General features: G+C 59.1%; 61 protein-coding genes (1 of these 61 running past the window's edge). 5 read left to right on the forward strand and 56 right to left on the reverse strand.

Annotated features, from left to right (window positions below; all coding sequences use genetic code 11):
- Positions 1-216 precede the first annotated feature (216 nt).
- Positions 217-897 (forward strand): SOS response-associated peptidase family protein, encoded by a 681-nt coding sequence (locus F3J38_RS26010; RefSeq protein ID WP_167144001.1) that lies wholly within the window; start codon positions 217-219, stop codon positions 895-897.
- A 32-nt stretch (positions 898-929) separates the two neighbouring features.
- Here F3J38_RS26010 and F3J38_RS26015 read toward each other — a convergent pair whose 3' ends face one another.
- Both F3J38_RS26015 and F3J38_RS26020 read right to left on the reverse strand, forming a co-directional pair.
- A complete protein-coding gene (locus tag F3J38_RS26015; RefSeq protein WP_167144004.1) occupies positions 930-1,154 on the reverse strand; it encodes a hypothetical protein in 225 nt (74 codons plus the stop codon).
- Positions 1,155-1,381: 227 nt separating this feature from the next.
- Positions 1,382-1,744, reverse strand: a complete 363-nt coding sequence (locus F3J38_RS26020) for a hypothetical protein (RefSeq protein ID WP_167144007.1) — start codon at positions 1,742-1,744, stop codon at positions 1,382-1,384.
- 235 nt (positions 1,745-1,979) lie between these two features.
- Between F3J38_RS26020 and F3J38_RS26025 the strand changes: the two genes are divergently transcribed.
- Together F3J38_RS26025 and F3J38_RS26030 are read left to right on the forward strand one after the other, a co-directional pair.
- Positions 1,980-2,462, forward strand: coding sequence for an RES family NAD+ phosphorylase (locus tag F3J38_RS26025; RefSeq protein WP_167144010.1), 483 nt, complete (start codon positions 1,980-1,982; stop codon positions 2,460-2,462).
- Between the two features lie 183 nt (positions 2,463-2,645).
- Positions 2,646-3,683 carry a S66 family peptidase gene (locus F3J38_RS26030; RefSeq protein WP_167144013.1) on the forward strand — a complete coding sequence of 346 codons (1,038 nt, stop codon included), beginning with the start codon at positions 2,646-2,648 and terminating at the stop codon, positions 3,681-3,683.
- 78 nt (positions 3,684-3,761) lie between these two features.
- On the opposite strand, the gene F3J38_RS26035 is transcribed toward F3J38_RS26030, so the two are convergent.
- The 43 genes from F3J38_RS26035 to F3J38_RS26245 form a co-directional block, all read right to left on the reverse strand.
- A complete protein-coding gene (locus F3J38_RS26035; RefSeq protein WP_167144016.1) occupies positions 3,762-4,028 on the reverse strand; it encodes a hypothetical protein in 267 nt (88 codons plus the stop codon).
- Positions 4,003-4,533, reverse strand: coding sequence for a DUF2778 domain-containing protein (locus tag F3J38_RS26040; protein ID WP_167144019.1), 531 nt, complete (start codon positions 4,531-4,533; stop codon positions 4,003-4,005). The genes F3J38_RS26035 and F3J38_RS26040 overlap by 26 nt, the downstream gene beginning before the upstream one ends.
- Before the next feature lie 174 nt (positions 4,534-4,707).
- Positions 4,708-6,006, reverse strand: coding sequence for a DUF1173 family protein (locus tag F3J38_RS26045; protein WP_167144022.1), 1,299 nt, complete (start codon positions 6,004-6,006; stop codon positions 4,708-4,710).
- Positions 6,007-6,030: 24 nt separating this feature from the next.
- Positions 6,031-6,288 carry a hypothetical protein gene (locus F3J38_RS26050; protein ID WP_167144024.1) on the reverse strand — a complete coding sequence of 86 codons (258 nt, stop codon included), beginning with the start codon at positions 6,286-6,288 and terminating at the stop codon, positions 6,031-6,033.
- A 28-nt stretch (positions 6,289-6,316) separates the two neighbouring features.
- Entirely contained in the window at positions 6,317-6,844 is a 528-nt protein-coding gene (locus F3J38_RS26055) for a phospholipase D family nuclease (protein WP_205298418.1), read from the reverse strand.
- Between the two features lie 448 nt (positions 6,845-7,292).
- Positions 7,293-7,526 (reverse strand): KTSC domain-containing protein, encoded by a 234-nt coding sequence (locus F3J38_RS26060; RefSeq protein ID WP_167144025.1) that lies wholly within the window; start codon positions 7,524-7,526, stop codon positions 7,293-7,295.
- Positions 7,527-7,729: 203 nt separating this feature from the next.
- Positions 7,730-8,332 carry a DUF2913 family protein gene (locus tag F3J38_RS26065; RefSeq protein WP_167144027.1) on the reverse strand — a complete coding sequence of 201 codons (603 nt, stop codon included), beginning with the start codon at positions 8,330-8,332 and terminating at the stop codon, positions 7,730-7,732.
- A gap of 108 nt (positions 8,333-8,440) precedes the next feature.
- Positions 8,441-8,665, reverse strand: a complete 225-nt coding sequence (locus tag F3J38_RS26070) for a DUF2767 family protein (RefSeq protein WP_167144029.1) — start codon at positions 8,663-8,665, stop codon at positions 8,441-8,443.
- An 827-nt stretch (positions 8,666-9,492) separates the two neighbouring features.
- Complete coding sequence (gene repA, locus F3J38_RS26075; RefSeq protein WP_167144031.1) at positions 9,493-10,434, reverse strand: plasmid replication initiator RepA; 942 nt, start codon at positions 10,432-10,434, stop codon at positions 9,493-9,495.
- 745 nt (positions 10,435-11,179) lie between these two features.
- Complete coding sequence (locus F3J38_RS26080; protein ID WP_167144033.1) at positions 11,180-11,983, reverse strand: DsbA family protein; 804 nt, start codon at positions 11,981-11,983, stop codon at positions 11,180-11,182.
- Between the two features lie 68 nt (positions 11,984-12,051).
- Positions 12,052-17,670: a MobF family relaxase gene (gene mobF / locus F3J38_RS26085; RefSeq protein WP_167144035.1), complete on the reverse strand. Its 5,619-nt coding sequence runs from the start codon at positions 17,668-17,670 to the stop codon at positions 12,052-12,054.
- Entirely contained in the window at positions 17,667-20,174 is a 2,508-nt protein-coding gene (gene traD / locus F3J38_RS26090) for a type IV conjugative transfer system coupling protein TraD (protein ID WP_167144037.1), read from the reverse strand. The genes mobF and traD overlap by 4 nt, the downstream gene beginning before the upstream one ends.
- 99 nt (positions 20,175-20,273) lie before the next feature.
- Positions 20,274-20,633, reverse strand: a complete 360-nt coding sequence (locus tag F3J38_RS26095) for a hypothetical protein (protein WP_167144039.1) — start codon at positions 20,631-20,633, stop codon at positions 20,274-20,276.
- Positions 20,634-20,983: 350 nt separating this feature from the next.
- On the reverse strand, positions 20,984-21,283 hold the full coding sequence (locus F3J38_RS26100; RefSeq protein ID WP_100701705.1) for a hypothetical protein: 300 nt from the start codon (positions 21,281-21,283) through the stop codon (positions 20,984-20,986).
- 26 nt (positions 21,284-21,309) lie between these two features.
- A complete protein-coding gene (gene traT / locus F3J38_RS26105; RefSeq protein ID WP_167144041.1) occupies positions 21,310-22,041 on the reverse strand; it encodes a complement resistance protein TraT in 732 nt (243 codons plus the stop codon).
- 129 nt (positions 22,042-22,170) lie between these two features.
- A complete protein-coding gene (locus tag F3J38_RS26110) occupies positions 22,171-22,731 on the reverse strand; it encodes a hypothetical protein (RefSeq protein ID WP_167144043.1) in 561 nt (186 codons plus the stop codon).
- Positions 22,732-22,749: 18 nt separating this feature from the next.
- Complete coding sequence (gene traG / locus F3J38_RS26115; protein ID WP_167144044.1) at positions 22,750-25,941, reverse strand: conjugal transfer mating-pair stabilization protein TraG; 3,192 nt, start codon at positions 25,939-25,941, stop codon at positions 22,750-22,752.
- Positions 25,934-27,301: a conjugal transfer pilus assembly protein TraH gene (gene traH, locus F3J38_RS26120; protein ID WP_166935784.1), complete on the reverse strand. Its 1,368-nt coding sequence runs from the start codon at positions 27,299-27,301 to the stop codon at positions 25,934-25,936. Before traH ends, traG begins: the two co-directional genes overlap by 8 nt.
- Positions 27,302-27,366: 65 nt before the next feature.
- A complete protein-coding gene (locus tag F3J38_RS26125) occupies positions 27,367-27,882 on the reverse strand; it encodes an ATP-binding protein (RefSeq protein WP_167144046.1) in 516 nt (171 codons plus the stop codon).
- 11 nt (positions 27,883-27,893) lie between these two features.
- Positions 27,894-28,196 (reverse strand): hypothetical protein, encoded by a 303-nt coding sequence (locus tag F3J38_RS26130; RefSeq protein WP_167144048.1) that lies wholly within the window; start codon positions 28,194-28,196, stop codon positions 27,894-27,896.
- Positions 28,197-28,228: 32 nt separating this feature from the next.
- A complete protein-coding gene (gene trbB / locus F3J38_RS26135) occupies positions 28,229-28,852 on the reverse strand; it encodes an F-type conjugal transfer protein TrbB (RefSeq protein WP_167144050.1) in 624 nt (207 codons plus the stop codon).
- Positions 28,842-29,054: a hypothetical protein gene (locus tag F3J38_RS26140; protein WP_167144051.1), complete on the reverse strand. Its 213-nt coding sequence runs from the start codon at positions 29,052-29,054 to the stop codon at positions 28,842-28,844. Before F3J38_RS26140 ends, trbB begins: the two co-directional genes overlap by 11 nt.
- A complete protein-coding gene (locus F3J38_RS26145; RefSeq protein WP_167144053.1) occupies positions 29,051-29,464 on the reverse strand; it encodes a hypothetical protein in 414 nt (137 codons plus the stop codon). Before F3J38_RS26145 ends, F3J38_RS26140 begins: the two co-directional genes overlap by 4 nt.
- Before the next feature lie 10 nt (positions 29,465-29,474).
- Positions 29,475-30,272, reverse strand: coding sequence for a type-F conjugative transfer system pilin assembly protein TraF (gene traF, locus F3J38_RS26150; protein WP_167144055.1), 798 nt, complete (start codon positions 30,270-30,272; stop codon positions 29,475-29,477).
- A complete protein-coding gene (gene traN, locus F3J38_RS26155; RefSeq protein WP_167144057.1) occupies positions 30,272-32,173 on the reverse strand; it encodes a type-F conjugative transfer system mating-pair stabilization protein TraN in 1,902 nt (633 codons plus the stop codon). Before traN ends, traF begins: the two co-directional genes overlap by 1 nt.
- Complete coding sequence (trbC, locus tag F3J38_RS26160) at positions 32,170-32,796, reverse strand: type-F conjugative transfer system pilin assembly protein TrbC (protein ID WP_167144059.1); 627 nt, start codon at positions 32,794-32,796, stop codon at positions 32,170-32,172. The genes traN and trbC overlap by 4 nt, the downstream gene beginning before the upstream one ends.
- Before the next feature lie 9 nt (positions 32,797-32,805).
- Positions 32,806-33,798, reverse strand: coding sequence for a conjugal transfer pilus assembly protein TraU (gene traU, locus F3J38_RS26165; RefSeq protein WP_167144061.1), 993 nt, complete (start codon positions 33,796-33,798; stop codon positions 32,806-32,808).
- Positions 33,795-34,136, reverse strand: coding sequence for a hypothetical protein (locus F3J38_RS26170; protein WP_167144063.1), 342 nt, complete (start codon positions 34,134-34,136; stop codon positions 33,795-33,797). Before F3J38_RS26170 ends, traU begins: the two co-directional genes overlap by 4 nt.
- A 149-nt stretch (positions 34,137-34,285) precedes the next feature.
- On the reverse strand, positions 34,286-34,573 hold the full coding sequence (locus F3J38_RS26175; protein ID WP_167144065.1) for a hypothetical protein: 288 nt from the start codon (positions 34,571-34,573) through the stop codon (positions 34,286-34,288).
- A 41-nt stretch (positions 34,574-34,614) separates the two neighbouring features.
- Positions 34,615-35,310, reverse strand: a complete 696-nt coding sequence (locus tag F3J38_RS26180; RefSeq protein WP_167144067.1) for a hypothetical protein — start codon at positions 35,308-35,310, stop codon at positions 34,615-34,617.
- Positions 35,311-35,320: 10 nt separating this feature from the next.
- On the reverse strand, positions 35,321-35,791 hold the full coding sequence (locus F3J38_RS26185) for a hypothetical protein (protein WP_167144069.1): 471 nt from the start codon (positions 35,789-35,791) through the stop codon (positions 35,321-35,323).
- 217 nt (positions 35,792-36,008) lie between these two features.
- Complete coding sequence (locus F3J38_RS26190; protein ID WP_034822863.1) at positions 36,009-36,293, reverse strand: hypothetical protein; 285 nt, start codon at positions 36,291-36,293, stop codon at positions 36,009-36,011.
- On the reverse strand, positions 36,290-36,913 hold the full coding sequence (gene traW, locus F3J38_RS26195; protein ID WP_167144071.1) for a type-F conjugative transfer system protein TraW: 624 nt from the start codon (positions 36,911-36,913) through the stop codon (positions 36,290-36,292). Before traW ends, F3J38_RS26190 begins: the two co-directional genes overlap by 4 nt.
- The gene (gene trbI / locus F3J38_RS26200; protein WP_167144073.1) at positions 36,910-37,356 is read right to left on the reverse strand and encodes a type-F conjugative transfer system protein TrbI; all 447 of its coding nucleotides are present in this window, start codon (positions 37,354-37,356) and stop codon (positions 36,910-36,912) included. Before trbI ends, traW begins: the two co-directional genes overlap by 4 nt.
- 14 nt (positions 37,357-37,370) lie before the next feature.
- The gene (gene traC, locus F3J38_RS26205; RefSeq protein WP_167144075.1) at positions 37,371-40,016 is read right to left on the reverse strand and encodes a type IV secretion system protein TraC; all 2,646 of its coding nucleotides are present in this window, start codon (positions 40,014-40,016) and stop codon (positions 37,371-37,373) included.
- Between the two features lie 216 nt (positions 40,017-40,232).
- Complete coding sequence (gene traV / locus F3J38_RS26210) at positions 40,233-40,769, reverse strand: type IV conjugative transfer system lipoprotein TraV (protein WP_167144077.1); 537 nt, start codon at positions 40,767-40,769, stop codon at positions 40,233-40,235.
- Positions 40,770-40,971: 202 nt separating this feature from the next.
- Positions 40,972-41,151 carry a hypothetical protein gene (locus F3J38_RS26215; RefSeq protein ID WP_167144080.1) on the reverse strand — a complete coding sequence of 60 codons (180 nt, stop codon included), beginning with the start codon at positions 41,149-41,151 and terminating at the stop codon, positions 40,972-40,974.
- Positions 41,148-41,660 carry a transcription/translation regulatory transformer protein RfaH gene (rfaH, locus tag F3J38_RS26220; RefSeq protein WP_167144081.1) on the reverse strand — a complete coding sequence of 171 codons (513 nt, stop codon included), beginning with the start codon at positions 41,658-41,660 and terminating at the stop codon, positions 41,148-41,150. The genes F3J38_RS26215 and rfaH overlap by 4 nt, the downstream gene beginning before the upstream one ends.
- A gap of 12 nt (positions 41,661-41,672) precedes the next feature.
- Positions 41,673-43,073: an F-type conjugal transfer pilus assembly protein TraB gene (gene traB, locus F3J38_RS26225; RefSeq protein ID WP_167144083.1), complete on the reverse strand. Its 1,401-nt coding sequence runs from the start codon at positions 43,071-43,073 to the stop codon at positions 41,673-41,675.
- The gene (gene traK, locus F3J38_RS26230; RefSeq protein WP_167144085.1) at positions 43,070-43,807 is read right to left on the reverse strand and encodes an F-type conjugal transfer protein TraK; all 738 of its coding nucleotides are present in this window, start codon (positions 43,805-43,807) and stop codon (positions 43,070-43,072) included. Before traK ends, traB begins: the two co-directional genes overlap by 4 nt.
- Before the next feature lie 4 nt (positions 43,808-43,811).
- Positions 43,812-44,411, reverse strand: coding sequence for a TraE/TraK family type IV conjugative transfer system protein (locus tag F3J38_RS26235; RefSeq protein WP_167144087.1), 600 nt, complete (start codon positions 44,409-44,411; stop codon positions 43,812-43,814).
- Positions 44,412-44,455: 44 nt separating this feature from the next.
- The gene (gene traL / locus F3J38_RS26240; protein WP_167144089.1) at positions 44,456-44,758 is read right to left on the reverse strand and encodes a type IV conjugative transfer system protein TraL; all 303 of its coding nucleotides are present in this window, start codon (positions 44,756-44,758) and stop codon (positions 44,456-44,458) included.
- A 6-nt stretch (positions 44,759-44,764) separates the two neighbouring features.
- Positions 44,765-45,157: a conjugal transfer protein TraA gene (locus tag F3J38_RS26245; RefSeq protein WP_167144091.1), complete on the reverse strand. Its 393-nt coding sequence runs from the start codon at positions 45,155-45,157 to the stop codon at positions 44,765-44,767.
- Between the two features lie 211 nt (positions 45,158-45,368).
- Here F3J38_RS26245 and F3J38_RS26250 point away from each other — a divergent pair, with 211 nt between their 5' ends.
- Positions 45,369-45,980, forward strand: a complete 612-nt coding sequence (locus F3J38_RS26250) for a hypothetical protein (RefSeq protein ID WP_167144093.1) — start codon at positions 45,369-45,371, stop codon at positions 45,978-45,980.
- A 548-nt stretch (positions 45,981-46,528) separates the two neighbouring features.
- On the opposite strand, the gene F3J38_RS26255 is transcribed toward F3J38_RS26250, so the two are convergent.
- Entirely contained in the window at positions 46,529-46,939 is a 411-nt protein-coding gene (locus F3J38_RS26255) for a relaxosome protein TraM (RefSeq protein ID WP_167144095.1), read from the reverse strand.
- Positions 46,940-47,555: 616 nt separating this feature from the next.
- On the opposite strand from F3J38_RS26255, the gene F3J38_RS26260 reads away from it, so the two are divergent.
- Positions 47,556-48,089, forward strand: coding sequence for a lytic transglycosylase domain-containing protein (locus F3J38_RS26260; protein ID WP_167144097.1), 534 nt, complete (start codon positions 47,556-47,558; stop codon positions 48,087-48,089).
- A gap of 22 nt (positions 48,090-48,111) precedes the next feature.
- On the opposite strand, the gene F3J38_RS26265 is transcribed toward F3J38_RS26260, so the two are convergent.
- The 10 genes from F3J38_RS26265 to F3J38_RS26310 all read right to left on the reverse strand — a co-directional run.
- Entirely contained in the window at positions 48,112-48,933 is an 822-nt protein-coding gene (locus tag F3J38_RS26265) for a DUF932 domain-containing protein (protein WP_167144099.1), read from the reverse strand.
- Positions 48,934-48,985: 52 nt separating this feature from the next.
- Positions 48,986-49,291 carry a hypothetical protein gene (locus F3J38_RS26270; RefSeq protein WP_167144101.1) on the reverse strand — a complete coding sequence of 102 codons (306 nt, stop codon included), beginning with the start codon at positions 49,289-49,291 and terminating at the stop codon, positions 48,986-48,988.
- Between the two features lie 747 nt (positions 49,292-50,038).
- Positions 50,039-50,608, reverse strand: a complete 570-nt coding sequence (locus tag F3J38_RS28225) for a hypothetical protein (protein WP_240156079.1) — start codon at positions 50,606-50,608, stop codon at positions 50,039-50,041.
- Entirely contained in the window at positions 50,605-50,754 is a 150-nt protein-coding gene (locus F3J38_RS26280; protein ID WP_167144103.1) for a succinate dehydrogenase flavoprotein subunit, read from the reverse strand. Before F3J38_RS26280 ends, F3J38_RS28225 begins: the two co-directional genes overlap by 4 nt.
- An 87-nt stretch (positions 50,755-50,841) precedes the next feature.
- Positions 50,842-51,204, reverse strand: coding sequence for a hypothetical protein (locus tag F3J38_RS26285; protein ID WP_167144105.1), 363 nt, complete (start codon positions 51,202-51,204; stop codon positions 50,842-50,844).
- A gap of 120 nt (positions 51,205-51,324) precedes the next feature.
- Positions 51,325-52,155, reverse strand: coding sequence for a hypothetical protein (locus F3J38_RS26290; protein ID WP_167144107.1), 831 nt, complete (start codon positions 52,153-52,155; stop codon positions 51,325-51,327).
- A gap of 980 nt (positions 52,156-53,135) precedes the next feature.
- Positions 53,136-53,534, reverse strand: coding sequence for a DUF1380 family protein (locus tag F3J38_RS26295; protein ID WP_167144109.1), 399 nt, complete (start codon positions 53,532-53,534; stop codon positions 53,136-53,138).
- Positions 53,535-53,581: 47 nt separating this feature from the next.
- Entirely contained in the window at positions 53,582-54,019 is a 438-nt protein-coding gene (locus F3J38_RS26300; protein ID WP_167144111.1) for an antirestriction protein, read from the reverse strand.
- 439 nt (positions 54,020-54,458) lie between these two features.
- Positions 54,459-54,692: a YubE family protein gene (locus tag F3J38_RS26305; protein ID WP_167144113.1), complete on the reverse strand. Its 234-nt coding sequence runs from the start codon at positions 54,690-54,692 to the stop codon at positions 54,459-54,461.
- A gap of 17 nt (positions 54,693-54,709) precedes the next feature.
- Positions 54,710-54,917 carry the final stretch of a DNA methyltransferase gene (locus F3J38_RS26310; RefSeq protein ID WP_167144115.1) on the reverse strand. It continues 437 nt past the right edge of the window, so 208 of the gene's 645 nt are visible here — the last part of the coding sequence; its start codon lies beyond the right edge, outside the window — the gene reads right to left on this strand; the stop codon is at positions 54,710-54,712.

Raw genomic sequence — 54,917 nt, forward strand, 5'->3', positions numbered from 1 at the left:
TCCACTGTCGCCAGGGCTGGGCTGCCGGCCGTCTGAGCAGCGTCTGCCACTGCGAGGCGGCAGTCGGCCAGTCATGCGCCATCTCCGCTCTGACGGCGGGCTGACTCAGCTTCTGATAGTAATTCATCTGCAACTCCTGTCTGCACCTGCGCACCAAATTAAAGCGTCTGATATCAGTATATGTCGCTATCCTTACAGCAACAGCGGGAGGTCTCTATGTGTGGAAGATTTGCGCAGTACAGCAGCCGTAATGAGTATTTTGACGCCATCGGTTTGAAACCTGACGAAATCACGTTCGACCCTGAGCCCATCGGCCGGTTTAACGTTGCGCCGGGCACGCGCGTGCTGCTCCTCAACGAGCAGGACGACGTCCTGCGCCTCGACCCTGTTTTCTGGGGATATGGCCCGGAGTGGTGGGATAAACAGCCGCTGATTAACGCACGCGGGGAAACAGCGGCCAGCGGCCGCATGTTTAAACCTCTGTGGAACCACGGCCGCGCCATCGTTTCCGCTGACGCCTGGTTCGAATGGAAGAAGGAAGGAGATAAGAAGCAGCCGTTCTGCATATATCATAAAGATAAACAGCCCCTGTTTTTTGCGGCCATCGGCAGGCAGCCGTACGGGCAGGACCACGGCAAAGAGGGGTTTGTGATTGTGACGTCGGCCAGTAACAGGGGCATGGTTGATATTCACGACAGGCGCCCGCTGGTGATTGCTCCTGACGCCGTTCGCGAATGGCTGAGCGCCGATACTTCACCTGAGCGGGCGGAAGAAATCGCGCATGATGCCGCCCTGCCTGAAAAGGCGTTCACGTGGCACCCGGTCAGCAGAAAGGTGGGTAATATCCACCACCAGGGCAGAGAGCTGCTTGAGCCCGTTCAGGAAGGACAAGGCTAACGGGCGTGATTTAGTGGGGCTCCTCATCCCGCTTACACATCCGGTTCGCCGCGCAACTGCTCAATGGCAAAAATCAGAGAAGAGGGGCACTCTTCTCTTTGCTCGATTAAGCCGCCCAGCAGCCGCATCAGCTCGATGGCCAGCCGCTCACGGTTAATTTCTCCGCCCTCGCTGGCAAGCTTCAGGCAGCACATGCCGGCCGCAAAGCAGGCATCGTGGTAAATATCCTGGTCAGTTTCATCTTCACTAATTCTCATCAGAACTCCTGCTGAAGTCGTATCCGATAACGAATGCATGCTTACAGTGAAACAGATGTATCAGGGCGGCAGCCCGCTGCCTGAGAAGACTGAAACTCAGATTACCATCGACGCGGGCTGAATGTGTATAAATTTCGTACAGTTTAAGTTTACCGTAGTTCCGGGACGAAGTTCTGGCCATGCTTCGTCATCTGGTGCAGCGATATATGGAGCCGGATTTAATCAGGTCATTCTGTCGTATTAAACCGGGGCTCTCTGAGAACTTCGCTGACTTCATCCAGCAGCTGCCTCAGGGCAATTTTTCCGGGAAGTTTACCTATGGTTTTTCTGTTACATGACGTCCGGGCAGCCCTGTCGGCAAATGCCGTGAAGCGTTCATCCTGCCATACCTGACCAATCATCATCATATTAATGCCAATCTGGGCGCTGGCACTGGGGTCATACCCGTATCCCGGGCTGAATATACTTTCCAGCGCTGGCCGCACGTCATCGTTCATGTGGCTAAAGTCCTGCTCACGATACCAGTCCACGGACCGCTTAATCATAATGAGCAAAACATCCTTGAACTCTGCTTCTTCGTTGTCGGTCATACACCCTCAGAGGTAATGAAATGAGCGCCTCCTTCCCTCAGATTGGTGAGGCGGCAGCGTACTCCTGGCATTGAATTTTAGTGTTAATCGGTATAGCGTCGAGCCAACGGTTTTAGAGAAAAATTAGTCTGAAGCCACTAAAACATGTGTGTAAGGACGACAGGCCTGATATTCAGATGGTAAATATGACTAGGTGGCATGTATTCTCTAAATTTTTAAGAGAGGATGTGAATCAATGGTTCTTACTGATTTTCTTACAGAGATAGACGGGGTCTTCTACCGGGCTATAGACCCCACCTATCGTAAATTTGCGCTATCAGGCTCAAGGAATCCAGGCCGCTACTCAAGAGGTGATCAACCTACCCTTTACCTTAGCTCATCTCCTGAAGGGGTTGAAGCAGCCATGAAATTGCACAGTGACAAAAGAAGTGCCAATCTTGAGATAGTAAAAGTCAGGGTTGTTGCCAATAAAATTATTGACCTGAGGGATGCAAATGCAATTTTGGCTGCTGGGATTGATCTTAAAGATGCTACAGCTCCATGGCAGGAAATCGTGAATAATGGAAACATACCCGGTTCATGGAATGTGCGAAATCGTCTGGAAAGTCTTGAGGTCAATGGACTAATTGATCCATCTCGAAAAGCTCCTGGCCTTTGGCATTTGGTGCTTTTTTCATGGAACAAAAATCTCCAAACCAGAGTAAGTATTATTGAATGAGTAGTTAAAGTTAAAAGCGCATTAACTTAATAAGATAAATCACCTATTGGCGATGAAACCATATATTAAGTAATTTAAGGACTATAAAAAACCCAAAAAATGCCATTAAATGGATGCTGGAAAAGGTTGCAAGCCCCATTCTTTTATGGACTAAAGATTTACATTCGTAAAAAGGATTTATGCATGAATACACGCATCCCCCCCAATCTGGTTCCGGGAGATTTGATTGCAGTTACTGCCCCATCATCTGGCGTACCTGAACATCTACACCCCCGACTTGAACTCGCCATCAATAGTCTCAAAAAAAAGGGTTTCAGGGTTCTAGAAGGTGAATGCTTGCGTTCTCAGCATAAGAATGAAAGCGCATGCAAAACTTCACGTGCAAAGGAATTAATGACCGTTCTGACTGATCCAGAGGTAAAAGCAGTTATGCCCCCTTGGGGAGGAGATCGGGCTATCGAGTTACTTGAGTTAATGGATTTCAGACTGTTAGAAAAAACAGAGCCAAAATGGTTTGTCGGCTTTTCCGACCTGAGTACTATTCATTTTCCACTGGTTACACTCTCTGGATGGTCTACGTTGCATGGGCCGAATCTGATGGATCTTGGTGCAAAAGAGCTGGACCCCACAACAAAAGCTGTATGGGAATTTTTGGCAGCAGAAAAGGGAGATGTAATTGAGCAGTTTTCTTCGAAAGCACATCAGACTGAAGAAAATCAGTGGGGTTCAGCCAGCGATGCTGGATTCAATTTATCCCACGAAACTGAATGGAAGATCCTTGATGGCGTTACGTCTTCTGTATTTTTCAATGGATACCTTATTGGAGGATGCCTGGAAATCATTTCGAGATTAGCTGGCACACCATTTGGAAATATCAGGTTGTTTACTGAACAGCATATTGAAGAAGGCGTAATTCTGTATTTTGAGAACGTAGAAATGGCCCCCTGTGAAATGACTCGGGCGCTGATAAGCCTACGCTTACACGGTTGGTTCGAAAATTTGAAAGGTATTCTTATAGGCAGAAGCGCAGCCCCAGATGTTAGTGATAATACTAAACATAATTATCTGGATGCTCTTAAAGCTGCTCTCGGTGACCTCTTAATCCCAGTATTGTATGACGTTGATATTGGTCACATTCCACCACAGATTTCAATTGTTAACGGTGCTAAAGCTACAGTAACCTTTACCGAGGGTTCAGGATCTATCACTCAGCAACTGTAGTTATAGGGGTCTGAAGCCCATGAACTGCGCAGCCCCCGGGATCGCTCAGCGCAAAAGCGGGTTATTTACATTCATACTTCACTGCTGGCCTGACCGGCCTGGAACCTTTCTGCATAACCTAATCACAACAGTGTAAGCCACGACAGCACCAAACAGTGAAAGCAGCACGTCGGTAAAGAACCATAAATCGTCATAATTCTCCTGACTCGCATTACCATGTAACCATGCCGCAAAACTATTGGCTGTATCGAGGCTGATGAACTTGGACGCATCAATCAGCCAGGCGAAGAGACAGAAAAGAGCGATGAACAAAACTGTTTTAGCGACTCGTCGGGCAAGTTTCATCGTTACCGATACCTTTAACTTCAATATAACCACGGGCTTTCAGATTTCGCCTACATGGAACATTAATCAGCGAGGTGTTCAGCAGTCGGTTCCGAAGCGCTGCAAATTCCGAGTTTCGTGACAGTGTAATGCAGCCTTCAGATATAACCCCCGGATGGAGCCGGAAGTTTCCTCGCTGAACGCCTTTAACCCACGTCCAGTCGTCGATTTTTATATCGTCGAAGTAGAGAGCGAACCAGTCAGCATGGCCGAACTGTGCACCGTGGAATACTTTGTTATACAGATCTTTCGCAGCTGCCAGCCCCTGAGAAAACAACCCGCCCTGCTCACGATCAACAATCCAGTATTTACCAGTCGGGAGCGGGCCAACGGTAGGCACATTTGAACAACCCGCGCGATTACGATTGGGACCTGTGCCGGAGAATGCGGAAAATGTACCGATCCCGGGAAAAAAGAGTGGTGCGTAATCAGCTCCATTGAGAACAAAACTACCATTTAACGCCATGTTATCCCTCTCAAACACCATTGATAGCAAAGGAAATAATAGCAGCACTTTAAGCTGGATTTGAAGGTCAACCGTACGAAACGTACGGTAAGAGAAAAATTATCGTCTGAAAAATCGATTAGTGGACACCTCTGTCTGTTAAGTTCCACTAGACCTCAGACCTCTAATCATATTTCAGGGGAACGCCGGCATATCTGAGCTGTTTGCAGCGTGCCAGTACCACCATTTCCCCGGACCATATTCCGCATCATAATGAGCAGATTTTTCCTGCTGACGATGCAGGTATTCAGGCGTGTTCATACCGAAGACTTCCATCGGCAGGTCATCTACACCTGGCACGTCTTTGAGAACAAAGTCCGGTAAAACGTCCTCTTCACCATCGTAGCGCAGCGGTTTGATGAACGCGCGCTTTTCCTGCCACAGACGCGCCTCGACCATGCCCTCATAGCGGGAGTCCAGCGGAATATAGCGCGGGCTGACGGTCATCAGCGCCGCGTCGATGACCCTGCAGCTGCTGCGCGGGACGTTACGACCTTCTTTGCGGATAAAAGTGGTTTCCGGCGGCTCGGTTTCGCAGATAATCATCACCCGGGCACCCCGGCGCCAGTCGCTCAGCTCACGCGTAAAGCTCCTGCTGAGGCGGGCCCTGACGTCATCAGGAAGGTCCAGTGAGGGAAAGCCTGCAAACAGCCCCAGCGGAAGGGTGTACTGCAGCCGTTCATCGGCCGCATCGCTCCACGCGGCCAGCTGAGAAATGATAATGAGCCGCCGTGAATCTCCGGCAGCTTCCTTAGCAATCCGGCGGTTCTCTGCGGCCTGCTCCGAATCCTTCATGGCCATCAGCATCAGCGACTGTCTCAGCGGAATCCGGCCGATGCGGATGCGTCCGGCCGTTTCATTCAGGCGCCAGCTGACCCAGCCGGGATAGCGTTTTTTCCGGTCAAACGCGGGGTGCCAGACGTTGATGCCGGACTGCTCCCAAAGCAGATGCAGCAGCCCCAGCAGCCGCATTGAGGACTGCCGTCGCCGCTTACCGGGTCCGGTGCTGACCGGGATCGCTTCCGGTTTCCTTTCCTGCGCGTTTTTCTTTTGCAGGCCGGTGGGGAGGCGGACCACAAGCTGGCCATCCGCCGCGACTTTTACAACGTCGGGCGCATAGACAGCGGCCTGCCTTTCGTCCGGCCAGACGGAGTAAAAGCGGCAGTCAGGTGCGTGCTCGTGCCCGGAGAAGGCCCATGAGGCGAGCCAGCACTGGTCCGTTTTCTGTGACAGATGTACCTTAAGGCGCCGGCGCTGCGTGTCTTCCTCACCGGCCTGGCACAGGCAGCTCACTATCGTGGTGGCCTTATTATCGCGCGCGTGTTTCAGCCAGCGCTGCCACTGCTCCGGGTCAGCGGTACGGAACGCTGCATCGCACTCCCGGGTGCCCCGCAGCCCGGCGAACCGGACGGGGTATATTTTCTTTGCCGCCATAAGCTGAGCCTCCCCGCGCCGCAGTCATGCGATTGTCTTTTCACCCCGGTTGATCCGGAAGAGGACAGCGGTCAGCAGCACCAGTCCCGCACACAGGGAGAGAGCCAGCACGTCAGGCTGAATGAATCCGGCAAGGCCGCGGTAAGCAATTGTAGCCAGCGGGCCCGCGATGATCTGAAGAATAACCGTCCTGCTTCCACCGCTGTAGGCAGCCAGAAGAAAAGGGCCAAGACCGGAGACAATACCTGCCGTCAGTAATAACGCTGTTTCATACGTTGCCATATTATTTTCCCTTGCCTGCTGGTTAATTTTATTCAGTCCGCGGACAGGACACCGGCACGGATTCATTCCAGAGCCGGTTAAATTCTGCCTGATACTGACGGGCGATACCGGGTTCATCCTGAATGACCAGCGCGTTCTCCGCATTTCTTTTTTCGGCAGAAGATGTGTAATTAAATGAGCCGGTTTCCACCGCGCTGCCGTCGGTCACCATGAACTTATTATGCATGATGCTGTACATGCCATTAAGGCGGACGTCCACGCCAGCGCACGCGAGCTGGCCCACCAGAGACCAGCGGTCACGACTTTTCTTTTCATCGGCGACCAGCCTGACCTTCACACCCCGCGCGACGGCGTCTGACAGCGCCTGCGCCACCGGACGGCTGGTAAAGTCATAGGCCGCCACGTCGTCGGCGCTCTGCCGCGCGCGGCCGGTCAGCTGCAGTATCAGATCCAGCGCCGTCCCTCCGGGGGAAAAGCCGGCCGTGACGGAGGCTCCTGCACCATGAATAACCGGAAGAGTCAGCAGTGACGCAATTATTAATGCGTATTTTTTCAATATCAGCCACCGGATTTGAACAGGGGTTAATTATTCTGTCATTTACGGGTAATTTATATATAACATTCTTTGTTATTTCCCTGTAAATATCAACAAATCACTGAAGAATCCCCTCAATATGACGATAACAGTAAAGTATCAGGGAGAAGGGAATATGAATACGTTTCACGAATTAAATATCATGACGTCACGTGGCGACATTCGCGGCGCATTTTCGCTCATCCGCAGATGGAATGAAAACGTGGCCCGTAAAATCATGAAAAAAGCGGGTTACACCGTGACACAACATGCAGGGCGCGCGTTCTGGACCTGGGTGCAGGAGACCCTTTCAAGGGCCGCGGGACAGCGCCGCAGCGGGTACCAGGCACGCGCTGAACGCCGGGCCCCGGTGCAACGCTGGCGGCAGCAGGCCGCTGAAGATTATGATGCGTATGCGCAGATGATGGCGTCAGACGCCGCGCCGCAGGCTCAGGCCACCCCGCAGGGAAATATAGCGCCCCTCAATGCTGCTCCTGAAAAATGCGTCAGCGTCCGCGGCCGTGCAGAACGCCTGATACACCTTTGCCGGCACCGCGAGCCAGCGCCGGCACGCGCCGTTCCGGTACTCCAGCTCCAGCACGCCGCTGGTCGGATCGTAGCCCGCGCTGCGGAACAGCTGAGACGTGACTTCATGCCTGTTCATGCTGTGATTCCTGTCCTGGCCACCGCCCACGTGGCCGCTGTCCAAAAAAGTGGGGTGCCGCCGGGCGGCTCCCCGTCCAGGGAATGAAAACAAACGTTTTATTATTCTGCTTACGAGGAAGTTATCGGCCGCCCGCCCTGAAACCTGAGCCCGGCGATGGTTCACTGTAGACTGTAACGTCCGTGACCATTGCGCTTCCGGTCTCACGCTGCCCGGAACCCGTCTGCGAGCAGATGGTGCAGATTTTCATCAGCCGCTCCGGCCGCTTCCCGGCGCCAGCCCGATCGCTGCAGCAGCTTATCGAGCCCTGACAGCTCGCCGGTAATGCGCGCGGGCAGGGGGATGCGCTGGCGGCCGTGCTCGTCAAAGCCGGCGTCGAGGGCGTGTCGGTTCAGGTAGATACCCGATACCGACGGGCTCAGGCGCAGCTGCCGGCGGCCGCGCCATTCGCTCTCTGCCAGCACCATGTAAATCCACCCGGTCAGTTTCACCGCGTGCAGGGCGTGCTGCAGCCGGAACAGGTCGTTCTGCCCCTGCAGGTTGCCGCTGCCGGCGCGCCACAGGTAGTCGAGCTTGCCGGGCAGGTCGGCGCTGAGTCCTTTTTCCCGCCCCTCTTTCAGCAGCCAGCTAATGTCGCCGGCAAGCTCCCGTGGGAAACGGCGCTGCTTTTCAGCGCCAGCCAGCCAGCGGGTCAGAAACAGGTTGTCCTGCGCGGGGGAGGCGACTGTCCCGTCGCGGCGGGCAGTGTGTAGCGCAATCAGCCCGCACCACGCCAGGTGACTGACGTTCAGATTATCGTTATCCATAAGAGACATCCTTCATGCAAAACCACAGTAATCAGTGGCACTTGAATCCGTCATTTTATGACATCATTTGCCCTCAGAGAACTTTACCCTCGCTGTCGCGGTGAGACTCTACTTATCCCGATCCGGTAGTATTTCGAGCATGGCAATCACATTCTGCATGGCCAGCATGATGCGGGGCGACCATTTTCCCGTTATGGCCAGCTCCTCGCGAAAGTAACCGGCAATACGCAGCCGGGTAGTTTCAAGTACACAGTCGGCCAGCGCGAGCACGATTGCTCCTGTCATCCGGTAAACCTCTTCCAAATCCTGATGCTGCTGTTCAGTTTTCTGCATAGCACATAACTCCCAGACGTAGCCGGACGGGCGAGCAGTGCGCAGCCTGTCCTGTGAATGCCGCATGAGCGGCATGGAGGCGCCAGAAACCGTTGAGGACGGCGCTGATGCCATCGGGCGCCGTAAGCCCGGCAGAGCCGGTTACAGGGTCGATGGTGGCAAAAGCCCAAACCCCTCCCTGACAGACGCCGTTTAAGCAGCGGCCTGTCAGCAGCTTATCCATCAGATGGTCGCAGACGAAAGAAAGAAACTGCGGGCCTCAGGCTTAACAGCAACACAAAACTGGTAGTTACAGCATCCATTTATCAGCCACTGCAGTTCCGGCCCTGCGGGCCGGGCGGCCGGGGCTGGTCAGTGGGGGCAACCGGGCTTCAGGTACGGCGCGGGTCCGGGCTGAGAGGGGCACAATGGCGCAGAATCTGCTGACCACAGTGAATGCTTTGTCTGTTGTAACTAACTTCACCGTCCGGGGCCCGCGTCAGCGGGAGCTACCTTAAATATCTGAGCGGCGCGGACGTTTAAGGCCGCTGCAAGCGAAGGCCTTATTTATTCACGCAGAGTGTCGGCATGAAAACCCCTTTATCTTTTATGAAGATCTCTTCTGACGTAAGTCAGGAATATCTTGCAGGTAGTGAAGACAGTCATTGCGGGTATTCAGCGATGATTAATTGCGGGTAAATGTGAATAAAAAAAAGCAGGCCTGAAGCGGTCAGTTTTTCTGCTTTTTGCGGGGGATAATACTGAAGGGAACGTGCAGAAAATGGCGGAACGTCGCACGAAACAAACGACTTTACCGCCAGTCAAGGCGGTTAAAAGAAGAGGGAAAGCTAGTGCACTATGTCGGGTATTTCGGGCGTTTCCGGCTCATAGTCGAGTCCTAAATCCATCTGCCTGAGACGGAGCCAGACCTGTCGATCAAATTCCTCCGGGGGCAGATGCATCCACTGGTGTGCCGGTTGCATGCGCAGCAGCTTGGCCATGGCGTTCCGACGGTCATCAATTGACAGCTTACTCAGCCGCGTCCGGCGCTTTTTGCTGGCGGCTTTTTCACGGCGGCTTACCAGAGTGGCCATGCGCATATTCTCGTACCAGCGCCGGCGCGCGGCGCGGACGGAGTCATACGTACCGGGTTCGATAATACCGTCGGCCTGAGCGGCCAGCCGGTCGTTACGCTCTGACAGGAACTTATCCATGTCGATGCCGCAAAGCTGCCAGAAGCGGTCTGTAAGAACGATGTGGCGCGGCATGCAGTACCCTGTGGCCGGGTCCATTTCCAGATCCGGGCGCTCAATCAGGCCAAAGCGCTCCCATTCCTCAAAGAGGCGGGACAGGCGGGAAGGCTCAACGCGGGTCTCCGGAATGACGTCACCCTTTTCATCTTTTGGGCTCAGTTCGTCGGCAAGCTTACTGCCGTTAAAGGTCACGACGCCGGTGGCCAGATCGGCGCGCTGGATAACCAGCGGCCATATGGCATCATAAAGCGCCTGTTTTTCCGGCCGGAAATCACGTTTGCGTCCCGCTGCTTCGCGCAGCTGCACAAAATACGGGTGACGGGACATGCGCTGGCGCAGCGCCATTTTTCCTGTGCGCCTGTCCTTCACGACGAGCCGGCTCATGGCATGCCCCATCTGTCCGGGCAGACGCCGGAAATTAGCGGGTGCAAACCATTCAGGGTTTGAACACTTACAGGCAACGGAATGATCGCCGCGATGGCGTCCGTCGGATTTGAGGTTCGGGCCGTTTAACCCGATTAAAATCTGGTCATTCACCCTGTCCCGAACTTATGGCGGACAGGGGTTGTCTTATGAACTGCATGCGTTATAATCCTTCACAGGCCAGAGCCTGCTTTTGGACCCCCTGATTTCTGACTCTTCCGCCAAGTTGAATCCAGATTTCGGGGGGTTTTTGCATTCAGAGCCCGGTAAACCCCGCGCTCCGTACCCTGGACGTTTTTACGGATACGTCCCATCCGGTTGATTCTTCCCCGCGCCGCGCATGTCCGGCCACAGGTTTTCGCACGTCCTCATCGTCGACCACCACAGTACTCAGATAAGGATCAAAATAAGATCGCCGCCCGGCGAATTCTGAAAAGAATACCCATCTCAACCGGTTAAATCCAGCACAGATTGCACATAGCACGAATCGTATGGATAAAAAAAGTTCACCGATGAAATTTCCCGTGACCTTCATCACATTTCAGGTCTCACCTGGCCTCTGTCCGGCGTCTGGCGGGACGCCGAAAAAATAACGGAAGCGTGGCGGAGGGGCACCTGGGTCATTGCAGAAGGGTCGATCGCAGAGGATCGCGTTATACGACGGCGGTCAGGGCGATCAGGCTGAGGCGTACCGCAGCAGCGCGAGGAACGAACAGCCTGAGCGGCATGGGCGTCATGAAGTAAAGGTTCTGGCGGAACGGCCGATACTTCTCATACGGCCGGCGACTCCACTCGCCGGACCGCATTGACGAATCCATTTTCCCGGCCCCGTGCCGGGATTTTTTTGCTTAAGAAAGGGTTACTGAGCGTTGCCGGATGCACGTGTAATCGCCTGCTGCAGCACCTGTTCACTGACCACGCCCGGGATGACGGTGGTGTTGTCTGCCGTGGCATTTTCCGCGGGCATCACGATAATGCCAGGCGTGCCCGTCAGCCCCAGCATCTCCGCCAGCGCGTCGTTGTTTTCGATCAGGCGATCGGAGGCAGCACTGTCATCACCGGAAGCGGCACCAGCGCCGGCGGCCGCAGCCACTTTCTCTATATCTTCCGCCGTCAGTTTGCCCTCGTTGTGGCCGGTACGGTAAATCCCGTTGTGGTAGTCCATATAGGCATCTGCGCCCTGCTTCCTGTAAATACCCAGCCCGCGGTGCGAGGCCTGCGTTGATTCCGGATAGCGGGCGGCAAAAATGGTCCAGTCGCGGAAGGCGAAGCGCACGCCAGGGTTAGCGGCCATCACTTTTTCCATCACCGGCGCCATCATGCTGCAGGCAATGCATTCATAGTCAAAGAACTCAGTCACAATGACCTTCGAATCCCCCGGCCCTTTAACCGGTACGCCACCGAGCTGCATCAGCAGACGGTGCGCCTTCAGCGCGGACTGCACGTAAGCCTGCTGCTGCTGCGCCTGCTGGCGCGCCTGCAGCTTTTTGCTCACGTCGATCAGCACGTCGGGATGCGCCACCAGGTAGTCGGCGGCAATTACACCGATGCGGGCCTGCTGTGCAGAGGTAAAGTCTGCGGCGTCCGCCGCATCAGATGCTGCTGAGGGCAAAGCGGCGCTCATGGCCAGCGCAAGGGCGGCCATCTTCAGGGTATGTTTCATGATTAATCTCGTATGCCTGCGCGGTGCAGGTTGAAAGTGAGGCGGTCGCACAGAGCGTGCCGCTGTAATTAACGTTCTTTCTGGATATGGCGGGAGGGTTCCTGCGTCAGTTCAGGAGACAGGCGCTCCTGGCCTTCATGCTGCAGCGGCGTATTCAGGCCGGCGGCAATCGCCTTTTCCGACGGGATGCCCTTCGACAGCTCTGCCGCCAGAACGGCTTCTCCTCTGTCCCCTGCCACACTCTCTTTCGGTTTTTCTTCCGGTATCCGGACAGGTTCAGCAGAAGGCAGGATATCGCTGTCCTTTAAGCGAACGGCCAGCTTTTCTTCGTCCTCCGGAATCTTACCGTTCACTACTGGCATTTCCTCTGCCACTGCTTTTTCCCGTTCAGCGGTGTGGCTGAGCATGCCTGCCAGTTTTTCCTCGGCGCCCCGCTCAGTCCCGTTGTGCCTGACATCACTCTGGATCTCCGGCAGCACGGGCGCATCAGGCAGACGGCTGCTCACCCTGACGAGATCCATAACGGCTGAGTCAGGCAGGTCGGCAGGGAGAACGGGCGCAGCGGGCAACTGCGGTATTGGTGGCGTCGATTGAGACCTGAAAACCGCGTCCCTGACCACTGTTTCCGCGACGATTTCAGCGCCTCCAGAAACCTTCATGAGCTGAGAAGAGGGCGATACATCACCGGTCCTGAGCAGAACGCCTGACTCCGGATGCGTGCGGGCCACGCCAAGAGCCTTGTCCAGCGAGTCCACCACGAACGTTTCTCCGTTCCGGCTTTTCTGCACAAGTGCCGCCTGCGCGCCGGCGGTGACAATCCGCCGTTCATCTCCGGTTTCGAATTCGCCCTGTCCGGGGCGCAGCGGCACCATCGTCAAACCCGCCACTTTTCCGTTTCCGTCATAAACCCGCAGCGCAAGATGGGCCTCCGGAAACTTCTGCGTGGGCGGCATAATACGCGCCGTCACGGCACTGCCGCTGAGCCCCGCCGACCGGAGAAAGGCGCGGCCAATCGCCGTTTTCGACGCGGCCTGCCCCATGGACCAGATGCGCCCGGCCTGTTCGCGCTCAGGCTCGGGCACCAGCGCGTCGTGTGCCGTGGCCGGTCCGTCGTTTCCGGCCCCGAGGGTGGCCGTCCAGCGCTTTCGGTTATCGGTGACAATCTGCACGTGGTCCTTCGCACGCGAGACGTTAATGTAGAAAGCCCGCGCGCCGCTCATCCGTTCACGTGCGCCCTCTACCCCCTCCAGCGCCAGCGAATAGCGGGCGCTTGCACCCTGCGCCCCGTATCCGGTCACGGCCCAGCTGTAGTCAACATGACGGTCTGCTGTCGTTCTGGCGGGATCAATCACCTTAATCCCGCTGCTGTTCCGCAGCACAATTTCACCTCCGGGCCGCAGTTCTTCCACGCGGTACAGCTCGTGTGCGGCGTGGCCGGCCTGCTTCTGCGTTTTACTGAGGCGCACGCTGTCGCCCGTACGCAGCTCAATCTTACGCTCTTCAAAGACCTCGATTTCCGTGGCGTTGAGCTCCGCGGGTGACCAGAAGTGCGTGCGGCCCGCCTCATCCTTGAGGGTTACGTTGCCGTGAGTGCGGTCAACGGCGATAACGTCCAGGTAGCGCTGATTAACCAGTGCTACCTGGCCCGCTTTCCAGTCTCTCACGCGGTTAAAATCGTGCCGCCCGCCGGTGATGCGGTCCAGAATGGTGACCGTCCGCGATTCCTGCCCCAGCTCATTGTTCTGCACCATCGCATTATGGATACCCTTGTTGATGGCTCTGCGGTCCGCATGCAGCTGCACCAGGATCATGGTCTCCCCGCGCGCCTCATCGGTGCGGCTCATAAAATCAGTCACTATCGTGGACACCGGGTCTGCTGTCTGGATGATGGATCCGGAGAGCGCAGCCGCCCCCTGCCGGCGCGGCACCACGTCCGGTGAAACCTTTTCAATGTCCCTCAGCGCGGCGGTGAAATCATTGCTGATGATGCTGTAAACCGCCGACTTCAGGTCCGCATCGCGCTGGCGCACGATTTCCTTCATCACCGCCACGTCAATCGGGCTTCGCTCCTGTATCAGCTGGAACGGCGCCCCGCTTTCCGGTGACTTCAGCTGCGCCACGTCGCCCACCGCCACGGCACGGCCGTTGCCGGCCGCAATCGCGAGGTACGCGGCCGCGGTGTCCTGGTTGCCAATCATGGAAGACTCATCGATGAGAAACAGCATGTTGTCATAGCGGACGTCCTCGCCGGCGGCGCTGCGCATCTGCCAGTCCATGACAAACGACTTGAGCGTCTGCGCATCAATGCCCGTGGACGCCATTTCTTTGACCGAGCGGTGTGTCGGGCCCAGCCCCACGATGACCGGACGAACGTCCGCAGGCAGGGTATCCACGGCCGCCTTAACGGCATCGAACTGGGTGGTTTTACCGACCCCCGCATACCCCTGTACGCCGGTAAACCGGTCCGGACTTTTCAGGATGAGCGTGGTGGCTTCTTTCTGGCCCTGCGTCAGGCGCGACAGGATGGCAGGATCGACCTGCGCCAGCAGCGGTGACTGCGTGTTTTTGCCCCGCTCAATTTCACCGATAATGGCTTTTTCCATCTCCCACGTGGCGCGCGCCACGTAGTGGGGCTCGGACCCGACCTGCACCCGGATGAGGTCGCCGGCTTTCACCTGACGGGCAATTTCGTTTTCAATCAGCGTCAGGTCGCCGGTGAACGACAGGGCCTCGTCAAACAGTTTTGTCCCGGAGAAAGCGACCTCCCGCATCTGCGCGACGCCCCGCGTGACGGCTTTCTGCGCATCAGAGAGCAGCTGCGTATTAAGCGTGTCAATGGCCTCACTGGCATCGTCCTTCCCGCTGGCCTGACGGACCAGCGACAGCGGGGAGCGCGTGGTGCGCAGGCGTCCCAGCTTCTCTTCGGCCCGGCTCAGGGCTTCGCCGGTGAATATTTCAGCCTCATGGCCGGACTGCGCCAGCGCGTTAATCATGTTGACCGACAGGTCCTGAGCCCCGAGGCTGGCCAGCACAATCCCCTGTTCGTTATCCCGGGTGCCGGGGGCGCTGACGTAGCCGTAACTGACGTAGAGCGGGTTTTCCGGGCTAATCCGCAGCGGCTTTTTCTGCCCCTCACGCTGCACGACCAGCGCCCCGCTCTCAACGGACGTGACGGTGAGCCGGTCGCGCGCCTTCAGCCCGGCGTTTTTGTCGGCGGCGAGCGCAAACAGCCGCTCGCCCGCGGCCACCTCCAGCTGAGTCTGCGTAAACAGGCGCCAGTCGCCAGACAGCGCGCTGAGCTTTACGCGGGATAGCACGCCATCCCCGTCAATCAGGGAAAGCATGCGGGTTTCTTCATGTACCCGGTCGATAACGTAATGCCGCGTCTGGTTTTTTTCCGTCCTGTCCTCGAGCACCATACCCGCGCGGTAGGTGGCAGGAAGCCGGCGCTCTTTCGCCGTCATATATACCGGCGTGCGCGCGCTGATGCTAACCGACTCGTTGCCCAGCCTGCCGGCGTCCAGAAGCGCATGACGGATAACGCCCGTGAGCTGTGCCTGCTCACGGGGGCCCGTCACAACGGCCGTCACGGCCGTTTCATCAGGATTGATTGCGGCAAAACGCTCTGCCATCGCCTGATAGCGATCGCGCTTGTCCTGAATGCTGGTGACGCGGACTTCAATGCCATCAGCCGGCGCCTTCAGGCTCTGTCGCTTAACGCCCGCAGCGGACAGGACGGAAAGTGCGTTGGCGTTTGACTGGCGGCCGGCGCTGTCCAGAAACAGCAGCTGCGCGTTCTTTTCCCGCGCCTCACCGGTCAGCACCAGCGTTTCCTTCAGGCTGAGCTTTTCTGCGCTCTCCACGATGAGCGTACTCTGAGGCGCAAGGCTGAAGGTGCCGTCCAGCATACGGCTGCGGAGGAGCAGCCTGTCTTCCAGCAGCGGCGATTTGGCGAAGCTGAGCGCACGTTCGGCTGAGCTGGTCAGCACCCTGACCTCACGGCCTTCGCTTTGTGACATTGTCACCAGCTCCTCCGTTACCTCGCGCAGCCGTCCCACGGAGGCCGGCGCGTTAATAATCGCAGCGGGTTCCCGGGCGACGGACCTGAGATGCACGGGCGTCTCCTTACCTGCCAGTCTGAAACTCACCACTTTGTTCTCATTCAGGATGTCGGTAGCAAGCGACTGCACCGACAGCTCATCCAGCAGATGGATGTGCGAGGTAAACACGCCCTTGTCACCGTCAAGCGGAACCAGCAGACTCTCCCGGATGGCCTGGTCAAGAGCGGTTCGCAGGGCCGGGATGTCGTTCTGCTGTTCGCCGGCATTGTGGGCCGTCAGCAGGAGGTCACCGTAGGTAAACCGGGTTTTGCTGTCGCTCAGGACTGAAATCGCGGTGCGTACCGCCTCCATAGCCTGCACCGGCGCGTCCTGCGGTTCCCCCGCTGGCGGCAGTAAGGCTTCGCGTTCGCCGGCATCAGTTATCACGCGCTGAATGTCGAAGCCCACGTCGTCCATCTGCCGCTGCCAGCGTTCGCGCAGCCTCGCCCGGCCGTCGGCGGTTTCGGGCTTCGCGATCGCCACATCTGTATTCTGTACAGACGGCGGAGAGAGGCCTTCCCCGCCTGTTGCCAGCGCGTTCTCCGCGACAGAGGCGGGTAACTGCTGATCCATTTCCGCTAAAGCCGGTGCTGAAGACGGTTCTGGCTGCGCGACCGGCACACTCTTATCTGGAGAGGGCTGAGATGCCCCCCTCTCGCCGGATATTGCTGAAGATTTTTCAGCATCGGCGGCCGGTCGCGCTGTCTCCCCTGCCGGGTAGGGTGAAGACTGCGGGCGGCCCGGCGCAATATCCTCCCCGCCGTAGCGGCTGATATCCTGCTTGCGCTGGCGGGTATCGAGCGCGGCCACGTCGCGGCTTTTGAGCGAGGCGTCTTCACCGGCGCCCGCCACAATCTCACGATGCCGTGACGAAAACTCCTCAATAACCTCACGTGAAAAACCTTTTACTTCCCACAAATCATGGCGTCCGCCGGTCAGCTCCGTTTCGTAACCCAGGCTCTCCGTTTTCCCCTTCATCAGGTTGCGGTAAATTTTTCCGAAAGTGACCTGATTCCGGTAGACCGTTTCAATGAATCCCGCGCCGTGAATAGCATCGGTAGCCAGCGCCTTCCACTTGCCGTCCAGCTCCGTGACGTTGGCCATGACGACGTGGGTATGCACGTCTGGATCGAGATTCCGAGACGTATCATGCGTGAACAGCGCTGCCACCATTTTGCCGGTTGTCGCTATGCGGGTGACACCCTCCTTTGTATCCCGCGCGCTGACCGTCTGCTCCATAATGGCCATGGTTTCACGGACGGACTGAAGGTGGGCATCAAGCAGACGTTTGTCCCCGCCGGCAAGGATAAGCATCGAGATGCTTTTGGGCGCCGAAAAGGTAAAGTCGTGGCCCGGGCGGTGCACGTGCGCGCCCTGCACCTCTTTACCGAGCGTCACGCCGTTCGGCAGGCTGCCGTGCAGAATGCCCGTGAACGTATCAAGGTCAACCGGCCCCTCAAGGCCCAGCTCCCGTGCGCCCTCGCCCAGCCACTGCGTGGGCATGTCATCCAGGAAGTAATAGTTATCTTTGCTGCTGTAATAGCCGGCAGCGTCGGCGGCAGAGGCCACCGGAGCAACGGTCATCATCGTTCATACCCTCCCGGGTCAAGGCTGTCACTCATCTCCTGGTACGCCTCGTAGTCGTCGCGGTGTCGCAGGATGTTCTTTTCGTCGTCGGCCATGCGCGCGTTGGCATCGCCGCGCTGAGCGGTGCGCTCGTCGTCGCGCTGCTGTTCGGTTTTCCACGGGCTGATGTGCCGCACGGTAAGGCGACCGCCGTCATCTTTCTCCATCTGCATATGCAACTCGGGGGCTTCACCACCGGGAGCGTCGCTATCCGTTTCCGCGCTGTCGCCGGTAGTGTTCTTGAGCCGTCTGATCCGCTCCAGAGGAGAGAGAGGTAAATCCGGGACCTGTCGCGCAGGGGAAGGGGGGCGGACTGCAGTGTCTGAGACAGACTTGCTGGCCGTCGGCCGCTCAGAGGCAACCTTATCCACCGCCACCGGTGCAGGCACCGCGCGCAGCGGGAACGGACGCACGTTGGAAGCAGGCACCGGGTCGCTGACCCTCTCTGACGCGGATGTCACTGCAGCAGCAGGCGGCACAGCCACCACAGGCCGCGCCCTTCTGGCCGCCGGCTCAGGTGGCGTCGCAGGGGCGACAGATGCAGCCGGCGCGGCTGCGGGTGAGGTAACCGCAGGTTTTACCGGTGCGGCTACAGGGTTGCGGTCATCCTCCTCCATCAGCTCCTCTCCGGTCGGGAACGTAATGTCCGCCGTCCGGGCGCTGCGCTCGTTGCTCTCAATGATGCGCTCGAGCTCCGGGCTCAGCCGGTCGCGGAAGTCGCGCTCCATCAGCGCGGGGTGGTACTTCTTCTGTTTGCGGTACTTCAGGCTCAGCTTCACCACCGGGTATTCGCCCGGCAGGCGCACGTAAAAGCGCAGGTTGGGCATCTTCATAATCTGGTCGTAGTCCACGATGGGCTCGTTGACCTTGTCCTTACTGATGGAGATACCGTCGCGCACCTGGTCAAGGCCGTAGCTGTTCTGCTCGCGCGCCTCGCGCCGGCGCTGATGTCCCAGCTCCTCTTCCACCATTTTGGCCACCTCTGCGCTCGGCGAGCGACCGTAGGCACGGGTGTTCAGCAGGTCAAAGATGGCCTTGGCCATTTCGCGGCCGTAGATGTGGATAAGCTGCGGCATGTTCTGAATGCCCAGCACGAAGCAGCCGCCGAACTTGCGCGCTTCGGCCAGCGTTTCACTGAACTCCGGTATCTTCTGCAGGCTGGCAATTTCATCGCCGATGAACCACACGCGGCGTTCGCTGTTTTCGCCCATGCTCTGCAGCAGCAGCGTGGCCAGCGACAGCCACATCGATATCAGGGGGCGCACCGCCTTGCGGTGGCGGGCCGTGGTGGAGATAAACAGCCAGCTGCTGTCGTACTGCGCATCGGTCATCCACTCGCGGATGCTGAACTCCGGCTTGCCTTCCTTATCCAGCCCCTGCAGGTAGCGCAGCGACTTGGCGTAGTTGGTCAGCACCGAGCGGATGGAGATGGCGGTTTTCTCGATTTTCTCCTCAACCAGGTTGGCCGACGGGGTGTTTTTCAGAAACTCGCGCAGGCTTTTCAGGTCGATGGAGAGGCAGGTCTTCAGAAACGTCTCGATGCTGCGGTCGGGTCGTGAGGCAAACTGCATGGCCGTGTCGCTGAAGATGGTTCGCGATGAGGACACCCAGAACGGGTCGGAGTCGCCCTCGACCGGCATCAGCGCCGCCGTCATGTTCTCGTAGTCCACCACGTCCTGCGCCTCGCGCCACAGCACCCAGTTTTCACAGCGCTTGTCGTGCGCGTTCAGAATTTTGTCCACGCGCTCGTCGTAGTGCGTCTCTATAAAGGTCCCGCCGGAGTCGTACACAATCGCGCGGTCGCCGCGCCGGCGGATGTAGTCCAGCAGCCAGCGGATGAGCGTGGACTTGCCCACGCCGATGGTGCCGTGGATCAGAAAGTTCATGACCTCGGCGTTCTTCACCATGTTCAGGCCGCCTATCTGCAGGTCGGACTTCTCGCCGGCCTTTTTCAGCAGCCGGTTGACCTCCTTCGGCTTATCGGTGAGCGTCATGCCGGAGATAAACTCGTCCTCGCTTTCCTTTTTACCGATGCGACCCACGTACCAGGCAATGAGGCACCAGAGCAGGCTGGCGGTGATGCCGCACGCGGTCGCGATAAAGCGCAGGTTCGCCATGAACTGGCAGCCCATCTCCTGCATCCACGGGTTGGCCAGCAGCTGCGCCGGCGTGAGTTTAATGCTGCACAGCCGCGCGCCCGCTTCGCAGTGCCAGAGGATGTCCCACGTGGCTTCTGCCGCACGCGGGGACAGGCCCAGCAGCGAATGCGTGGGCCACGCCGCCCAGTACCAGAAACCGTTACGCAGCACGTCATCGGGCGTGGACAGCCAGAACAGCGCGCCGGTGGCCACCACAAACAGCAGCAGCATCCAGTGGAATATCCAGTTGCTGACCTGGACAAACATGCGCAGGCGGTAGGCCGTCATCTGGCCGCCCTGCGTCAGGTATTTAGGGGTGAAACTCATGGGAAACTCCGGAAAGCGCGCAGGCGCAGCCCGCCCGGGGAAAACGGGCAGGCTGTGGCAGAAGGAGAAAGTGGCTGAGGGCCGCTCAGGCCCCGGAGATTACTTCAGGGTGCCCGTTACCGCATGGCGGGTCAGAACCTTACAGCGCTGCAGCCAGACGCCGGCCATCAGGGGAAGGCAGCAGATAAAGCACAGCAGGTTCCAGCATACAATCGTGAGGGCCGAGAGCACGCCGCCGGCCGCCAGTACCATCAGTACCAGCAGCGCGGTGATGATGCCCGGCGGCACCATATCGCTCTGCACCATGCGGGAAGCGAGATCGAACGCGAACAGATGGCTTTCGGTCATGATGGTTTTGACGATATCAGGCCCGAACTGCCACAGCACGACCGCGCTCCAGGCAAAAAACAGGGTAAACCAGACAATAAGGGTGCGTGCCGCACCGCTGAACGTGAGCATGGGAATATCCTTCAGTGAGTTAAGAACAGGGGGTTAAGTACAGCCGTTACATCGCGATCCCCGACGCGCTCCGGGCGCAGCAAACCGCACGCGGAGCGTGATAAAAAAACGTCAGGGAAATAAGGGCCACGCTTCCGCTACCCCGTGCACCGGGGAGAAAGCTTAAAAAGGCGTCCCGTCAGGGAGGAGGGGCAGCACCCGTGGTGGTGGTGATGCTGCCCCCGGTGTCTGCTGCCCGGGGGGCACAGACGGGGGTCGGCAGGCACCCCCGTTGTCAGGAGAGATTGTTATTTCCCCTTAAGGCACCTGCCGCCGGTTTTAAGGCCGGTGAATAAGTAATACCAGGGAATTCAGCGTTCTGCAAGCTGCCATACGCGTCTGATAACGGCAATCAGCGCAGCGGCAATGGCTACCCCGCACGCGCTCATACTCAGCACGTACAGGAAAACCCCTGCGAGGATAAACCGGCAGAAATCACCGGAACTTGCCGCCCGCGGCGCGGCGTCAAAATGCCTGAGCCCGTCAACAAAGTGTCCCGGCAGCCAGCTGTCGGTGACGTTCACAAGCAGAACGGTAAATACGGCGCCCGCGAGCATGATGTTCAGGGCCCCGGGCAGCGAGGCTGCCAGCCGGACGATATCTCTGCGCATAAGGCCTCCTGGTATCACCCGGTCGGTTACATGATGCCGGCAACGGACTTCGCCAGCTGCGCTTCCAGCACCGGCTTCGCCTCTTCAAACTTCAGGTTGACCTTGTTGGCGTTTGAGACCACGCGCGTCTGGTACTTCATGCGGTCGCCCGCTTCGCTGCTGGTCTGCACCTTCACACCTGACGTGCCCTGACGCAATGCCGCCACGTTATCCGTGGTCACCGTGGCTTTGCTGCGTTCAGAAATCTGCAGATCGGTCACCATGGTAAAGTTGACGTCCTCCACCATCGCATCCGCCGCCATACCGGCCAGCCCGGCTGCTAAGCCTACGCCGAGGATGGCACCGCCGGATGAGCTGTTGTAGGCGGTGATGCCGGCACCCAGCGCGGCGCCGGTGGCAGCACCCTCATAGCCGGTCGACAGGAAGCCCTGCGCCTGACGCAGGTCCATCTTCTCGGCCTTCAGGACATTCGCTTGGATCCAGTAGTAAGCCGCATCCGGACTGGAGGTCACGGTGTAGCCCTTGGCGCGCAGATCCTGCGCCAGCAGTGGCTCCAGGTCGCTCATGTCTTTGTCGGAGGTGTTGCGCACCTGCAGGTACACGGTTTTCTGACTGGAGGGCTCCAGCCAGACGGTCTGACTCATCTGGGTTTTGACGTCGAGGTTGCGTTTTTTGATGGCGGTGCTCATGGCACCACAGCCGGAAAGCATCAGAGAGGCGGCAGCAATCGCTGCCACGAAGGCATGGCGGTATTTCATGGACATATCCTTGTTTGAAAGAAAAAAACGGGACAGGCGCGCCCCGGGGCACGCTGCTTTAATCAGGGATGTTGAGAGAACCCCTTCCGTCAGAGTGCCGGAAGGGGTATCGGCGGGAGCCGCGAGAACTTAAATCTTTTTAACGAGTCTGGCGAATTTACTCATCGCGCCGGCAATGCCGTAGCGAGTTAATTCTGAGCTGATGATGGTCTGCATAATTAGGTAACTGATTAAAAAAACAAATGGCGCGGCATAAAATAATTGCGGGAGTAGAGCTGATGAAACAGCAAATAAACCATTGACCACGATCATTATTTTACATGTATTTTTAAAGGTCCGACTTAACTTCTGCACCAATATCGACTGCATTCTCACTTGTATTGGCAAGGAGGTTAAAAGCATGAAAGGTGTGTACATCATAGCCATGATTGCAATTGACAGAAGTAAAGTAAATCCGCCAAATGCTAGTGTAAGCCCCAGATAATGAATCATTGGATTAACCCACACATCGTCTGGAGGAACAAAGCTAAAAATAATGTATGCGAGCGACAATGCATAAAGAGACAAACACGACAAGGGAAAAATGGCACTCAGTTTAATTGCATCGAATGCAGAAGGGACTATATTCTCCCCGGATGCAAATTTTCCGAATAAAAAATCCGCATCTTTCTTAATATCTTCATACATCATCGCTAGCATCCTCCTTACTTACCCGGCACGCCGCCTAAGCTCTTTTATTTTTCTGTCAAAATCTTCCCCAAGATTATCTCTGGGTTTCTGGCCTTGTTCATTTAGCTCTTTATTATGACCAGCTTTGAAACTCCCTTTAGCTAAATCATTTTCATGTCTAAGTATATCACTGGACGCCTGAACAGTGGTTTTATTTTCGGCGATTTTACCGTCGTTTTCCCTGACAGTTTCCATAAGGCCAGATCTTTGTGCTGCAACTTTGTTGGCTACGTTAGTTTCAATGCCGGCACCCGACGCCTTCTCTCCCACGCGTACTGAACCACTGCGGAAATCTTCGCTCATGGCCTGCGACGGCGCCCATGCCGGAACGGTGAGGTTGCGTTCACCGCGCTGAACGTTCGCCTCCGAAGCACTTACGCTGGCTGCTCTCTCTGTTACCGGTTGCCCGGCTGAATGCGCTGCCTTACTTATCTTCCCTCCGCTGACAGCTCCCTGTAACTCACCACTTTCAGCTACACGAGTGCCTGACGGAATGCTGTGACTGCCCCTGTCCGGAGCACCTGCAGAGCTTTCCTGCCGCGGCTCACGCAAGCCGCCGTTGCTGACGTTGCCGGTGTCTTCGCCTGCCGGAATGCGGGTACCTGCACCCGTTAAACCGCCCGGCACAGGATTAGCACCGCCCTGAAGCTTGCCCGGCGCGTCCAGGGAACGGGTCGGCTGCAGAGGCTGGCTGTTCACCTGGTCTGTACGCACACCATAGTTGCGCATAATTTCCGGCTCAAGCCGCTCGTGCATAAACTCGGTGGCCGCACCCTGCGCGCTGCGCACGTTGGTCAGGATGTTCTGCGCGTCGCTGCCATACTTCGCCGTGGTCCAGTCCACAAACTCCTGGTTGTAGTTGGCGTCCAGGCTCGCGCTCTGCGTCTGCGACAGCGTGGCCATGCGGCTGAACTCCTGGCTGCGCGTGCTGCTTTCGGTGTACTGATGGTACTGGCTTTTCGCATCGTTGAGCGTCGCTGCAAACTGCTGCGCCTGCGAGTTTGACTGGTTGTCGGTGTGGCTGCCGGACTCGCTCAGGCGGGTCGACGTCACCATGTCCATGCCCTGACGGAAGTCGCGCGCCTCCTGGCTGCTCTGGTCATGGCGGTTGTCATTACCCTCTGCGTGGCTGTCCTGCGTGCCGTGCGAGCTACCAGTTGTATGGCGAAGATCGGCACTGATGTTTCCCTCACCTCCAGCGCTGAGTCCTGTGGCCCATTTACCAAGCTTACCTGCCAGTTGATCGCCGGAGTCAAATTTAACGTAACCCTTAACGCCTGTACTAGCGCTGCCCTGATTGGTGATATCCATCAGCTGGTTATACGCCTGCTGTTCAGAAACGTTGTGCGACTTCGCATAGCTTTCCACCGCCGACTGCATCTTGCTGACGCCACGGCTCACGCTCGTTGCCACGCTGCTGTCGCTGCCCTGCGTCACGCTGTCGCTGTTGCCGCTCTGCTGTGTCAGCTGGTTCATCTGCTGGAAGCCGCTGGTCACGCTGTGGTTGTAGCCATCGAGCGAACTCTGCGCCTGCTGCTGCGCCTGACGCGCCTGCTCGGAGAATCCGCTGCTGGCAAGCGAGCTCAGCCGCATGCTCACCGGCAGGTTGGATATCGCCTGGCTGGTATCCACTACTGTGTGGCCATCCGCCGTCTGCGTCATCATGGCATTATTGCCGGTCTGGATGCTCTGCGCCCCCGATCGGCGGGTCATGTTGGTGTCAAACTTGTTGGCGTTAACGTTATCCATCGACATATTGTTGAACGACCAGTTGCCGTCGGCGGTTGTTGAAGCCTGCCCGCCGGTGGCAAACGCCGCCGAACTCATTACGCTGCCCACGGCCTGCGAAGCCACCGACGCTGCACCCTTGGTCAGGAAGAAGGCCAGCACCGGAATGGACATACTCAGATAGCCCGCGATGTTGGCCGCGTCCGAGTGCTGCAGCGCCACCTGGTCCTGATTGGCCAGCACCAGCGGCGTCGCCCCGGTTTTGCTCTGCAGATAGAAGTTGGCCAGCGAGTTAAGGATGGCGAACATCACCGGCCACATCGTGAAGTAAATGAACCCGCCCGCGTACAGCTTCAGCGTTTTCAGCCCGAAGATATCGTGATTCACCAGCGCCAGCGCAATCACCAGCGGGAACAGCGCAATCAGGACCAGCATCATCAGGGACTGGAACATCGGCAGCGTGCGTGCGGCAATCACGCCGCCCGCGCCCCAGCTGATGCGCTGCTTGGTCAGGCTTGACTCGGTCGCGAGGTTCAGCAGGTTGGCGGTATCTGACGATCGGGCCGCAAAGCCTTTCCACCCGTCACGGATGGCCGCGTTGGCAACATTGTTGCGCATGATCTGCGAGGCGCTGAGCCCGCCCGCGTAAAAGAAGTTGTAGCTCTCGTCCATCGCGTTGCCGAGCAGGGTATCCCCGCTCACGCGGTTGCCGAAGACGCGCGTGGCCAGCGCGTGCCAGGTGGTGCCGCCGATGCGCACGTCCGCCCCGATGAGGTTTTTGATCACCGCCGCCGCCTGCTGGCAGGTGATAAACTGACGGCCGCTGCCGGTGTCCTGGTACAGGCCGCGCAGCGGGCTCGGATTGTCGGTAATCAGCGTCAGCGGATCGGTGCTGTTGAGCAGCTGCGACACGGTGTACTTGTTGTTAAGCAGGATGTCGCCCACCACGCAGTTCTCCACGTAGTCGGTCAGCATCTGCGACAGCTGCGGATTCTGCGAGCGGAAGTCCGAGGTCTGCGCCACTATCTGTGAGCCGAACAGCATGCCGGACTTCGTGTAGGTCAGTGAGTCCGGGCGGAAGAAGCTGTACTCATAGAGGCGCGCCACCCCGAACTCCGTGGACGTGGCCAGCCCGGCGATGAAGGCGAGGCCCGCCGGCACGTTGTCCACCTCGTACACCGCCGCCGGGTCCGTGGCGTCCAGAATCTGCACGCTGCGCTTGGGCACGAGCAGCACCGACGTTATCACGAAGAAGATGGCCAGCCAGTGCAGAAACACCGTCGGGTTGCGCGATTTGATAAAGCTGAACATCACGCCCAGCACGCCAAACAGCCCGACGATGCGCTTCAGCGTGTCGTACGTGTCGCTGCCGATGACGGTAACGACGCCGTTGAACACCTGCCGCCACATGTCACCGCCGTAAATGGTCCAGACCTCAGTCATTGCCGGTACCCCACTGATAGTTGCCCTGATAGGACGTTGAGATAATGGTCGACACCTGCTGTTGCAGGTACTGCATGTTGCGATCGATGCCGTCCAGCGCGTTCTGGTCGGCGGTCGACTGCAGCTTCATCTGCGCCAGCAGCGAGGTCGCGGCCTGCACGTTGTTGCGCAGCTCGCCGGCGGCCTGCTCCGGGAAGTTTTTACCCGCCAGCGACTGACTCGCCTGCTTCACCAGCTCCTGCAGGTACTGGATCATCATGTCCTGCGCGATGAAGTCCGCGACCTGAATCAGGTAGGTCGGGCTCATGCCCATGCTGCGTGAGTTGGTCAGGTACTTGAGCACCGGCACCGAGGTGGTGTTGATAAAGCCCTTTTCCCTGTCTGACAGGCCGGTGTCGGCGCTGAGTTTGCTGTCGATGGAAATCATGATGTTGCGGACCTGGGTGACCAGCGCCACGTCGCTGCTGACCGTGACGTCTGCGGGCATGGGCCCGAGGCACAGGTCCTGCTCGTCGCAGCTGTATATTTTTGCGGTACCGCCGCGCATCAGGACGTTAATAATGTCGCGGTTATCGACCAGCGGGGTCAGGATGGTGACCTGCCCGTCCTTGTTGAAGATGATGGAGCCCACCACGCTCATCACCAGCTCCTTCAGCTGGCGGTTGCCATCGAACAGGTGGTTGCGGCCCAGCGCGTCCCAGATGAGGTTTTTGTTCTTCAGCACCTGGTCCTTTTGCGCATCGGAAGCCTTACTGGTGACGCTGTCACCCTGCCCGCCCACCGTGCAGCCCTGACGGGATGCCGCCCAGTCAGAAAAGATGTTGCTCTCGCCGGCGATGTCCTGGCAGATTTTCTGGTTGGACACCTGCGACACCGGCCAGAGGCCGCCGATAATGCCCTGTGCCGCCTGACAGGAGCTCATGTTCATGGAGTTCACGTCCGAGGCGAGCTTCTGCAGGAAGTCTTTGGCCTGCTTGAGCTCGGGCACCATGGTCTGAAGGGCAAGGTCGAATGCATAGCCGGCGGCGTTGCTCATAATCTGCTTAACGAACCGCTGCAGCTCGGCGCCGTTGATAAAGGAAAACGCCCCGAGATAGGCGTCGATGCCGCCGCAGCCGGCGTTCAGCGAGGGGACCTGCATCGAGATAAGCTGCACCTGCTTGACGGGGTTACGCAGGTATACCGAACCGCCGGTGATGTACCCCGCGGCCTGCCCCTGCCACGCCTGCGCTTTCGAAACGTTACCGTCAAAGCCGAGGCTGCCAAAGTAGCCATTAAGGTCGCCCTGCACGTCGGCCAGCGCCGGGCTGCTGATGGCCATCGCCGTGGCGGCGGCCAGAAGGAACTGCCTGAGTTTCATGTGTCAGAACTCCGTAGCGGGCAGAGGTTGAGCTGCCCGCGCTGAATGAGATAAACAGCCTGCGGTTATTTCGCCTGATGCAACGTCACGGCATGGCGTTCGCGGCTGGCGTAACGAAACTCAGCGATCGTCGTGAAGGCATCCGGGGAAACGTTCAGATCGTCATGCCGTTGCGGACTGCCCGGGACAAGGGATTCCTGTGAGAAGATAAACAGGCTGACGCCCTGCTCCCGGAGTTCGCGGAGCAGCGTGCTGAACGCGTGGCTGGCATGCTGCGGAAAAAAGCCATCGAGGATGAGGACCTTCTTTCTGCTGGCGGCCAGCCGCGCGATGATGTCTGCCTGCTCCGCTTTAAACGCCTCCGGCGACAGCAACTCATAGCTGAAAAAATCAGCCTTAAGCTGTGTGGCCACACAGCGTGCAACGGTCGTCTTGTCGGTGCCGGTCTCGCCCTGCACGTAAACGTGCCCTTTCCGCTTGCGCCAGAGTCTGGCCAGCACGCTTGTGTGTTCTTCCACGCTCAGCTGAAGCATTTTTTCCGTGGTCAGTGTGAAAACAGGGGTATGCATGTTGTTTTCCATTTCAGTCCGTCTCAGTGGGGGTGCGTGTTGCCGGGGTGGTAAGGGCCGCGTTCAGCCATAAATCCGTGCCGGCGCAGCGTGATGCTCACCAGCGCGCCGCAGCCAAAGCCGCCGGCCAGGGCAAACAGAAACAGCAGCGGGTAAAGCTGCAGCCCGCTCAGCAGCAGCGCGTCGGTGCCGTAAGCGATGCCTGCTGGCAGGCGCGTCAGGTCGCAGGCAAGCCAGGCGTAAATCCCTGCCGCCGCCAGCATCGAGGCGCAGACGAGCAGAAGCGCCGTCTCGGTTCGCGAGAGCGTTAAAGGGTGTTCCGTCATGATTTTTTCCGTATGCGGCAGGGCCGCGTGTGTTACTGCGGGGTCAGTGAGGCACTGCTCGGTACCGGCCCCAGCGTGTCGGGCGGCAGGTGGTCAATGTCGGCCTCGATCATCTGCGCGAGACGCTGACTGAGGGTGCCCATGTCGGTATCGCCCTGATAGAGCGGGTAGGCCATGTTAGTGTTAACGTTGACCATAAAGGTCGTCGGCGTCGCGATAGGCAGCCCGTTACCGAAGAACGTCAGAATCTCACCGGCGATCGGCTCGCTCGGCCCGGCCTTGCGCGGGATAAGCGCCACCGGGAAGGACGTGTCGCCGTAGCCGTCCAGCGTGTACGGATACACCTTCACGCCCGCTTCATCGGCCCACGCCCTGAGCTTCGGATCGAACTTCGCGCTGTACTGGCAGCCGCGCTGCATAAACACCACCACCGCATAGTCGTTGAGATCCACGCGCCGCCCGTCGGTCAGCGTCATCAGGTTCGGCGGCCTGGCAGGCGCGGTGCGCACCGGTGCGGCACCGGGCAGGCCGAAGTCGGGCAGCTGCGCGCCCTGCCGCCCCTTTGCCTGCTCCAGCGCCGCGATGTCATCGGCCACGGAGGCCTGTGCCAGCACCGGCAGCAGCAGCGCAGCCGCCAGCAGAACCTTAAGCCTCATGATGACCTCCGGGTCCGCGGCGCGCGCGGCGGTGCGCCAGGACTTCCGTGAAAATGCCCAGCGCCATCAGGGCAAAACACGCCACCGACACGACAATCAGCACGTCGTACGTCAGGCTTACTGAGTACGCCAGCAGCTGGCGCAGGCAGTTGAGGATGATGCCCGTCATAAAGAACATAATGATGAGGTGTAGCCGGTTCATACGATTTCTCCATTTTTACGGCGCCGAAGAGCCCACATCGCCAGGCTTACGGTGAAAGAAAGCAGCACGCCGCACTCATACAGGGACCGCAGGGTGCCGTCAGTCCGCGCCGCCCACGCCTCTGCGCTGAGCAGTGACTTAATGCAGGGCGCAGGCGCACTCTGATGAAGGGTAGTCGCGGGCGGGGTCTGCGAAGCGCAGTCCCACACCTGCCCCGCTGGCGCGTTGCGTACCAGATTTTCAGCGGCGTAAAGAAGCATCCTGCCGGCGCCGCCCGCATTGTGTGACATCAGTAAAAACAGCAGAAAGAACAGCAGCGCCGGGTGGATAACCAGCGTCTGCAGCAGCAGGTTCGACAGGCCCCGGGCAGCGCGCAGCCGCCCGTGGCAGACGGGTGAAAATGTCAGCATCTTTCAGTCCTCAGAAGTTAGGTTTAAAGCCGGTGGCCACGTTGAGAAAGCGCTTCGCCAGGTCGTCCTGCGTCATGAAACCGTAGGCGAGCGGGCGGAAGCTTTTTGACTTCGGATCAACCAGGAACAGCGCCGGGAAGTGGGTGATGCCCATGCGCGCGCTCTGCCCGGCATCCTGCCGGCTGTCGGGCACCTGCGGAGATACCGTGCCGTCCACGCTCACCGGTATCAGAGAAACGTGGCGCAGGCGGGCAAAGTCCGCCACCACACCGGCCATCTGCGCGTCTATCGGCTCGCCGCCCCGGTAGAAGTAAAACAGACCGTACTGCCCGGAAAGCTGGCTGATAGCCTGCGCCTGCTCGGCCTGGTCACGGGCCTGCTGCAGCGGCGCGGTGCTGTTGTAGTGCGGGTGTTCGAGGTTGTAGTCGAGGTCCGGATGGTCAAGCTGCGCCACCGCGAAGGACTGGCTGAACATCGAGGCCCGGTCTGTCCAGAACTTTTGCCAGCGCAGGAAGGTGGCCGTGTTCTCCGCTGACGGGTGCAGGATGGCGTTGTTCAGCGCCTCCTTCGTGTAGCCTTTCAGCACGTCAGCCTGCTCCGAGGGCGACAGCCGGCTGAAGTCCGGCACCTGTGGCGCGGGCTGTGGCTTAGGCGCGGGCGGGTCCGGCTTTTTCTTCGGTTCGTTGTACCAGTGCCAGCCGGTGAAAGGGTCGGCCGGCGTCACCACGGCGTCGGCGGGCGGCGCGTCGTCCGCCACGGCCTGGCAGGTGGCCGCCATCAGCAGGCAGGCCAGCAGCGTCTGCTTCATTATTTTCCTCCCGTCTGGGCTTTGACCTGCGCGGCAATGCGATCCTTCGCCTGCTGTACCATGGTGGCGGAGTCAGGGATTTTCTGGTTGGCCATGAGGTCGCTGTAGAAGTCCTGGAAGTTAATCAGGTCGAAGTTGATGGCCTGCAGCTCCGGCACCGTGATGCCCCGGCAGTCGGGCGAGTCGCCGCTGCCAAAGCTCACGTGCAGCTGGTCGCGGCGGCCCTGCTCCTGAATAATGCGGGCCAGCTTGCCGCCGAACACGCAGTAAGCCTGCTTTTTCTGCACGCACACCCCGAGCACCGAGCGGTTACAGGCTTCGCCGACCAGCACGGTGACCTTTTTGGCCTTCGCCTTGCCGATGGCCATCTCGTCGCTGTTACAGTTGGCGAGCCCCGCGCTGTTGCCCCAGCCGGAATCCACGCAGCAGTTGGAGAATCCGGCCATCGCCTTGCGGCAGTAAAGCGCCTGCCCGGTAAATGCCTTAACGTTCACCTGGTCGGCCTTCACGTCTTCGCCGGCCGAGGCCAGTCCGGCGAGCTTCGCCACCGCCGTATCAAAGCCGCTGTCGCCGGCGCCGTTCGTTTCATCACAACTGCCGGACTTACACAGGTAATCGCCCGCGCACATCTGGCCGCTGGAGGTATACGTTTTCTGGCAGTTATAGGTCACGGATTCATGAGAACAGTAGTTCCCGTCATAGGCCGAACAGCTTTTACCGGTCTGGGTGCAGGCCGCATCTGACATCAGTGACTGGCAGGTTCCGTTGCTGACGTATGAGGTATTCACGTAATTATCCTGGTAGGCCCAGCAGCTGGCACTCAGCGAGTAGACCTCACCATTAATGGTCTGAGAATGCGTCCCCTCTCCTTCAGTACAGGTAGTGCTTACCTGCTGGCCGGAGCCTGCCCCGTTCGGGCAGCTGGTCGTCCACGTCTGATAAGGCACTTTTGTGAGGACATTAGCAGTGACGTTCAGCACCACCGTTGCGTTACCTGAGTTAAGCGTGCCGCTGGCAGGGGAAGAAACGGTCCAGTCATCGCCGTGCCCGTGCATAAACTGATACGTAAAGAAACCGTAGTTTATGACGGAGGGGAGCGCCTGCCCCTGGCTTACGGCCAGTGAAAGCCCGCTCAGCGTGACGGAGAATGACGCCGTTCCGTCTTTAAATTTTTGCGGCATTGTGGTGACGGTGAGCGGCCAGCTCTTCCCCAGAAATGACACGGTGGGCGTTTTGAATCCCGCACAGCTCTCTGCGCTGGTGTTGTCACACATTCTTTGCGGAAGAATAATGTCCGTGATGGTCAGGCTCGCCGCGTTAACCGGGCCCGTGTTCTGGACAACGTAGCTGAAACTCATGCTGCCGCTGCCTCTTTCTTCAGTATCCTTCACCGTCATCTGCTCGTTCAGAGCGATGGCAGCCGTACGTGAACAGGCGCTGAACGCGTTCACATCGCGATCGCACTGGTAGTTCTCGAAGGTGGTTTTAGAGACCGAGACTTCACTGCACTGGCTGCCCGTGCCGTCCAGCACAGATCCGGCATTCGCCTCAGCCTCTTTCCCGATGGTGATAAACGGGGCGTCCGGATCGATGGCGACCGGCGGATTATTGGTTCCGGAGTCAATCGCGGCCTGACCTGCCTCACTGCCGCTGAGTCCGCTCTGACCTGCGCCGGACAGACCGCCGTCGCCTCCCGTCACGCCACCGTAGTAGCTGCTCTGCGAGGCGCCCGACGTGTAGCCCGGAATAACGGACGACGGGTCGGTATGTTTCGCCGCCGCCGTTCCCTGACCCTTGCTGCTGCCCGCAAGGCTCGCGCCGGCGCTGTAAGCATCGCTGGCCGCATCGGCGTGAGCGGGCTGCACCACGAGGAGCGTCAGAAATGGGATAAGCCACTTCATCGCCCACCCTCCGCGCCCTGCAGCATCTGCGCGGCCGTTCCGGCGCAGTCGCCGCGCTGCTTCACCTCTTCGAGCGCCTGCTGCACCGGCAGGCTGCCGTATAGCACGTCAAACTTCCCGCCGCAGGTCACGACCAGCGCGGGCACGGCCCTGATGCCGTACTGCTGGTACAGGGTGGGGTCAATCTGCACGCCCGCCTGTCTGTCTTTTTTAGAGAGCTCAAACATCTTTTCCGCGGTCTGGCGGAAATCATTGTTCAGCAGGCCGCGCAGCGTGGCCGGAATGCCGAAGCGGCGCGCGTCCGCGAGCATCGGCAACAGCCCCTCTTCCGGAATGCCCAGGCTCACGAAGTAGACCGCGCGCGGCGCCGGTCGGCTCGCGCTGTTCTGATCTGCCTGCGCGGCGGCAATCTCATTCTGCATCTGCGCCATCCGCCCCTGCTGCGCGTCGGGCAGGGTGATGTTCGTGCCCTGCAGCTGGCTTTTGAACAGCTCCAGCTCGCGCTGCTGCTGCTTCATGTACGTCATGTCGCTGCCGGAAATCACGGTCTGCTCTGCCGCCTGCGCGGATGCGCAGAGCAGCGCGGCGCTGAGGGCCAGCGCCGTAGTCAGTGGAGTATTCATGCTCAGTCCTTACAGGTAAACGCAGTTGCGCTTGCGCCACATCAGGTAGCCGAAGTTCTTCTTCGACGACGGGGAGTTGTGCACCGATCCCCACAGCTGCGTGGTGGTGCCGAACGGGTGACAGTCCGAGGGTTCGGGATACATGTTCACCATCTGATAACGCCAGCGGGACTTGGGGATGATCGGGGACGGATATTCGTAGCACACGGCCACGTCCGCCCCGACCGTCTCCATCACCAGTCCCTCCCGGTGCAGCTTGAAGGCCATGCGCTCGCTGACCAGAAGCGAGGCCTCCAGCGGGGAAAACTCGTTGCTGGTATACCCCGTGAACGGGTACATCGAACCCTGCGCGCCGGCGCACCAGAACAGCGGGTCAAGCGGCACGCCTGCAGTGGAGGCGATGGAGTCCGCCGCACACGCACCCTGCGCCAGCAGGTTGCTGAACAGCGCCACCTCGGGGTTTAAAATCATCGAGAGCGTACTGTCGTTCCAGAGCGGGTCCACCTCGGAGAGGTAGGCAATGTCCATGTCGCCGGTCTGCATGCAGCCCGTGCTGGTGATGATGTTGAGCCAGAAAATCAGCGGATATTTGTACCAGTGGACGTGATAGAAGCTGCCGGGCGTCGGCGCGTCGCTCTGCCCCCCGCGCCCGGTGCCGGTGCGCCCGAGGTCAATTTTAAACCCGCCCATGTTCACCATCACGCCCGGCTCGCGGGTCACGTCGGTGAGCGCCAGCGGCTCCCAGAAGCCGATGGCCAGCCCCAGCCGGTAAAGAATACCGTAGGGGCAAAGCTGAATGGGTGAAGCCGGATTAGGCGTATCCGGGTGCGCGCCGGAAGCAAGCTGAATGCTGCCGAGCGACATGGGAAACAGGCACTTCCAGCACACGTCGGTGATGGGGTTCACCCAGCGGCCGTCGCCGGCGTTGCTGGTCGCCGCCATTACCGGCTTTGCCATGATGCCCGCCGTCAGCAGGCACACTATCAGGAGAAAGCGCCTCATGCGTCCGGCTCCTGTGCATCGGGTCTGAGCCAGACGCACACCGGGCCGTCGTCCGTGTCGTGGATGCTGCCGGTAAACCAGCCCTCGCCCGCCGGGCCCGAAGGCTGCCACGCGCTGCAGTTGCCGGTGTTCCGGTAGTCCGACATCATCCAGTCCGGGACATCGTTTTCCATCCAGGTGGTCGCCGCGAGGAGATGACGGGTTTTAAGCCAGGCCTCAAACTCGCCGGGCTGTGGGTATTCATTGCCGTCTGCCGGCATAAAAAAGGCCGGATGCGTCCAGCCGCCCCAGCGATCGCGCACGACCGGCTGAGCCGATATTTCAGCGGGGTGTGTCATAAGAGGAAATTCCGTGGTTGCGGCAGCGGGGCTGCCGGGGTCAGACGTTAGTCAGGCCTGCCTGCGGGGGGCAGGCTGAGGCGTACCGCAGCGCATGCGAGGAACGAACAGCCTGCGCAACGCGGGGAGGAAACGGGGACAGATAACGGTCAGTAATAAGGCGTCAGAAACGCCAGTGCGCAGGCGGATGCCAGGGTAACGATAACGGCCATAATGAATTCCAGCACCACGTTAACGCGATCTTTGCGCCACTGTGCGTGCCAGAAGGCTGCGTCTCCGTTCTGCATGGCCGCGTTGCGCCGCTCTTTACGGCGCAGACCGCGGAAATCCGCCACCGCACGCCACCACAGCGTGGCCACCACAAGGCCCAGCACGGCAAGCAGCATGCCGTGCGTCAACGTAAAACTCAGCTCCCGGTGCCAGTGTGTGTCCTGCATTTCGTGATCCTGCCTTATCAGACGATGCGCCAGTGCGTATGTTACCCGTTAGCAGTATCGCCTGCTGAAGATTCGGCAGGGAAGGTACGGAAGGCCCAGCCGCTGTCGTCAGCATGCGCCGCTCCGTCTGCGTCGCCTCTCTCCAGTCTGTCTGCCACCTCTGAAAGATACAGTGAAAGCATCTCTGCGGTGGCATGTCGGGTGCCCTGCAGCAGGATGGCCACGCGCACCTGGCTGTCGGGCATCAGGACGTATTTAAACCCGCGGCGCCACGCCCCGGGGCGGGTTTTACTGCCGTACTCATCCATAAACACGGACGGTTCCGTTTCGGTGATACGCGAAGCGATATGCCACATCAGGCCCGGCGCAATCCCCGCGTCAGCAAGGCAGCCACAGCTGAAATTCCCCGCGCCATGCATCAACAGTTCGCCGGACGCCGCCCGCAGCGCCGCCGGGATGCTGCTCGTGAGCGAGCCGGGCGGGCCGCACCACATCAGGCTTATCTGCGCCAGCGGCCAGGCGTGACGGAACCATCTGTCGGTAACGTTCAGGCGCTTCAGTAGCGCGTAATATTCCTGCTCTGCGTTTTCCATATCCCGCAGGCGGAGCGGCTGGTTTCTTTTACGTTCCTCCTCCTGCGCCTGCAGCCTCCGCTGATGATTGCTGTTGCCTAAATACATCAGCCAGCTCCACGCGAGGGCAATTAAGACGAAAACAAACATGCCGGTGTGCGTCATATGCTGCTCCTCATTTATCTGTCGTATTGTCAGATGACTGACTCACCTCACGCCGGATAACATACCAGCCGGCCGCCTCTGCGCCGCGCTGACACCAGTCCGCCCAGCTGCCCGCGTAACCGTCTCTCGCCGCCTGCAGCAGCATATCTTCCAGATCGCCCTCACTCCGCTGCGGCGAAAGATGGCGTGAGCGCGCTTTTACAATCGCCGCACCTGCCATTGCACGGGTGTCGTGCGGTAACGCCACTTGTGCCCGTGCATCGGTGCCAAAGGTATACCATTCCGCCTCTATGGCGGCCGCGAAGGCGGCCAGCAGCTGCTGCCAGTAGGCGGTTTCCTCATGCGCGAGTGCGCGTGCGGCCATTGCCGGACTGCCAAACGGTGCCGGTGCGGTAACCGACGTTCCGCGACGAACGCTGAACGCATCACCCCGCTCCGCCCGCTTTGCTGTGAACACCCGGCCCACACGAACTGTCATCACGGACAGCGCCAGCAGCAAAAGGAAGAGACCGGCCGCGGGCAGGTGCTCTGTCTGTTCACCGAGTGCACGGATACTCGCCGGCGAAAGCGAAATTTCTGCCCGGCACGCGGGCGGCGGTGCGGGCGCGATCAGAACCGGGTGCGCGGATGGCTCTGCGTCTGGCTGCCTGGAGGACACCTCAGAATACGTCCCGTCGATAACCAGGTGTGGCACCCGCTCATTCTGCATGAGGCTCCCCCGTCAGCACCGTCATGCCGAACTGGCGCATCACCTCACCCACGTCTTTGTCCGTAAGCGACGCCAGCACGATGGCCGACCGGACCTCTCCGCTGCACGCCAGTAGCGTCTGCAGCGCCGCGCGTAAAATCATCGACTCCGAATACAGCGGGAACTCGGCGGTCATGCGGCGCAGCCCGGATTTGTCGTCGTCATCCAGACGCACCTGCGCGTTGTGACGTTTTACCTTCTGCGGGGCCGTCTGCCCCCGTGCGTTGTGACTCATTTCAGCGCCACCTCCTCCACCTTCAGCATCCTCTCCGCGCGCGTGATGCGCACCGGCGTGTGCTCAAAGCCGAATTTTGTTGTTAACGTGCCGTACTGGTCGAAGTACACCGGCTCGTCCAGCGCGATGCTGCTGTCGTGCACGTTGCCCTTCACCAGAATGACCTTAAAGTTCTGCTGCCCGGCGAGCTGCGGCCTCAGCCACGCCATCTGCTGCGGGTTGTCGCCGTCAATGAAGTACAGCGTCTCGCTGAAGGCGACCCTGTCCAGCGGGTTAACCTTATCGCCCGCCCGCGCGATGACGTTACCGCGCATGTCCCGGACGGTCTCACGCACCGTGAAGGTCGGGTCATACAGGAACGTGCGGTCCGTTTTTGCCGGCGTCAGCCCGGCCACCGGTGCGGGCCTGACGGCGTGGGCTTTCACCCGCGCCCCGGCCTCACGCTGTAGCCGGTCCATTTCGCCGCTGTCCTTCATGCCCTGCAGGCGCTGGCCGATAAAGGTCAGCAGGTCAGGCTCGGCAATCGGAAACAGATGCCCGACAGTGCCGAGCTCTTTCGCCTGCGCGGGATAAACAACCGCTGTAGCGAGCAGAGCAACCGCTGTGGCGAGCCGCCTCATGGCGCCGCCTGCATCTGGCGGGCGATATCGGCCTGAATCACCGGGGTGATGTCGGTGACGCCGGCCACTACGGCCCCCTTCACCAGGATGACGCCACCGTGTGCGGCCTGCCAGTCCGTCAGGCTCGCGTCCAGCGCCGAGCCGAAGCGCTTCGTGAGCGCCTCCAGCTTTTCCTTATCCAGCGCAGACTGCGCCGTCTGCTGGCGGAAGGTGTCGATGGTGCCCTTCATATCAAACACCACGTAGTCCGGCTGCACCGCCTGCGCAACCAGCGCGCTGATGCCCGCGCTGAGCGTGATGACCAGCACGGCAAACGCCGTCAGCCGGACGCCACGACGGCGCAGCAGGCCGGGGGCAGCCTTCACGGTGACCCCGTCACGCACACGCTGTTCGCTCATCGTTTCACCCTCCACAGTGGATAAGGCGTGTTTGTCTTCCTGCATGGTTCATTCCTCTTTTAAGCGGGGGTCAGGCTGGCCCAGCGCTCCAGCTCCAGCATCTCGGCCTGATACATGTACGGCTCGCAGGCCAGCATGTACGCGGCCTCTTCGCTGGTTGCCCCGGCCTTCTGCGCCTCGGTCATGTACTGGTAGTCCTCTCCCCGCGTGCTGAACATTGCGCGCGTCACCGGATCGACGAAGACGCGGTGGAACGAGCTGTTCTCGCCCGTGGAAATCATGACCGAGCTGAAGCCGGTATCTTTTGCTGGCTGGAAGCCGCGGATAACCTGCGTTTCCACTTCACTGAACTGATCCGGGTTCGAGTTGAGATAGGTCTTAAACGCCTTGGCGTCCTGCAGCAGCGTCACTTTTGTACCGGAGCAGTCCCACGCGGCGGCCGCGGCCGGCGGTGCCGCCTGGTCCCTGGTGCCGGTGAAGTCCTTGATGCCCTGCGTGATGGTGATAAACGCGCCGCGGTGACGGCGCACCGTGCGGTAGCCGGTCTCGATAAAGCGTGCGGCGTGCGGGTTTGAGCCGCTGAACAGGCGCCAGGCCTCGTCGATGATGGCCACCTTCTTAAGGCTGCGCGGCGAGTGGTACATCTTTTCCTGAATCGCCAGAATCAGCGAGTACAGGATGGCGGAGAGCAGGTGCGGCTGGTTTTCCAGACTCAGCAGCTCCAGTACGGCGAAGCGCGTATCACCGTCAAGCGTCGGATTGTCCGAGTTGAAGTAATCGCCGTTTGCTCCCCACGTGCACCAGCGATCCAGCAGCAGCACCAGTTCGTTGATGCGGTTCATGATGGTGGGCTGCTCGCCGTAGGCTTCACGCACTTCAGGAGACGTCATGTAGTGCACCACGTCATCGATGCGCGCGGTGTTCTGCTTCGCCTCGTACGCGGCCACCACTCCCTTGAGCAGGATGGTTTCGCTGACCTTATCCAGCGGCTCGTTGGGGCTCGCCAGAACGGTAAGTAAGCCCTGAATACCCTCAGCCGATTCCCTGATGTCACGCACGTTGGCAAACGGGTTAAAGCGCAGTGTTGCACCGTCGAGATACGAGCCGCCCGCCTGACGGCAGAAGTTCCTGTAGCTGCCCCCCATGTCGATAACCCAGCCGAAGCCCCCGGCGTTCAGCACCTGCCGCAGAATTTCCTGAATAAAGAAACTCTTGCCGGCGCCGGTAGTGCCGGTCACCGCGATGTTGAAGTTGGTGGCGCCGTTGCTTTCGCTGAACATGTCAAAGAAGGCCAGCGCGTTGCGGTAGGTTGGCAGCGGGCTGCCGGACGCCGCCATCTGGCGCTCGGCCACCACCGGCATCAGGTTCACGGCGTTAAAGCTCTTGCAGCGCAGGGTGGCGTTCATGTGCTTCATGTCGTCCCACAGCCCCTCCTGCATCAGGAACGGCAGCGACGTCAGCCAGTTCCGGAGCTGCTGGTAGCGCGGTGCGGATATCTCAAGGTCATTTTTGCGAAACACGTTAATGGCCGAGAGTTCACAGCGCTGCTGCTCGCTGTCGCTGTCGGGCGTGAACAGCGTCAGGTTGAGGTTGAAGCTGCACATGGCAATTTCGTTGCTTGCCAGTCCCATGCGCAGGTCGCGCCATTCCTCGTAAGTGCGCTGCGTGTTGGGGAACAGCTTGCCGTAGGAGGAGCTGGCCTTCTTGCCCATGTCCTGCTCTTTGCGAAACGCCTCGTTCTGGCTGCTGACCTGGTCTTCCACGCAGATGGTCCAGCTCAGCAGGAACGGACAGGGAATGCCGAGGTCCGGAAACCGCATATTCTGCAGGTTGTCGGCCGCCTGCCAGAGTGCGAACTGCTTCGGCACCTTTGTCAGCTGCATGTTCACGATGCGCGTACTCACCACCGCCCCGTTACCGTCCGCACTGATCGCTCTGTCGCCGGGCTGGCGACCCGTTGTCAGGCGAAGGTGATCCGGGTGCACCTCCATTTCGGTGCTGGTGTCGATGCACTGGCGGTGCAGCTCCTGCTCCGGGTTCCAGTGTTCGCTGGCGGCGCTGACCTGGCCGGGGCGATAGTTCAGCTGCTCGCGGATAACGGACAGAAACTCCGTTGGCCCCACGCGCCGCGTGTCCATGTGTGCGGCCAGCATCGAGACGCGCAGCGTTTCGCGCACCTGCGCCACCGCGTCCAGCGACTTGATGCCGCCGGTGCCGGGGTGCGCATAGACCAGGAACACGCGGTAGTTGCGCAGATAGAGCGGATATTCGCGCTCGTTGGCCAGCCCCTTCAGCGCCGATCGCTCCCAGTAGGCTTTAGTGATGGCATTCAGGCGCGGCGCCATATCGCCCTTCCACATGTCGCGGCTCAGCCCGTTCTCCAGCATGTCGCCTACGCACTTGCTGGCCACCATCAGCACCGTGACCGGCGTCTTACGCGGGAGCTTTTTGCGCAGCAGGTCGTCCAGCGCCTGCACCACCTGCTGGTTGGCACCGGCAAGCGGCGCCACTTCCATAATGAAGCCGACCGAGCGGTTGTTAATGAAGAGCTCGGACTTCTCGTCGAACTCGCGCCATGGCAGCAGGCTGGTCAGCGAGGGATAGTTAAAGCTTTCCTGCAGCTTCTGGCGGGCAAGCTTCGCGCCGCCCTCGTCGCGGCTGCTGCTGAGAATGCCGGCGAGGTGATCGATAACGTTACTGATCATGCTGACCTCCGGCGCGGCCTGTTTTCAGCGCACCCTGAATCAGGGTGTGAAGGAGCGCAGATTTTCCGGCGCCGGGCTGACTCCATGCAACGACCTGTCCAGAAGCAGGCACATCCACTATCAGCATCCCGGGCCAGACCCGGTGATGCAGTGCGGCCGCAGACGCTACGGACGCTGGCTGCCCCTGCGCAGCGCAGAAAGTAAATCTCTTTTTCATTATTCCCCCTCGCTGATGACGCGGAAGTCTTCATCCCAGCGTGATTTCTGCTTCACGAACTCAACCACGGCAGGCTGATGGAAACTGTCCTGCTCGTCGACCCACGGCGCTATCCACAGGCGCTGCGTGGCGTCCGGGATGCGGCGGGCGTCCACCTGTCCCGGTCCGCTGTAGTCCCCCGGCACAACCGGTGCGGTTGTGCGAGCCGGCACCCTGGACGCGCGGAGGCTGTCGGCACTCAGCGCCTGACCGGAGACAGGCCGGGGTGTCAGTGTCGCCACGCTCACGGGGCGGTATGGGTTAACGGCGGCTTTCACGTTGCCGGGCGTCGCCAGCGCCTCAGCCGCAGGCTTTGGGCCGGCCTCCTTCTGCGCGGTCAGATCGTCCAGGCTTTTCCCTTTCGAGGCGAGTCGGCTGGCATCGGACATCGACAGGCACTGGTCGGTGGCGGTTTTATTACAGTCAAAGTCAGAGTTCATGCCGGCGCAGCCGGTGAGCGCAGCGCACAGCAGTGCGCACGCAAAAAGTTTTTGCATGGGGTGGTCCTCATTGGCGGCCGTGTCGCCGCGCTGATTAGATGAATGGAACGGTGATAATGCCGGGTACTGCGGGTGGCCCTGGTGAAGGCACAGTGATGCTTATATCGGACGGGAATAACTCAGCAGAGCTGATGCAGCATCAGCGTGATACCGGCGGTGAAGCAGGCCAGTACGCTGAAAAGTGCGAGTCGCTGAAAGCTCATCTGCATAAAGCCTCCTGCGCCTGGCTGTATGTGGCCAGATACTGCTGAATCGCCTCAATTTCAGTGAGCATCGCCGCCAGCTGGCAGCTGCTCGCCTGCGTCGTCCAGGCTTTCCGGTAGCGGAGCTGCAGCGCGCAGAGGCGGATGCGCTGCTCCCGTCGGGTGCGTTTATTCATGCTGCCGCTCCGCGCGCGGTGATGTGAAAGCGCAGGTGGCTTTCCACAGGCACGCGCACCTGCCGGTTCATCAGCGTCAGCAGCAGAACGGCGCGCTTCAAGCCGTCCGGCTCGCACCACACCGCCTCCAGCCCCTCAAAGGCACCGTCCTCAATCATCACGCGGTCACCGTCCAGCGGCGCGTCCGTGTCAAGCGGGACGCCCTCCCAGCCGGCTTCCAGCTGCGCGATGACGCGGTCAGGCACCACCGACGGCAGGCCACCAAAGCCGATGAGAGTGGAAATTCCCCGCGTGCCCTTGATGGCAGTGGTGTGCACCACCTCCGGGTCGAAGCGCACAAACAGGTAGCCCGGAAAGAGCGGCTGCGGCGTCACGCCGCGCACCCTGCCGTTGCGCAGGCGGACGCGGGAGAACACCGGCAGCAGGCAGGTGACGCCCTGTTCTGTAAGATGCTGCTGTGCGTACTTTTCCTGCGCCCACTTCGTCTGTGCCACGTACCAGTTTTCCATCTCCCACTCCTGTCAGTTAATGGTGTCGCCGAGGCGCAGCTGGCTGGCCTGACGCAGAACTTCATCGGGGTTTAACACCGGGGCGCTGTTGCTGCCGCCATTGCTGACGGGCTGGTTCGCCGCGGTCTGCTGCACCACCGGCTGCGGCGCTTCTTTCTTCGCCTTCTCAGCCTCGGCGTCCTCAATGGTTTCCAGGCGGAAGCCCTGCTGGAACACCACGGTCACGGCGTTGCCGGCCCCGATATCAATCACCGGGTGGTATTGCTCGGCGCGCTTAATCCAGTACTGGCTCAGCGTGTCCGCCGCTTTGCTCGCACCGCCGCCGATACCCTGTTTAAAGATGTCGCCCGCGCCCACTGACGCGCTGCCACCGAGTCCCACCGTCGGCGTGGCGGCGGACTTGATGCCCTCACCGAAGCCGGACAGCAGGCCGGCCGCCCCGGCGTTGGCGATGATGGCGCCGTTACGCATCACCGGCTTGCCGCGGATGCCCACCTTGCCCTGGAAGGACACGTGGCCGTCGAACGGCATGTCGATATGCTTGCCGTTCTTGAGGATGCAACTGATGTTTCTGGTGCGCACCTCTCCGCGCTCACTGGAGATATCGCCGTACATTTCCCCGGTGACGCGGCACTGGCCCATGTTCCAGGTCTTCCCGTTGGGCATGGAGACGTCACCGAGCAGGGTAATCACCACCGGCGAGGTATTCTGCTGACCGGTCACGCTGGCGTTGGCGTCGGCACCCTCAATCATCACCGCCTCGGAGAAGGAGCCGGAGGGAATCCAGGGCAGCTTCGTCTTTTTGTCGGTGAGCGAGGCGTAGGTGAAGGTGTCGCGGCTCAGGCCGCCCGGACGCACCGTGCCGGCGCCGGGGTAGAAGCCCTGCCCCTGCGGCTGTCCCTGCGCGGGATAGAACTGTGCCCCCTGCCCCGCTGACGGACCGCTGCCCGGGTTATTGATGCTCCACTGCGCCGGTCCGGACGGCCCGCCGGAAACCGGACCGCCAGCAGGCGGGGTGCCCGCCGGTGGCGTCACGGTCGTGCCGTTCGGCGCCCTGTTTCCCTGCGACTGCTGCGTCTGGAGCTGGGCGATGGCGTCGGCCATCGTGCTGAGCTGCTTTTTCAGCTCGTTGTTCTGGTCTCTGAGCGAGCTGGTCAGCGTGCCGAGGTCGCGCTCGAGGCCGGCGGTCTTGTTCTGCTGCTGCTGCAGCGCCGCAGTGGCCACGCCTTCAGTAAAGGAGGTGTTAATCAGCCCGCCGGTCAGGTTCGGCGCCGCCTTCGGTGCAGGGCGGTTCAGCTCCGCCTGATGGTGCGAGTAGGCCCAGATGCCGCCGCCCACCGCCAGCATGACCGCAGCGGACACGCCGGCAATCACCCACTGGCGGCGGCGCGTGGCGGTATTGATGTTGCTCATGACCCGCCCTCCACGTCAGTGGAGAAAATCACCCACACGAAGCCCTCGCCGTTTGCATACAGGGTACGGGTCGACAGCATCACGCCGCGCACGCCCTTCTGCCAGAACTGCTTTTCGCTGAGCGCGCGCGTGACGTAGCCGGTGTTTTTCATGCGGTAGCGCATCACCCGCAGGTGCGAGCCGGCAAGCTGGCGCTCCGGCATCAACAGTACCCCTGCGGGCGGGTTATACGCCGGGCCGCGCGAGGCTTTCACCTCTGTGTAGTTATCCGGTACGTCGCCGTTCACGACGCTGCGGGCCACGCTCACCAGCGTTTTCTGAAAGGGCTGGCTCTCCTCCCACGCTTTCGCGTCCGGGTTGGACTTCAGCGGCACGTCTGCCGGGATCAGGTGCAGCGTGCGGCCGTTGCCGGGTTTGGGGGAAACGTCTATCGAGACGCCGACGCCCCCGGCGGTCTCCAGGAAGATGGTAAAGTCCTGCCCGGTGAGGGGCGTAATCAGCAGCGCGCCATCGGCGGTGTTGGCCTTCGTATAGGCGTTTTCGGGCCCGGTGATGCCGGTAATCAGCTCCCCGTCGATGATGATTTTATTGGGGCTGGTGTTGCTCATCTGCGCCTTGAGGTGCGCGTTGTTTTCAAACGGCGTACCGGCCGGTCCGGGCACGGCAGCCTGCGCGGCGGCAGACAGCAGCGCCAGCGCGCCGGCAACGGCGATGGCGGAAAGGGTCATTTTCATGGGTTCAGTCCTGTTGCGGGCGGCGTTCAGGTTGGGTCCAGGGCACCTCTGGGAAGGCCGTCAGGCGGATAAGGCCGTCCACGTAGTGCACGCTGAGCCGGTAGGCTTTATGCGCATCCGGAAGCGAAGTCTTCAGGTTGCCGTTGATAGTGCTGGCGCTCAGCGTGCCCTGTGCGATGACGTCGCCGGTGGTGGTGTCGGTCATTTCATCATCGATGCGGAACACGGAGGAGACGCCGTTCTTTTTGATGTACTCGGCTTCGGCGGCAAGCTGCTTTTTCATGTCGTCACGGTTTTCCGCAGGAACGAAGCGCAGCAGGGCGGCGTGCTGGCTGTCCACGGTTTCCGGTGTGACGGAGAGGCGGAGGTTAATGAAAGAGCGCACCAGCATGCCGTTTAAGGCCGCGTCTCCGGAGGCGGAATCGGAGGTAAACGGGCGGTCAAACATCATTGGAATGGTCTGCGTCCTCTGCGTTTTCCAGAAATGCCACGCCAGCGCGCCGGTGACGACGTTGCCGGCGGCGAGAATAAACACGAGCAGCGAAAGCGCGCACAGGGCCAGAATAATTACCCGGTTGCGCCCCTCCCGGACCTGATACTTCATAGCGTTATCCTTTTAATAAGCGCCGCCCGGAGGCGGCGCGCGGGTTACTGCATCCAGTGCCGGTTGCCCGAATCGGGCACGCGGCGGAACTGCAGCCGGAGCAGCGCGGTGGGCAGGTACCAGTAAAGAAGGTTCAGGAACCACCAGGTGCCCTGCCCCTTCTTCAGGTGGCGAACCAGCAGCCAGAGCGCGGCGGCCACAATCAGCATGATGATGAACATGTCGCAGAGCAGGCCGATGCCGGCGCACGCAAGGATGAGCACGGCCTCCTCTGTGGGGAGTCCGATAAGGCGTTTCTGCTGATTGAGGGTTTCCGGGAACTGGTACTGAAGCGAGTCCCTGTCCATGCGGGATTAACCGGCCAGGGCGAAGAACGTGCGGGTGATAACAATAAGGAAAGCCAGGCCGCCTACGAAGAGCGCCGGGTTGCGGGTTTTGATAAAGGTGATAATGGAAATGATGATTTCCCCGATGTACAACCCCCACTCGACGGTGCTGCCATGGCCAAACGTATCCTTGGCGTCCTGCTTCTGGCTGGAGAGCAGGTCTTCGGCGCGGACCAGGTGCGGCAGTGCCAGGGCCAGAATGACCAGCGCCATCAGCAGCACGTTCGCCCGGTGGCGCGAAAGCAGGCTAAAGGCGCGACGGGTGATGCCGATATGTTCCTGTGGCGCCGCCTCGCTGAGCGCCGGGCAGGCTCCCGCAGACCCCTGCACCTGTGCCGGGTGTGACGTGACAACTTTCATGTGTAAAACCCTCGATTTGAGTTAAAGAAATGTCAGTGTGCGTAAACAGACGTAACGCGTCGTAAGTGTACATTTTCTCAAAAAAAAAAAAATCTGTGACGCACATCACACTTTTAAGGGCTCTCATGCATTTTTTTAGGATTAATCCTGAAAGGCCGTGGCGTACGCTTGCTGCCTGTCCAGGGTGGGCCTCGAAAGGGGGTAATAACGCATGAAAGTAAAAGAAAAGATGAGCGACGGGCGCGGACGACCGCGTAAATATGCCCGCGGTGAAATGCAGTACCGGAAACTGTGGCTGCCGGAAAATCTGCTGATGGAATTACGCGTGGCGGCGCGCGTCCGGCGATTTACCACCAACGATGAAATCATCAGCCGGTTAATAACGTCGATGCAGTTTTCACCCCGCCGTCACGTCATAAAAACGGACGAGGGACAGCGGCTGGTTGCGCTGGCCAGGCTGTTCGATGAGTTTATTCAGTCGCGTCTTGATATTATCCGGGCGGAGTTTCAGCAGAATGAAATGAGACAGGCAGAAAAGAAACCGTTCGTCCCCGGAAAAAATACGGCCTTCAGCAGCAGCTTTCCGGAGAATTTACGTCGTGATATGGAAATCAGTGCCCGCTTTAACCGCCGCAGCGTGAACATGGAAATACAGCAGCGCCTACTGGCCTCGCTGAATTATTTAACGGAGCAGCAGCTGCCGGAGAACGAAGAGGTCAGAAGGCTGCGAGAGCTGGCTATATTATTTGACGAGTTTATTCTGGAGAAAGTGGTGGTAGCAGAGAATCCGATAACGGGAAAAGAAACGGGCCGAGACGGATGATGCCTTGCTTAACGCAGACACGATAAATTCACTATTAATTTCAAATGAGATTTATTTTTTATTGTCTCTGATTATCTGGCAAGCACTGACAACACTAATATAAAACTTCATCACGGCTGACGCACAGACCTGGTAAATATTTCTCCACCCCTGTTTGTCAGGTCACTCATGGTTAATTTTTTCAATCCTGATAAAATGGAGATATTTTCTTTCATAGCTAATTAACGAAATAAGTAATTAAGCAGAAGTCAGCAGAAAAAACCCTTTGAGCCTGACCACATCAGAAAATCAGGACTACTACTTCCAGAAAAAATAGGTGTAATAAAAAATCACCCTGCATTGCTGGCGCGGGTGATGACAAAGCATTAATTTAATCATCAACCTTAAAGCATGAGACTTATCAGGTATCGCATGGATGAGATGCAGATACCTGTCTGACTGCTTACATATGTATTTGTTCAGCATCGTAAAGAATTTTAATATTTCCGGATGCGCCCGAGCAGTCACCATGCATAAATGGTTTCTTAAGCTCAGAAATAGAAATCACTTTATTCATCACTATGACCGTTTTCTTCACTTCTGACGAAATGCCGGTTATCGGCGTCATTTTCAGAGTTATCTATTTCCGCGAGATACTGACTCAGCAGGGTATCGATGCGTTCGGTCCCGCCCCCACCTGTCGAATTAACATACATTTCAGTCATCATGGTCAGTAATATCATAATGCCCTCCTTACTGCCGCTGACTTTTCTGATAATTTCGCGATTAAATTCTCTCTGATTAAAGGTATCTTCCTTGTTCTTTGCTTTATGCATAATCAGGCCAAGCCGTAGGAGTTCATTGCACGTCGAAGAAAGGCTGACATCAGCGGGGCTGGCACCGTTCTGGATGTCAAGAAGATAAATATCTCTTATCTCCTTTTCGATTTTGTCTTTGACGTAAATCCCCATTCTTCCCATTATTTTATCTCCTGTAGGGCTTATTAACCCAGTAACATATTTTTCTGAGCGATTCGTGCGCTGACCTTCTTCACTGTACCGTCAGCCAGCGCTGTCCTGTGTTGGGGCATTTTTATTGACCTGTAGCGGCTATACAGGTAGTCGTCAGTGACACCACCATATCGTAGGGTATGACACTGTGCGACATTCAAACATATGATTTTAATAATTATCAACATTCCTACGACATTATATCGTAGTGACCTACGACAACAGGTAGTAGGAAGCGACGATACACTATCGTAGGTAGCAACACCATCATGTCGTAGTTACCTACGACAAAACAGGCAGTTACAACTCAAAAATAATCATCCTAATATCGTAAGATGATGAACTAAAACAAAAAATCAGCAAGATAACATCTTGCGTGGGGTGTGATGAAATATAACCCCTCAGAAGCGGCTTGTTAATTAACGTTATCTTCCTGAATTCTTTATATCCTGGATGATGTTCGTCACCCGCCCGCCAGCGCACCGTGCGCGCCTGTAACGAATTATCTTGCAACCGTTGATCTGAGCGCGTATTTTTCACACGAACCCGCCCGGCGCATTATGCACACGCACGTGAGATTGTCAGAATGAAATGGTTTGCTGCTCTCGGGCTTGCCGCTGTATTCAGCGCGCAGGCCGCTCCCGAAATGTGCTTCACAAAAGCCGGTCAGGATTTTGGTATTGATCCGCGCCTGCTGATGGCGCATTCAATACAGGAGTCGCGCATGCGTAATAACGCCCTGAATACGAAAAGCAGCGGCGGAACGCATGACGTGTGTAATATGCAGATCAACAGCTCTCACTTTAATCAGCTGAAAAGCTTTAATATTACACGGGAAAGGTTACTCAGAGATCCCTGCATATGTATTTACACCGGCGCATGGATCGAGGCCCGTAACTTCAGGCAGTACGGCAGGAACTGGGACAGCGTCGGGATGTATAACACCGGACCCAGTCCGAAGCTGATAAAACAGCGACGTGAATATGCGGCCATTATTAAAAGTATTTACCGCGTGCTGATCGCCCGCGATGAGGTTTACGCCGCGATGTCACAGCAGAATAAAAAAACGCCCGCGCCAGAAAGATTTCTCAGCGCGGACGTTAACACCGTTTCAAAATAGCCCCGGTTACCGGGGCTGACCGTTATGATTTCAGCTTTGCGAACTCCTCCGCCATTTTCCACAGCGCCTGATTCAGCTTAATATCGCCATCAATACCGGTTACCGGTCGTGTGGTGGTCCTTTTTCCCTTTGCCGTTCTTCCGGAGACGCCGCCCTTAATCAGATTCTCCTGCACGATATTAAATGCGGTCCACAGGTCGGTGCCTTTGTCATACCAGGCGCGCGGCTGAATAATTTTCTCAGCGGATACTGGCGGCTCTTTTCCGTCATATTTATACTCCAGAGCCAGCTGCCCCAGCAGGCGGCGTTCTTCGTTGTTGACCTGAATCGCTTTCATAGTGCCGATATTATTTTCCACCTTATCGAACACGCCCAGCACCTCATAAGCGCCTTCAATAACCTGCGACACAATATCCCCTTTATGCGGCACGCTGATTTCACCGAACGATTTCCAGCACACCAGACCATTGCTGCACACCTTACGGAAAATGCCGGGGATCATTTTATAATTGCTGGAGCCGTCATGGCTGTTCAGTAATACGATTTCGGGCACTTCTTCGCCGCCTTTATTATTTCCACGGCGCAGGCGGATCATGTGCCTGGTAAACTCACGACGCTCAGGATCGCGCACGCGCGACTGACTGGCATAAAAAGGTTCAAACCCTTCTTCACGCAGTTTATCCAGCAGCGTAATGGTAGGGATATAAGTGTAACGATCTGAACGCGAATCGTGTTTCTCTTCGGAAAATGCACTCGGCACGACGCGCATTAATTCGTCATTGCTCAGCGGGTTGTTTTTACGGACGGAAACGGGGGCAGCGTAGCGGGTTGATAAACGGACCATAGTAATATTCCTTAAATAAATGAGAGTGAAAAAATTAATTCTGTAACCGGGCTTATTGCCCGGCGTCGTAGTATTCGCGCGTAACGATAAAGCCGGTGTCGTATTCCTGAACGGCCACGGGATACCCGTCCCGGACAAAAATTTTCAGGGCCTCCGGCTCTTCGGTGGGCTCCTCAATCAGCGCCATCGCGGCAAGTCGCGCCCATTGCACGCCCGCTACACCGGTAAACTCACCGTTTGCGCGGATCCAGCCGTACAGGTCCAAAAATTCAGCCGGGCTGAGGTCGCGGTTTTCACCGACCTTCACCCGTGTTTCGGTAGATTCGGCAGCGGCGGTTTTGACGTTATGTGTATTCATGCTGGTTCTCCTGTTGTCGGTTGCTGAAACCATGTTTCGGTGAGTTCGTTGCGGCGAAGGGCAGAGGAGCACCGGCTAAGAGAGGGCATAAAGGGGCGACGGCAAAAAGTTTTTGCGGCCTCTGGCAAAAAGTTTTTACCGGCGTGCACTTCACCCCTTTCTGCACGAACCGGCGGTGCTACGAAAAGCCCTCCGCAACGGGCTGGCCGGAACATGCGCAACCGGCGGGGAGATGAGCACGAATACACCCCGGACGGCTCTGCCGATCCGGGCCTCAGCGGCCACGGCTTTTTGTGGCCAGTGAACGCGCGGGCGCCGGCCCGCTGCGGGGGTTGACCTCAGCCATCAGACCCCAGCCGTCAGGCCCGGAACGCGTCCCTCTGCGGTCCGGCGGAGCTTGCCGGCTTGCCGGTTAGCGCAGCAGGGCTCGACGACCCGGCGCGCCGGGGAGCCGGAGGGGGCCATGGTTCGTGACCTCATGATGGTTACGGTTAAGAGGAGCAGTCAGCAGAAATACAGTAAGAGCAGGGCAAGTCACGGGAAAGAAAACAGCAGCAGGATGATATCGACGGGGCAGAGAGAGCAGATCACAGGACACAGTACAGCCACAGGGAGACCCGGTGCGTAAGCACCGGGTTTTACCGCCTGGGTTGTCCGAACCCTTTACTCTGGCTGCGGACTCCACCCGGCAGTCTCTTGCGGGCGGTAAAAGGAGGCCGGTGGTATCCTCCCCTGCCCTTTTTCGCTTCAGTGGGTAACTTTCCGGTTATACACCACCTTCCAGTCGTGGTACGCCGCGCAGTCGCGCAGCGAGTCAATGCGCACCACGTTTTCCGCCACGCCGTTCATCATCAGCACGCGTTCGATGCCCGAGAACCAGCTCTCAGTTGGATTGAGCGGGAACCACAGGTTGCTGTTAATACCGCTCAGCAGCGGATCGTTACACACGTGGATGCCCCGCCCGTGGCGGGTTTCGCTGCCGGTTACAATAAGCTCTCCGCGCAGATCGCGTGTGATGGCGCAGCATGCCAGCGCTGTGACCACGTCATCCCAGCACCACTCTTTATCCTCGGGCACCGGCAGCTCGAAGCAGCGCAGATGCTTGCCTCCTGCCCGCGCTGCGCGCATCGCGAGCCCCAGCACGGAGGGTTCATTACTCTCGCCGTCCGCGCTGGCCAGCCAGAATCCGTTGTAATAAAAAGCCTCGTCACCGTTATCCAGGCGGATTAAACAGAAATCGCCCAGCGCGCGCGTGATGTCGGACTGGGTCACCTTTTGCTGGCCCATTTCCGGGGCCAGAATATTCTGTACGCTCATGAATGCTGCTCCAGCACCTGCCGCACAGCGCGTATGAAGTGCGGCCAGTCTCGTAAGGTCATTTTCGGTACGCGCACGCCGCGACCGCTGTTAAAGCCTTTTACAAACGCCTGCGCCTGTGCGACGATTTGCGGGTCAAAAATCATATAACTCTCCTGAGCTTTTTGGTTTTGATGTAGTCGCCAGGCGCTAAACTGGCGACCGTGGAGAAGGCAGGGGCAACCCTGCCTTTTTTACGTCTGTGCGTTACAGGGCGCGTGGCGAAGGCTGATGTTTGTCAGGCGCGCCGCCAGTGCGCCGCTCGCCCGCCCCCAGGCCACCTCACCCCGGCTGCCGAACTGCGCGTGCACGATATGGCTTGCCATAATCCACGCCCGGAACGAGGACAGCGGCAGCGCACTGTCCTGCACGGTATCGGCAATCTGCTGCGCCATATCGTGCAGCGCGAACCACAGATGCTCGTGCTCCTCGCTGGCGCTGAGGCGGTGCTTTCCCAGCTCCGTCAGGGCTGCAAGGCTGTCTGCCAGCCCCGGCGTCAGGCCGGGAATTTCTGACCGACTGCCCGCTGGGGCCATCCCGGCATTCTGTTTTTTCATCGTTCTGTCTCCTTTCAGTGGTCAGTAAATCAGTGTGCCCGGCACCTGCTTTTCAGCCAGCAGGCAGCTACATCCTGATCGGCCCTGTTACGCCCAGCGAATAATCGCTGGCGCAGGCCGTTATTCATCGCGTTCAGCCAGATAGTGCGTCTCTGCCTGGCTCACCAGCGACGCAAAAGTCACTTCGCCTCCGGTTATCCCCTCCTGCTCACACAGGTGCATCAGGTTCGCGATCAGATCCTGTACTGCCGTAAACGCCTCATCGCCACGACCGTCGAGCCCGGTACGACGGGCAAATATCCACACCGCTTCAGCTGCCGTCGTGGCCCTGTCCGTGTTGCCCCAGATAAGTGCCGGGCGCTCCGTTCTCTCTGCCATCGCCGCGATCTCCTGGATAACCTGCATGGCGACAGGGGCAGGGGTATCCCTCAGCGCGGGGGTTACTGGCTGCTTACCCGTTGTTTCAGTGATCCCCCCGCGTTTACGCTCAGGTCGCACGAAGGCTCTCACGGCGGCCGCCACGTCAGGATGCCCCAGCCATGCGCAGTTCATTTCGTCATCCGTTTCTGTCTGCGGCATATGCCAGACAAGACTGTCCGCGTCCCCCGTCAGAACCGTGCGACCGGAATCATCCAGGATAGTCAGCGTCTCCGGCTCGAAGAAGATCGGGCCCATGTCAGTAACAAGGTATTCGTTACGCGGGTCCCAGTCGTTTCTGAGCCACGCCGCCGCTGCGGTCTCCAGCGCTTCCGCGATCGTACGGGCATGCCCCAGCGTCAGGGTTGCGGTATGCCACCCGTCCTCGCCCTGCTCTTCACTGCGTCCGCTGACGGTGACAACAAATGGCATCAGATCGTCAGGGCATCCGGGCCAGAGACGTACCGGGGTTTTCACCCGTGTTTCGGTAGATTCTGAAGCGGCGGTTTTGACGTTGACGTTGTGGGTGTTCATGCTGGTACTCCTCTCCCGGTTGCTGTTATCCATGTTTCGGTGAGTTCATCGCGGCGAAGGGCAAAGTAGCACCGGCAGTGAACGGAGAAAGGGAGCCCCCGCAGGCCGCAGCGCAAGCGAGCCGCAGGCGAGTGCGAACGGGTGAGGAGGCAGCGAAGCGGTGCCCTTTCGGAAGTGAATCTGACTGTGCTACGACAAGCCCTCCGCGGTGGACCGCCGGAACAGAACAGCCGCACGGGATGAAATGAGCATGAACACCTCCGGAACGACGGAACGGCGTGACGGCCTTGCAGGGCGCGACCGCGCCCGGTGAACGCACCGGCGCCAGCCGGTTGCAGCCGTTGACCTCAGCCATCAGACCCTAGCCGTCAGGCACGGAGCGCGGCCCTTCGCGTTCCGGCGGAGCTTACCGGCTTTGCCGGTTAGCGAAGTGGGGCTCGACGACCCGGCCTGCCGGGGAGCCGAAGGGGGCCATGCTGTTGCTGTTTAAGCTTATTTTTATGCGGCGGGAAATCAGAACTGACAGGAGAAAAACAGAAGCTTAACCGGATCTGGAGATTGTGACCGTACGCATCCGGGCGGAGAGGACCGGTGCGCCAGCACCGGTTTTCCCGGCCCGCAGGGCGGTAGTGTTGCCGTTTCGGGCTGAAAGAAAGCGCAAAGCAAAACCGCGCCAGGGGGCGCGGTGTAGGATAATCTGAGCAAAGGTGACTTGCCTGGCCGGTCCTGTTCGGAAGCAGCCAGCGCGCCTGGAGAGACAAACTGCTGCCGGAATAAAACGTGAGAGAACGGCAATTCTGGTCACCCGGCACGCTATAAATAATCAAAATAACAACGAGCAAAGCCACTCTGGTCAAGACCGTTACCCGACTCTATGCGGTGGCTGCGCCGCCAGGCGCAGCTCTCCCGTAGGCCGCCGGAGGCGGCAGGGGGGTTCGCGGCCTGAGAGGGGGCGACGGGCTTCCCTGCCCTGCCCCGGATTATCTTTTCATCGCGGCGGTGACTTCTCTTATGGCCTCATTTTCAAGAGGCCAGAGGCGCGCGGCGCTGCCTTCTCCGCCCTGCACGTCCTCAAGCCGCATAAAATCTCCCGCCACACGCAGCACCTGCATCAGCGAAGCGACAGGCACGCAGACTTCATGTCTCCGCTGGATGTTATCCAGCATGCTCCTCAGCTCGTCTCCTCCAACACCATACTCATGGTGGCCATCGAGCATGTCGAACTGGCTCAGAATTTCGGCAGCCACCTTCTCTGGCACACTGTCATCATCGAGCACGGCCAGCACATCCTCTTTCGTCCAGACAATCAGTGCAATCTGTTCGTCGGCGCGGTGTTTCTGAAGCAGTTGTGCGCAAAGCGCGTTAACGGTTCCGTACATTTTTTCTGTCTCCTTGCGGGGCGGCCTTCGCCGCCCACGTTGATTAATCAGTCCAGCGCGGCAAAAATCGCGGCGGCTTCCGGGTGGGCAAAGGCGTAGTCGGTCAGCTGGCGGTGGTGGCGGCAGTAAAGCGCGCACAGCTCCGTGTCATCATGGCGGTCATACATCCAGCTGCGGTGGTTCAGCACCAGTGAGGTGATCACGATGCCCGCCGCCTCGCTGCTCAGGCGCACATCGCTGTGGTTTGCCGGGTTAACGAAGCGCCACGTTTCCTCCGCTGCGGGCTTCATGAAGCCACCGCCGGAAGGCAGCTGCGCGAAGTCCCACACGCCGCCGTTGTAGTCCGAAAGGTAACGATCGGCGTACAGGTACACGTTGTTTTCGGCGCGCATGAAATCGTCGCCAAACAGCGCGGGCAGGAAACGCAGGCGCACGTAGTCGTCAGGGACGCGCGCGGACTCAAAGGCAGGGGTAGCAGTCTTCATCAGAAATCTCCGCAGTCAGGGTGGTTAACAGTTCCGGCCTGTGCCGTGACTGAATGACAGCCCGGCGAAAAGCGGAGTGTTCAGGAGCGGTGACGAGGCCGCAGCGCAAGCGAACGGAGGCGGGATTACGGACGGCGCAGACGCGAAGCATGAGCGGAGGCGCGACGGGAGTAAGCGCGACGGAGAGAGTGCGAACGGGCGAGGAGACGAGCCTGCGGCTCTTGAACACGCAGCGGCCGGGCTAAAGTGAAGTCACGGTACCGGCCGCAGACCGCACGGTTTTTATTCCCCCGCCGCAGGCGGCATCAGTGAGGCGCGCAGCAACATCCTTTTCGCCTTGTCCACATCCGGGGTGCATATCCGCCCCGGAACCCTGTGGATAAAACCGGCCCTGCCGTGCGCCGGCAGGGGTGCAGAGTGGCGTTCTTTTTTTAATCAGTCACGCCCTCAGGTGTTTCTGTATCACGGCCGCGCGCCGGTAGAGTTCAACCAGGTCGCTATCGATCCCCTCAATCAGCAGGCCCGTCATGCGCTGTTCGCGGCTGGCGCCCTGCCAGAGGTGGCGCGCGGTCATGTCGCGCAGGCGCAGGTGGAACTCATACAGCGATTCTTCCAGGTCGGCGACGTCGGCCGCCAGTGCATCGTTATCAGGGTGCATAGTGTGACCGTTCATCGTGTTCTCTCCGGTTATCAGGCCGCGCGGGCGTCGCGGTGGGCATACAGGCGGCGCAGGCCGGCGGCGTGGTACTGCTCCATCAGCTCGATACCAATCCAGCGGCGCCCGCACTCCTGGGCGGCCACGCAGGTCGAGCCGGAACCTGCAAACGGGTCCAGAACAATGGCGCCGGGCTGCGTGAAGGTCTCAATCAGCGGCCGGAGGGCGCTGACCGGCTTTTCG

This window comes from Candidatus Pantoea formicae, assembly GCF_011752625.1.
Classification (GTDB): domain Bacteria; phylum Pseudomonadota; class Gammaproteobacteria; order Enterobacterales; family Enterobacteriaceae; genus Pantoea; species Pantoea formicae.

What these genes read in the sequence shown, in the direction of transcription:
- rfaH (WP_167144081.1), bottom strand. Translation starts at nt 41,660, where the DNA reads ATGGAAAACTGGTACGTGGCACAGACGAAGTGGGCGCAGGAAAAGTAC.
- F3J38_RS26300 (WP_167144111.1), bottom strand. Translation starts at nt 54,019, where the DNA reads ATGAAGACTGCTACCCCTGCCTTTGAGTCCGCGCGCGTCCCTGACGAC.
- F3J38_RS28225 (WP_240156079.1), bottom strand. Translation starts at nt 50,608, where the DNA reads ATGAGCGTACAGAATATTCTGGCCCCGGAAATGGGCCAGCAAAAGGTG.
- F3J38_RS26130 (WP_167144048.1), bottom strand. Translation starts at nt 28,196, where the DNA reads ATGACGGAACACCCTTTAACGCTCTCGCGAACCGAGACGGCGCTTCTG.
- F3J38_RS26020 (WP_167144007.1), bottom strand. Translation starts at nt 1,744, where the DNA reads ATGACCGACAACGAAGAAGCAGAGTTCAAGGATGTTTTGCTCATTATG.
- F3J38_RS26175 (WP_167144065.1), bottom strand. Translation starts at nt 34,573, where the DNA reads ATGCAGGACACACACTGGCACCGGGAGCTGAGTTTTACGTTGACGCAC.
- traD (WP_167144037.1), bottom strand. Translation starts at nt 20,174, where the DNA reads ATGAGTTTCACCCCTAAATACCTGACGCAGGGCGGCCAGATGACGGCC.
- F3J38_RS26280 (WP_167144103.1), bottom strand. Translation starts at nt 50,754, where the DNA reads ATGATTTTTGACCCGCAAATCGTCGCACAGGCGCAGGCGTTTGTAAAA.
- F3J38_RS26265 (WP_167144099.1), bottom strand. Translation starts at nt 48,933, where the DNA reads ATGGTCCGTTTATCAACCCGCTACGCTGCCCCCGTTTCCGTCCGTAAA.
- F3J38_RS26050 (WP_167144024.1), bottom strand. Translation starts at nt 6,288, where the DNA reads ATGGCAACGTATGAAACAGCGTTATTACTGACGGCAGGTATTGTCTCC.
- F3J38_RS26080 (WP_167144033.1), bottom strand. Translation starts at nt 11,983, where the DNA reads ATGAAACATACCCTGAAGATGGCCGCCCTTGCGCTGGCCATGAGCGCC.
- F3J38_RS26035 (WP_167144016.1), bottom strand. Translation starts at nt 4,028, where the DNA reads ATGAAACTTGCCCGACGAGTCGCTAAAACAGTTTTGTTCATCGCTCTT.
- F3J38_RS26145 (WP_167144053.1), bottom strand. Translation starts at nt 29,464, where the DNA reads ATGCTGACATTTTCACCCGTCTGCCACGGGCGGCTGCGCGCTGCCCGG.
- traU (WP_167144061.1), bottom strand. Translation starts at nt 33,798, where the DNA reads ATGAGGCGCTTTCTCCTGATAGTGTGCCTGCTGACGGCGGGCATCATG.
- trbI (WP_167144073.1), bottom strand. Translation starts at nt 37,356, where the DNA reads ATGCAGGAAGACAAACACGCCTTATCCACTGTGGAGGGTGAAACGATG.
- F3J38_RS26215 (WP_167144080.1), bottom strand. Translation starts at nt 41,151, where the DNA reads ATGAATAAACGCACCCGACGGGAGCAGCGCATCCGCCTCTGCGCGCTG.
- trbB (WP_167144050.1), bottom strand. Translation starts at nt 28,852, where the DNA reads ATGAGGCTTAAGGTTCTGCTGGCGGCTGCGCTGCTGCTGCCGGTGCTG.
- F3J38_RS26170 (WP_167144063.1), bottom strand. Translation starts at nt 34,136, where the DNA reads ATGACACACCCCGCTGAAATATCGGCTCAGCCGGTCGTGCGCGATCGC.
- traN (WP_167144057.1), bottom strand. Translation starts at nt 32,173, where the DNA reads ATGAAGTGGCTTATCCCATTTCTGACGCTCCTCGTGGTGCAGCCCGCT.
- traB (WP_167144083.1), bottom strand. Translation starts at nt 43,073, where the DNA reads ATGAGCAACATCAATACCGCCACGCGCCGCCGCCAGTGGGTGATTGCC.
- F3J38_RS26250 (WP_167144093.1), top strand. Translation starts at nt 45,369, where the DNA reads ATGAAAGTAAAAGAAAAGATGAGCGACGGGCGCGGACGACCGCGTAAA.
- traH (WP_166935784.1), bottom strand. Translation starts at nt 27,301, where the DNA reads ATGAAACTCAGGCAGTTCCTTCTGGCCGCCGCCACGGCGATGGCCATC.
- F3J38_RS26295 (WP_167144109.1), bottom strand. Translation starts at nt 53,534, where the DNA reads ATGTACGGAACCGTTAACGCGCTTTGCGCACAACTGCTTCAGAAACAC.
- F3J38_RS26140 (WP_167144051.1), bottom strand. Translation starts at nt 29,054, where the DNA reads ATGAACCGGCTACACCTCATCATTATGTTCTTTATGACGGGCATCATC.
- F3J38_RS26060 (WP_167144025.1), bottom strand. Translation starts at nt 7,526, where the DNA reads ATGAACAGGCATGAAGTCACGTCTCAGCTGTTCCGCAGCGCGGGCTAC.
- F3J38_RS26040 (WP_167144019.1), bottom strand. Translation starts at nt 4,533, where the DNA reads ATGGCGTTAAATGGTAGTTTTGTTCTCAATGGAGCTGATTACGCACCA.
- traT (WP_167144041.1), bottom strand. Translation starts at nt 22,041, where the DNA reads ATGAAATACCGCCATGCCTTCGTGGCAGCGATTGCTGCCGCCTCTCTG.
- traL (WP_167144089.1), bottom strand. Translation starts at nt 44,758, where the DNA reads ATGGACAGGGACTCGCTTCAGTACCAGTTCCCGGAAACCCTCAATCAG.
- F3J38_RS26180 (WP_167144067.1), bottom strand. Translation starts at nt 35,310, where the DNA reads ATGACGCACACCGGCATGTTTGTTTTCGTCTTAATTGCCCTCGCGTGG.
- F3J38_RS26100 (WP_100701705.1), bottom strand. Translation starts at nt 21,283, where the DNA reads ATGCGCAGAGATATCGTCCGGCTGGCAGCCTCGCTGCCCGGGGCCCTG.
- traG (WP_167144044.1), bottom strand. Translation starts at nt 25,941, where the DNA reads ATGACTGAGGTCTGGACCATTTACGGCGGTGACATGTGGCGGCAGGTG.
- traV (WP_167144077.1), bottom strand. Translation starts at nt 40,769, where the DNA reads ATGCAAAAACTTTTTGCGTGCGCACTGCTGTGCGCTGCGCTCACCGGC.
- F3J38_RS26015 (WP_167144004.1), bottom strand. Translation starts at nt 1,154, where the DNA reads ATGAGAATTAGTGAAGATGAAACTGACCAGGATATTTACCACGATGCC.
- F3J38_RS26290 (WP_167144107.1), bottom strand. Translation starts at nt 52,155, where the DNA reads ATGAACACCCACAACGTCAACGTCAAAACCGCCGCTTCAGAATCTACC.
- F3J38_RS26125 (WP_167144046.1), bottom strand. Translation starts at nt 27,882, where the DNA reads ATGGAAAACAACATGCATACCCCTGTTTTCACACTGACCACGGAAAAA.
- F3J38_RS26025 (WP_167144010.1), top strand. Translation starts at nt 1,980, where the DNA reads ATGGTTCTTACTGATTTTCTTACAGAGATAGACGGGGTCTTCTACCGG.
- traC (WP_167144075.1), bottom strand. Translation starts at nt 40,016, where the DNA reads ATGATCAGTAACGTTATCGATCACCTCGCCGGCATTCTCAGCAGCAGC.
- F3J38_RS26070 (WP_167144029.1), bottom strand. Translation starts at nt 8,665, where the DNA reads ATGCAGAAAACTGAACAGCAGCATCAGGATTTGGAAGAGGTTTACCGG.
- F3J38_RS26190 (WP_034822863.1), bottom strand. Translation starts at nt 36,293, where the DNA reads ATGAGTCACAACGCACGGGGGCAGACGGCCCCGCAGAAGGTAAAACGT.
- F3J38_RS26030 (WP_167144013.1), top strand. Translation starts at nt 2,646, where the DNA reads ATGAATACACGCATCCCCCCCAATCTGGTTCCGGGAGATTTGATTGCA.
- F3J38_RS26095 (WP_167144039.1), bottom strand. Translation starts at nt 20,633, where the DNA reads ATGCTCACGTTCAGCGGTGCGGCACGCACCCTTATTGTCTGGTTTACC.
- F3J38_RS26245 (WP_167144091.1), bottom strand. Translation starts at nt 45,157, where the DNA reads ATGAAAGTTGTCACGTCACACCCGGCACAGGTGCAGGGGTCTGCGGGA.
- F3J38_RS26285 (WP_167144105.1), bottom strand. Translation starts at nt 51,204, where the DNA reads ATGAAAAAACAGAATGCCGGGATGGCCCCAGCGGGCAGTCGGTCAGAA.
- F3J38_RS26305 (WP_167144113.1), bottom strand. Translation starts at nt 54,692, where the DNA reads ATGAACGGTCACACTATGCACCCTGATAACGATGCACTGGCGGCCGAC.
- F3J38_RS26045 (WP_167144022.1), bottom strand. Translation starts at nt 6,006, where the DNA reads ATGGCGGCAAAGAAAATATACCCCGTCCGGTTCGCCGGGCTGCGGGGC.
- trbC (WP_167144059.1), bottom strand. Translation starts at nt 32,796, where the DNA reads ATGAATACTCCACTGACTACGGCGCTGGCCCTCAGCGCCGCGCTGCTC.
- F3J38_RS26255 (WP_167144095.1), bottom strand. Translation starts at nt 46,939, where the DNA reads ATGGGAAGAATGGGGATTTACGTCAAAGACAAAATCGAAAAGGAGATA.
- traW (WP_167144071.1), bottom strand. Translation starts at nt 36,913, where the DNA reads ATGAGGCGGCTCGCCACAGCGGTTGCTCTGCTCGCTACAGCGGTTGTT.
- F3J38_RS26010 (WP_167144001.1), top strand. Translation starts at nt 217, where the DNA reads ATGTGTGGAAGATTTGCGCAGTACAGCAGCCGTAATGAGTATTTTGAC.
- F3J38_RS26110 (WP_167144043.1), bottom strand. Translation starts at nt 22,731, where the DNA reads ATGATGTATGAAGATATTAAGAAAGATGCGGATTTTTTATTCGGAAAA.
- F3J38_RS26235 (WP_167144087.1), bottom strand. Translation starts at nt 44,411, where the DNA reads ATGAAGTATCAGGTCCGGGAGGGGCGCAACCGGGTAATTATTCTGGCC.
- traK (WP_167144085.1), bottom strand. Translation starts at nt 43,807, where the DNA reads ATGAAAATGACCCTTTCCGCCATCGCCGTTGCCGGCGCGCTGGCGCTG.
- F3J38_RS26270 (WP_167144101.1), bottom strand. Translation starts at nt 49,291, where the DNA reads ATGAATACACATAACGTCAAAACCGCCGCTGCCGAATCTACCGAAACA.
- mobF (WP_167144035.1), bottom strand. Translation starts at nt 17,670, where the DNA reads ATGATGACCGTTGCTCCGGTGGCCTCTGCCGCCGACGCTGCCGGCTAT.
- traF (WP_167144055.1), bottom strand. Translation starts at nt 30,272, where the DNA reads ATGAAGCAGACGCTGCTGGCCTGCCTGCTGATGGCGGCCACCTGCCAG.
- F3J38_RS26260 (WP_167144097.1), top strand. Translation starts at nt 47,556, where the DNA reads ATGAAATGGTTTGCTGCTCTCGGGCTTGCCGCTGTATTCAGCGCGCAG.
- F3J38_RS26065 (WP_167144027.1), bottom strand. Translation starts at nt 8,332, where the DNA reads ATGGATAACGATAATCTGAACGTCAGTCACCTGGCGTGGTGCGGGCTG.